A 57671-nucleotide genomic window follows, 5' to 3' on the forward strand; every position below is an offset into this window, starting at 1 on the left:
TTTTGGACGATTTTCCTTGCTCTTTTAAAAAACTTAGAAATTGAACAATATGAATGCGCTGGGCTTCATTTATAGAATGTATGGCTTCAACATTTACTAAATAATGAAGATAGCTTTTTAAATCCCGTTCATAGGAAAGTATCGTATTTTGGGCCAACCTTTTTTCAACCATCAAGTATTGCATAAAATTCTTAATTTGATCTTCCATCGTTCCTACTCCCCATTTAAATAAAACAACATCAGCCGATCTAACAACGAAGAATTTTCTTCCTCTACTGCATTGGAAACCTTTAATGCAGCCCCTTCTGGTGCATCATAGCGATGATAGCTTTGATACTCTTCAGATACCCACATGATACCATAATAGAAGAGAATCGTGCATCCTGTGAATATAATAAAAACTTTTAAGGTTTGCATTGCTATTTTTATAAATGAGATCATCTTACATCCCCCAATTTTCAGGTAGTCTAGTAAAAGGTATGCCTAATTGTTTAAGTTTTATACCTTAATATCTTGAAAAGCAGGTAAACACATAAAAAAAAGCCCTTTCTATATAAAAGGACCTTCCGTTTGTTATTCAGCTTTTTCTTCCACTTTTGCTTTATCCTGGCAGCGATAGCAAATGCCATGAAAAGTTAGGCGATGATCTTTGATCTTAAAATTCCATCTTCGTTCCACTACAGCTTCCACATCTTCAAGTAAATCTTCCTGAATTTCATCAACAGCGCCACATTCAATACAAACGAGGTGATGGTGAAAATGGGCCGCACCTTCCTGCCTTAGGTCGTATCTAGATACACCATCACCAAAATTTATTTTATCGACAATTTTTAATTCCGTTAATAATTCTAATGTCCGATAAACAGTTGCTAATCCAATTTCAGGCGATTTTTCTTTTACGAGGAGGTACACATCTTCCGCACTTAAATGATCCTCTTCATTTTCTAGTAAAACTCTGACGGTTGCTTCCCGTTGAGGTGTTAATTTATAACTAGCTGAATGCAACTGTTTTTTTATTCGTTCGATTCTAGTTTCCATCCTGAAGTCCCTCCCTCGCCACTGTTATTTCTCATTATAACAGATGAGAAAAGAGATTCAAAATAAAATTATTATAAATAAGATATTAAAATTAATATTAAATAATAATTATTTTAAAATAGTGGAACTTAGAATCGTTTTCATAAACCATGGTGACAAATATGCCTCAATACCAGATGCTACTGATATAAAAATCACTGCAGCAATCAGGGCAAAGATATATCCCTTAAAGAAAGGCATGATTGGCTGAGCATATTTTTTCATAAATTGTTTTTTGATCATTCTCATTGAAAAAATCACTGATAATGCAGCCATCATGATAAATATCGGAATGATGATTAAATTTTGCGGAAGGATTGAAGCAAGAGCTAGCATAAATCCCTTCCACCCCATTTGACTCACTAAAAAGCCAACCGTAAACCCGACAACCATCCCTTTTACAAATAAGAGAATGAGAATGATTGGAAGCCCAATGATCGAAATGCCAAGGATCCACATCAATCCAATGAACTTGCTATTATGAAAAAAACTTTGTAAAAATAGGTCATTATCTTCCGCTACCTTACCACCGGAGACTTGACCAAAAAATTGGGATAAATAGTAGTAAAGATCCTCCTTCTGGGTAAAACTCATACTATTTACAACGATGGCCCCAAAGATGACCCCCATAAAAAATAAAATTACAATAAATAAGAAAATTGAGGAATGCTCACGGAAATAACTAGCGGCATTGGACTGGTTCAATCGTTTTTTCATTTGCGGTTCCTCCTATATTGTCAATTCGGTTAATACAATCTATGCCTAATCTAGTTTTTCTAGTACAACACAATTTGATAGAATATAAATAAAATCCCGGCAGCCTTTGCTGCCGGGATTTTAATCCGCAATTTTCCCGTATTTTCCGCCGCCGCCGGCTGCTAGGTTTACTTTTCCTTCCCTAGCTTTCATGATAAGATCGGCGATTTTGTCTGGAACTACTTCTTTTAATGCCTCATATGGAACTTCATGTAATATGGCCATTTCGCTGCCAAAATGGTTCACCAGTTTTTCTAGCAATTTTGGACCTAAGCCTGGAATGAACTCAAGTGGTACTTGGTGAACATAGGGAGGACGCCCCGCAGGACTATGATCGGCCGTTTTTAATTCCAGAATACGGTCGGCCACTCCTTTGATGATTTTTTTATTACCGCATAGAGTACATAATTGGTCGTCATCAGCTGCCGGATTTAGGCATTCAGCACAAACGGTTTTGTGATATTTACCTAGTAGAGGGTCGAGTCCATAATTGGCGATTATTTTCCGTCCGGCTTCTCCTTTTAAGGCTTTATACAATTCTAAAAACGTTGGTTCCTTCATTGCGATTACCTGATACTCCCGGGCAATTTTTGCAAGTGAGTGAGCATCCGAATTCGTTACAAACGTATAATTGTGTAACTCGCCTAATTGATCTGCCATACCTGTGTCTGAGCTTAAACCAAGCTCAATCCCATCAATTAAATCCGGGTCCAGCACCTCAACCAATGATTGTTTAACCCCTTTTCCATATAAACTCTTGAAGGGGGTAAAAACATGGGCTGGAATGAAAATGCCGCCCAGTTCTTTTACTTTTCTTTGTAAAACAAGGCCTGTTACATAGATTCTTTGTGAGCTTAATTGAATATTTTTCAAGTGACCCGACAGCCAGAATGAGAACTCTTTCATTATGGATAGGCTAGGAAAATAACAAAGGAGATGAATCGGGCCGCCCGATTGTTCATCATAAATCTCCAATTCCGAACCAGGTATGACCGTCAAGTCACCAAAAATTAGACCACCATCCGGGTGCTCTACAATTTCTCCGCTCTCAATCAGACTTTCCATTTCAAGGATAACCTCAGGTGAATGGCTGTCGATTATACCTACCATGTTGAGACCTTTTTCATGCCTAGCGTGTTCGATGATATTTGTAAATGTTAACGATTTGGCCCCAGTAATTTTGACTGGTTTGCCTGTCCAAGTTCGTCCAATGTGAATATGTAGATCTACATAATAGCGATTCATTTTTGTCCTAATGCCTCTTGCAATTGTAAATATTGGACCGCATAGATTGTTTTTGCGTCATAGATTTTTTGCTCCCTGATATAATGCAGTGCTTCTTCAAGAGTTAATTCTTCGAGACTCACAAATTCATCTTCATCAAGTGCAGCAGCATTTTCTTTTTTTGATAATCCCTTTGCTAAATAGACATGGACAATTTCATCGGCAAACCCTGGGGAAGTATAAAAGGATGTAAGTAATTTAAGACTCTCACATTCATAGCCTGTCTCTTCTTCAAGCTCGCGACGGGCACAAAGGGCTGGCTCTTCCCCTTTTTCCAGCTTTCCTGCAGGTATTTCTACAATTGTTCTTTCTAACGCTTTACGGAATTGTTCGACCATGATGATTTTGTTTTCATTTGTAATTGCTAAAATCGCAACTGCCCCAGGATGTTTGATGATTTCACGTTTGGATTGTTTGCCGTTAGGCAGCATGACATCCTGCAAATATAAACTGATTACTTTTCCTGAATAAATTTCTTCGCTCTTGAGTGTTTTTTCTTCAAGCTCGCTCATAAAGGTCACTCCTGTTCTATTCCGTTAATCTGCTCATACATTTTACCATACTTTATTTGGAGGGGTATGGGATGAAGGTGGTCGTTCATGAAAAGGGAATTATTCTCGTCGGGAAGGGCTGGGAAATACTTCAAAAGCTTAAACAATATAACAAGGATTATGTTTATGTTTCCGATTGGGTCCAAAATATTATCCAAAAATGAGGTTTGCTGTTTGTAGTCGCCCTGTTCTTTTTGTAAAATGATAGAAAAAAGGACGGGGTGTTTTTTTGAAAAAGAGAAGACTAGGAACCTCCGATTTGTATGTTAGCGAGCTCGGACTCGGTTGCATGTCAATCGGAACGGAGGAGAAAACTGCGCGAAAGATTATCGAATCAGCACTCGAGGAAGGTATCAATTATTTTGATACAGCTGATTTATATGATTTCGGTGAGAATGAAAAAATTGTCGGCCAGGCGTTAAAAGATGTTCGTGAACAGGTGATTATTGCTACGAAGGTCGGGAATCGCTGGAATCCAGATCAAAGCGGATGGTCGTGGGATCCTTCTAAAGCCTATATAAAAGAAGCAGTAAAAAACAGCTTGAAACGGCTTGGGACAGACTATATTGATCTTTATCAATTGCATGGCGGTACTTTGGCGGACCCCATTGATGAAACGATTGAAGCGTTTGAAGACTTAAAGGCGGAAGGATTGATTCGTTATTATGGGATCTCATCGATTCGGCCTAACGTAATTCGCGAATATGTGCAGAAGTCTAGTATTGTTTCTGTGATGATGCAATATAGCATTTTAGATCGGAGACCTGAAGAAGAGTCTTTCCCACTGCTAGAGAAAAGTGGCATCAGCGTTGTAACCCGAGGGCCGCTTGCCAAGGGGGTTCTGAGTGATAAACTATTGGAAAAAGCGTCTGAAAAGGGGTATCTGGAGTATAGTTTCGAAGAATTAAGAGCGATTTTACCACTGTTAAAAGAAAAAGTTGCATCTTTTCGTTCGTTTACTGGGGTGGCGTTGCAATATAATCTAGCAAACCCTGTTGTGGCGTCTATTGTTGCCGGTGCGAGCAGTGTGGAACAAATTAAGAGTAATGCTAAGGCGGTAAGAAGTGAGTCCCTTACTGATGGAGAGGTTGCGCTTATAAAAGAATTAACGAAAGCTAGTATTTATATGGAACATCGTTAAAGGAGAGCTTTTTGCTCTCCTTTTATTTAGTGATCCCATTCTATTATTTAAATTCCTTCCAATTCATCCCACTTTCATTCAATAACTCTTCAAATGATTTATTCTTTTCTTTTAATCTGCGCTCTTCACGTTTTCTTTCTTCTTCCTCTTGTTTTTTTCTATCTTCCTCTGCCTTTAATTGATCCTGTTGATCTTTCAGCTGCTTAATTAAGTCCGGATTAATCATATCCTTAAGTGTTACAGGTTTGTCAGTTGCGTTTGGTTTAGATTGATTTTTTTGTTTCGCTTTCTTTTTCATTCTAAACTCCCCCATTTTCATGAAATAAATTAAATTATATCAAAAAACAGGCTGTTTGAATTCACAGCCTGCTTGGTATTTTTTAATATGCTTCTAGTCTAACACTTTCATCGACATTCAAAGCTGCCTCTGTCGAATTAACGACTTCTTCAACTGTAAATCCTTTTGCCACTTCCACGAGTCTTAACCCGGAGTCGGTCACGTCCATGACCGCACGCTCGGTGATAATCCGATTGACTACTCCTTTTCCTGTTAATGGAAGAGTACATTGTTTTAGAATTTTTGATTCGCCTTTTTTATTGACATGCTCCATGATGACAATGATTTTCTGGGCGCCGTGAACAAGGTCCATTGCACCGCCCATTCCTTTAATCATTTTTCCTGGAATCATCCAGTTGGCGAGGTCACCGGTTTCAGAGACTTCCATTCCGCCAAGAATCGCAAGGTTTACATGCCCACCGCGAATCATCGCAAACGATTCAGCGCTGTCAAAATAGGCTGCCCCGCTGATGGCAGTTACTGTTTCTTTCCCAGCATTAATTAAATCTGGGTCCACATCATCCTCATGAGGGTAGGGACCAATTCCTAGAAGACCATTTTCTGATTGCAAAACAACCTGTTTATTATCGGTTATATAATTGGCAACGAGGGTTGGCATGCCGATTCCCAAATTTACATAAAAGCCGTTTTCAATTTCCTTCTCTGCCCTTATCGCAATTCTCTCTCTGACAGAGACTTTCTCATTCGCCATTCTCTCTCTCCCCTTTCTACCAACTTTATTTACTTACTGTTAATCTTTCAATTCGTTTCTCCTGCGTTCCCTCGATAATCGCTTGCACATAGATGCTTGGAGTATGAATAAAATTCGGATCAAGTTCTCCAATTTCATAAAGTGTTTCTACTTCAGCAATCGTTACTTTACCGGCTGCTGCTATCATCGGATTAAAATTTCGCGCTGTTTTGTGATAAACGAGATTCCCCATTTTGTCGCCTTTCCATGCCCTGACAAGACTAAAATCAGCTATCAGCGCTTCTTCTAAAAGGTATTCCCGTCCGTTAAAAATCTTCGTTTCTTTCCCCTCAGCAATTGGTGTCCCTACCCCGGCAGGAGTATAGAATCCTGGGATTCCGGCACCGCCCGCTCTAATTTTCTCCGCTAATGTTCCTTGCGGCGTCAATTCCACTTCCAGCTCTCCTGTTAACACCTGTCTCTCAAATTCTTTATTTTCCCCAACATAGGATCCTATCATTTTTTTAATTTGCTTATTATTTAATAAGAGCCCAAGACCCCACTCATCAATCCCGCAATTATTGGAAATAACCGTTAAATCCTTAACTCCTTTTTCGGCTAATGCTAAAATCAAGTTTTCTGGTATCCCGCACAAGCCAAATCCGCCTACCATCAACGTCGCCCCATCATGGATATCGGCAACCGCTTCCTGGAAGGATGTACATATTTTCTTCATTTTCGTTCCTTCCCCCTTCAATGAACGTTTTTATGCAAGCTCTACAATCGTTGCGACCCCTTGCCCGCCGCCAATACAAAGTGTTGCTAAACCTACGCGCGCCTGTCTCTTTTTCATTTCATGAATTAAGGTTACAAGAATTCTTGCACCGCTTGCTCCGATTGGGTGACCGAGAGCAATTGCGCCGCCATTTACATTGAGAATTTCTTTATTAAACTGAAGTTCGCGGTCCACTGCCAATGATTGAGCTGCAAAGGCTTCATTCGCTTCGATTAGTTCAATTTCTTCCATCGAAACGGATGCCTTCTCTAATGCTTTCCTAACGGCCGGAACTGGACCGATTCCCATAATGCTTGGGTCTACACCAGCACTGGCATTCGCTTTGATTGTTACTAGTGGCTCTAATCCTAATTCTTCCGCTTTTTTCTTGCTCATGACTACCACTGCAGCCGCACCATCATTTATACCTGATGCATTTCCTGCCGTTACAGTACCGTCCTTTTTAAAAGCTGTTCGTAAGCCAGCCAATTTTTCTGCTGTTGTTCCTTTCTTCGGATATTCGTCCACAGCAAAAACGATTGGCTCCCCTTTACGTTGCGGGATGACAACCGGAACGATTTCATCTTTAAACTTACCCGCATCAATCGCCTTAACTGCTTTGTCTTGGCTCCAGGCCGAAAATTCATCCTGTTCTTCTCTTGTGATTGAATATTTTTCCGCAAGGTTTTCAGCGGTAATGCCCATATGATAATTGTTAAATACACAGGTTAGTCCATCTGATGTTAAGGAATCGACTAATTTTTGATCGCCCATTTTAAAGCCGTCACGGGCATTTTTTAAAAGGTATGGTGTCTGGCTCATATTTTCCATCCCGCCAGCAACTACAATTTCTGCATCTCCTGCTAATATGGCTTGCATCGCTAGGTGAACAGCTTTTAATCCTGAACCGCAAGCTTTATTAATGGTCATTGAGGAAACGCTTTCAGGAATTCCCGCTTGAATAGCCGCCTGCCTTGCCGGGTTCTGCCCAAGGCCAGCCTGCAGGACATTTCCCATTATTACCTCATCGACTTGTTCCGGTTTTACCCCCGCCCGCTCAAGTGCTCCCTTGATAACAGTCGCTCCTAACACCGGTGCGGATACATTTTTTAGGCTTCCATTAAAATTTCCAAGTGCAGTTCGGACCGCACTGACAATGACTACTTCTGTTTCGTTCATTACTATCTCTCCTTCAGCCTTTTTTACCTTTACTACTTCTAGATGAATACAGAAAATCCTCTAATTTTGTCAAAATTTCATTTTTTCTTGATTTTTCGAAAATATCACCTCTACAATGAAGGTATGAATATTTTGGGGGGAAAATGATGCTTAATTTACCGAAAAAAGTAACCATCATTGAGGTTGGCCCGCGCGATGGTCTGCAAAATGAAAAGTTATTTGTTCCTACTAACATAAAAAAACAATTTATTGCTTCATTACGGGATGCAGGGCTTCTGGAAATGGAACTGACTTCGTTTGTTTCGCCGAAATGGGTGCCGCAAATGGGCGATGCTGCTGAAATTGTTGCTGACTGCCTCGATGAGAAAGCAAGAAACATTGTCCTAGCCCCAAATCAAAAAGGGATTGACAGGGTTTATTCCACCGACTGTAATGCTGTTGCGGTCTTTGTTGGGGTAAGCAACTCGTTCAATCTTAAAAATATTAATAAAACAACGAACGATAGTGTGGCGGAACTGAAGCCAATCATCCAGGAATTAAAGGAAAAGAATTATTTTGTGCGCGCCTGTATTTCTACTTCCTTTTATTGTCCTTACGAAGGGAAAATAAGTGAAAATGATACGATTGCACTTTGCCGCGAGTTTGTTGAGGCTGGGGTCGATGAGTTAAGCGTGGCCGATACGATTGGGATGGCGGCACCGAATGAAGCGTATTCTTTGTTTTCCCAATTAAAAGCGGAATTCCCTGGGGTTCTTTTAACGGCCCATTTTCATGACACGCGAAAGTTGGGACTTGCTAATATACTGGCCTCGCTTCAAGCAGGAATTGAGCGCTTCGATTCCTCTGCCGGCGGGCTAGGCGGCTGCCCGTTCGCCCCTGGTGCCAGCGGAAATGTAGCTACTGAGGACGTCGTTTATATGCTCGAGAGAATGGGAATTGAAACAGGCGTTAATTTAGATAAGATGGTGGATGCCATTGAAATCGTCCGTCCTCATCTATCAAGGCCGATTGAAAGCGGCTATTATCGATTACATGCTCAAACGGTTTAGATTCGTGAATAATCAACCTTCTATCTATGCATCTTATTAGATGAAACCACTCGAAGGGAGATTTTTTCATGAGTCAAAAACGGGATAAAGGAAACAGTCAAAAAGGCAAAAACTATGCAGAAACTGGCGGAAGCGGCACGCGGATGATGGCAACTGAAGAAATGAACAAAGCGATTCATCCAACCAAGCGACAGAATGCAGAGTCATAAAAGAAAAGCGGAAGCGCCTTGTCCAGGGGCGACAAGCATAAGACGAGCCGGCGGAAAGGTTGCTTTTTAACCTTTTCGACGGATTGGCTTAGACCAAAGAGCCCCTAGGCGCTGGAGGTGGACAGTTCTCAAAGTGTGATGTCAAGTGATTTGTATTATCAGCCTAGGCCGCTAAATTGGAGTCAGCGGCTTTTTTTATGTTAAAATTTATGGGCGCAGTTAATTAGTTTTTCATATGTTATAGTACTTATTTTTAGGAGGTGCCCAGGTTTGAAAAAGGCATTTCGAGCCCTGTTTATTTTACTTTTTTTCTGGTTATCTCTTGCGTTATATTTTACCAACCGCATCATGTATATGAAAAAGAAGGACGAAGATTTTATCTTGAAGCGGGAAAAGGAAGCGGGCCGGTATAAACCTGATGAATTTGAGTCTCTCCCAAAACGGGAGGTTGACATTCCTTCCCCTTTTGGCTATATCATAAAAGCTGTTTTGGTTGAACCCCACCAGACTAACCGCTATATCGTTGTTACCCATGGTGTAACGGAAACGAAGATCAATTCGATTAAATATGCGAACCTTTTCCTTGAACGCGGCTTTAATGCCTTGATTTACGACCATCGCCGCCACGGCGAATCTGGTGGAAAAACGACAAGCTTCGGTCACTACGAGAAATATGATTTAAAAACAGTTGTCGACTGGCTCAAAAAAGAAAAAGGGCCCAATATCGAACTAGGGATTCACGGCGAATCAATGGGGGCAGCAACGATGCTGTTGTATGCAGGTCTTCTAGAGGATGGTGCCGATTTTTATATTGCGGATTGCCCATTTTCTGATTTCAAAGAACAGCTTGCCTATCTCATCAAAAAAGACTTTAAGTTGATTCCTGGACTCTTGCTGCCGATTGGTGATGCCTTTTTACGATTACGTGATAAATATTCGATTCGGAATGTTTCTCCGATTTCGGTCATTGAAAACATCAAACATCCGATTTTATTCATCCACAGCGAAAAGGATGATTTTATTCTTCCCACCATGACGAAAGAGCTATTTGAGCAAAAAAAAGGGCCGAAGATGCTTTATCTTGCAGCCAATGGACGCCATGCCCAGTCCTTTAATGAGAATCGGGCTGATTATGAACGAGTGATTGATGAATTCTTGCAAAAATATATTGATCATCCTTTACCTAATTAAAAAACAGACTGTCCATTGGATCAGTCTGTTTTTTCTTTCAATATAAAACTCATATGGCCGTTCAAGATTTGTCCCGGACTTTTTAATTGAAAACAATTTGTAGTTTTTGAAAAATCTATTTTCATTTGTTCCTCAAAGAAGACCATTTTTGATTTTTCAACATAAATTGGTCTTTCGTTTGTCTCAATCGCGATATCGGTATCATCCAGCTCCGTAACAAACCATAATGCTATTACGCCGTTGACCGCGCAGCCGCAACCGTCTGTATCATACTTTAGCTTCAAATAGCCTTCTCGGTTGGCGGTTCTTTCATTTATTTTTTCTATTGCTTCTGCAGTTATTAATATTTCCACGTTTAAATCCTCCCTTATTAGGCATATGCTGATTGTATCATAAATGTTTTTAAGGGAGTGTCAGTAATGCCTCAAATTCAAATCAAAGTAAATGATAACGGATCATTAAGAATCACAGGTGATGTGGAATTATTAGATGGAGAAGGCAATGTTTATACGACAAAGCCATCCTTTTCCCTCTGCCGCTGTGGATTATCAAATAACAAACCTTTTCCGATAGTTCACATAAAGGTAAATTCGAATCACAAGTTCGGGTTCCTAAAGAAGAATAAGACAACAACGAGCGGCTTGACGTTGGCAAGCCACTCGTTTTTCATATGTCCGTTAGTCTTATATCAGCAATCGCATCAATTGGAATCCGGTGCACCTCTTCAAAGCGGTCTACTACATGAAGCCTTTGCACCATTTCGTCCCAGTAATGAATTTTGCCAATCACAATTTCATAATTCCGGTTATGATAATGGGTAACCGTAACGTACTGATCAAATTCAATCGCTTCAGACAAGACCTCGTTCATGAGTTCTAGCTGCTGTTCATCCATTTCCTTTTTCTGTTCGTATCCATCTTCTTTTACCCAATCCCTAAGCAATTTCACATGCTCAGGAAGCATCATCGACGTCCATTTGATTCTCCCGCGGTCGCGAATCATACGTCTCTACCTTCTTTCCGCATTCACTCAGAAATTTAATTTTTAATTTGATAACTGTCCAGCTCCAGCACCTAGGGGCTCGAGGTCATAAGACGATCCATCGAGAAGGTTAAAGAGCAACCTTCCCGCCGGCTCGTCTTATGCTTGTCGCCCCTGGACAAGGCGCTTCCGCTTTTCTTATTACATTTTATGCCCGCCCACTAGTGTAGCCCTGTGTTTAGCGGTTCCTGCAGCTGTATAGGAGACAGCACGCAGCAGTGAACCTGAGCCGAAGCGACGGCGGACCGAATCCACAACATAGCCAAGCTCCCGCCTCTTATAGGCACCCATGTCAAAAAGATTAAGCTGAAGCTCGCAGTCGTCGACAATATTTCCGAGGGCAATCGCGATTTGCCTTACCGTCTTTCCCGTATAGTTCTCACGAAACAATTCCAAACAGACGCGATAGATCTCCATCGTTTCATTTGTCGGGTGTTGGATTGTTCTGGAGCGATGAAAGCCCCCGCCAAATTCATCCTGGCTGTAGCCGATACTGAGGCTGATCGTCCTCCCTGCCTTGCGGCGCGTTCTTGTCCGCCTGGCCACTTCCTCACACATTTCTAAAATAACAGCCTTAATCTCCTCTTCCTCTTTATAATCCCTTAAGAGAATTTGGCTTTTTCCAAAGCTGATTTGCCCTTGAATGATTGGTGCTCCCAATTCGGAAAGGTCGACTCCCCAGGCATGATGATAAAGCTGGTTTCCCATAATTCCGAATTTTTTTTCCAGCTTTTCTAAATCATAGCGGGCCAGCTGGCCAACCGTAAAAATCCCCATTGCGTTTAATGTCTTTTCGACACGCCGGCCAATCCCCCACATTTCCCTAAGCGGGGATACGTTCCAAAGCTTTGTCTTTACATCTTCATACGTCCACTCGGCTACTCCTTTTTTCTTTGCGTCCAGATCCAGACAAAGCTTCGACATTAACATGTTAGGGCCAATTCCGACAGCGCACGGCAGCTGAAATTCCCGTTCAATATCATCCTTTATTTTTTCGGCAATCGTACGGGCATCGCCCCACAGATGCACCGCACCATCGACTTTAATAAAGCTTTCATCGACGCTGTACGTATGGATAGCTTCTTTTGGAACATAACGGTTAAAGACACGGGAAATTTCAGTCGAAATGCGCAAGTATGTTGCCATCCTCGGCTCAACAATTCGAATTCGAGGATCTTTTGGGATCTCGAAAAGCCGTGAACCTGTTTTAATACCGAATTCTTTTTTGAGACGCGGAGAAGCAGCAAGCACGACACTTCCCTGCCGATCTAAGTTGCCGGCCACCGCTAAATAGCAATTCAACGGATCAAGACCATACATGACAGCGGAGCAGCTTGCATAGAAGCTCTTCATGTCAACGCATAAAATTTTATGTTGCGGCAGTGTGCTGTAATCCACCATGATTTATCCCTCACAGTTTAAAGTAGAACATTTGTTCTTTATCATTATATTCATTATGATAAGCGAATATGCGTTCGTATTCAATGGAAATTTTTTGACTGTTTTTTGATGGAGATTAAGCGAAAAAACAGTATAATGACGGTGAGGTGCATGTTTATGGAGAAAAAATTAGTCGTTAAAATGATCAAAAATTGCTTTAAACAGTATTATGAAGCGGATTCAATACCTGTGGATGAGAAGGATTTAGAAGTGCTTGTCAATCGGGTTCTTCAGACAAAAGAAGAAGAGTCGAATGCGGATTTATTTGAGCTAGTAAATGATGCGGTGTATGAGTTTTTAACAGGGTGATTCTAAAGGAGAGCCCTATGGGACAAAACCAGAAGGGATCCCATGCAAACTGTCCCATAGAAGGGCTCTATGGGACAAAACCATCGAGAAAATCATGCAAACTGTCCCATAGAAAGGCTCTATGGGACAAAACCAGTGGGAATCTCATGCAAATTGTCCTATAGGAGAGCTCCATGGGACAAAACCGGCAGAAGCCTCAGGCAAAATGTCTCATAGAAGAGCTCGATCGAGAAAACCAGCGAGAATTCTTCGGAAACTATTTTAAGATAGTATTTCTTGTATATCCTCTTCAGTTAATACGGAATGACTCAGTTCCTCGGAGTCAATGAGTTCTTCAATCAGCTGCCTTTTTTTGTCCTGCAGCTCGCTCATTTTCTCTTCAATGGTACCTCTGGTAACAAGCTTAATGACCTGGACAACATTTTTCTGGCCGATACGATGGGCCCGGTCAGCAGCTTGTTCCTCAACCGCCGGGTTCCACCAGATGTCATATAGAATAACCGTATCCGCTCCCGTCAAATTTAGTCCGGTACCTCCCGCCTTCAAAGAAATGAGGAAGAAATCACGCTCCCCTTCATTAAACCGATTGCAGAGCTCCAAGCGTTCTTCAGAAGGTGTCGCACCGTCGAGGTAGAAAAAAGAAAGACCCTTAATGGATAATTGTCTCCCAATAAGAGTAAGCATTTTCGTAAACTGTGAAAAAATCAACACCCTACGACCGGAAAGCCTGGATTCCTCGATAATTCTCAACAGCATTTCGAATTTCGCGGAACTGCCTCTGTAGCCGTCCACAAATAAACTTGGATGACAGCAAATTTGCCGCAAGCGCGTTAAACCGGCTAGGATTTTTATTCGGTTCTTCCGAATCGTGTCTTTGTCCAAATGCTTCAGTGTATCCTCACGCAGCTTTGCCAAATAGGCAGCATACAGCTTTTTCTGATCTGGAAGAAGCTCTGCTAATTCCGTAAACTCTAATTTTTCCGGAAGCTCGGCAACGACATCCTCTTTCATTCTGCGCAGCAAAAAAGGACGTACCCGCCTAGAAATCTTTTTTCGTGTTAAGTTAGAGTATTCCTTCAAACCACGAAATAGTTCAGGGAATACCACATGAAAAATAGACCATAATTCTTCGAGTGAATTCTCTACAGGTGTTCCTGTCAAAGCGAATCGATAACCCGCCTTGAGCCTTTTTACCGCCCGTGCCGTTTGAGTCAATGGATTTTTAAAGGCTTGAGCTTCATCAAAAAAAACAGTGTGGAAAGCATGTTGCTCATACCATTTGAGATCCCGCCGCAGCAATGGGTAGGAGGTGATGATTACATCCATTTCTATTGCTTCCTTCAGAATTCGGTGCCGCTCTACTTGATTGCCATCCACGACAACAGCCTGAATTTCAGGAGCAAATTTCATTATTTCGCTCAACCAGTTATACGATAAAGACGAAGGACAGACAATCAAAGTCGGTTGCTTCATTGCACGCACATTCTCAAGCTCTGATAAAATAAACGCAATGCTTTGCAGCGTTTTGCCAAGACCCATATCATCGGCAAGAATTCCTCCAAAACCATAGTGGGCCAGTGTTTTCATCCACTTGTAACCACGTTTTTGATAGTCGCGTAAAATCAAATTTAAGCTAGCCGGTACTTCGAACTCCAAGCTCCCAGGATTACGTATGCTTTCAAGGAACTGACGAAACGAGTCCTCCGCAATGAATATTTGATTATCATCAATAGAATCAAGCAGGGGCAGACCCTGAAGAATTGATAGCTCAAAGCTGTCTTCAAAATTCTTCTTCTCAGCCGGTATTTCATTAAAAAACCGTTGAATTTCTTTAAACTCCCTAGTCTCTAAGGACATTAGCGCCCCATTCCGGAGCCGATAATATTTCCGCTTTTCCTCTAAGGCCGCAAGAACCTCTTTAATTTGCTGCACCGGAATTCCCAACTCAAATTTAAATTCGAGCCAATTGGTTCGTTCTTTTTTCACCTTCACCTTGAACGCCGGGCGGGCATTTTCTCTAAAAATCCTGTTTCTTACAGCCGTGGTTGCATATATTTGTACCAATTTTTGAAGCTTAGGCACAATATGATAGAGAAACTCATATTCCAATTCTTCGTTGTGCAAGAAATAACCAACGTCCGTTTTGGCAAATGAACTTTCCTCCATAATCGTTAGAATTTCGTTTTCCTTCTGTTCATCCCTAATGATCCTGGCGCCAGAATAGAAATCCAGTTTCTCCAACGGATTGATGACAATGTTATCATAGTGAAATTCCAGTCCGGCGAGCAGGCGATTTTTGACTCGGTCTAAGTATAGCTTGGCCGTAAGCGGCGTTTTCATATACTCGCGCGCAAGGGCATCTGAGAGCTGGACATAGCCTAATTTTTTCAAGCCAGGAACTACTTTTTCTATAAAATGCTGTATTTGCTCCTGTGGGATGGAAATTCGATTTGTTCCTGAGGCATCCAGCATTTGTTTAAGATTGGACAGACGCTGGCAGTCCTCCATTTTCATTGTGATGATTTTCCCAGCAGACAAAACAGATTCATAGGAATCTAAGATAATCATATTAGATAATCCATTTACTTTAAGGAAATACCCGTTAGCCTCTGCTTCAGTAAAAATAAACTGTAAAAGGGGCAGATCGTTGGTAATGGGCAATCCGTCAAAAGTATGGCCGTCATATTCCAACTTTACCTGCAGCGCTCTTGAAAATAAGGGCTGAAGCTGCTTCCAGTAAGATGGCGGAATGGGCAACAGACGATTGTCGTGGGAATTCTCATATAGCTGTTGTTGTTTATTCCTTTCGTCTTGAACCACTTGAATGAGATGTTGAATCACAGCATCATTCTCTTTTTGAAAGCAATGCAGGTTTGGTTCGTATATGAGAGAGGCTGAAAGCCAATATGGGTGCCCCTGCTCCACTGCGATAAGAAACTCACAAATATTTTCCACTTTAGTTTCTTCAATTTTTAACTCGGCTCCGAGTAGGTAATGTTTCTTAGCCAAAACAGGTTTACAGGTAAATTCAACGTGAAGTACTTTTCTATTTTCAAAATGAAGTTGATGCCCGCTTGAGCGTCTTAGCTGATTGTTGAATAGATTCAGGATACCCTCGGCTAAATCCTGTTCACCAGTCAAAGTGCCTGAAGTTCCATTGGTTGGAGCGGTTCCTTTCCGTTGATGCTCGTAAATGGCCAATAACACGGCAGCAATATGCTGGCAATCCTTTTGAAAGGAGGCCAGCGTGGGACAGGAGCACTTAGCACGAAAGCTGCCATTATCCTTTCTTTCAATGACAACTTGGAAATTTTCTGTTCCTGAAACCATTGCCTCACAACGGTCAGGTTCATATTTTTCAAATGTTACTTTATTAGCACGGAAAAAAGCCTCACCTCTTTTGAAGGAGACAGTCCCGCACGATTCTTTAATCATCTTTGGATGTAATCTAATATTCATGCCGAACTCCTTCCCGAGGTCATTTAGATTAACCCATTATAACATTTTTATAACAGTCCGCTCATACAAAAAGCCGCCCTTGACAGGCAGCCTTTTCACTTATTTTGAACTCATCATTCGTTTCCCGATCCGTTCGAACAACCGTGGAAAAAGAACATAGACAACGCTTCCCATGTTCATCCAGCGTGGCAGATTGATTTCCCTCGTTTTTGTCAGCATGCTGTCAACAACTTTCCTAGCGACATATTCAGGTTGAAGCATAATGCGTTGGACATTTTTTACGTATGTGCCCTTTTCATCAGCAATATTAAAAAAATTGGTGGCAATCGGACCGGGATTTACGGAGGTCACCTGAACGTTATAATCGTCAAGCTCCATCCTAAGTGCATTCGTGTAACCAAGAACCGCATGCTTGGTAGCCGAATAAACACTTGATTTGGGAGTGGCAATTTTACCTGCCTGAGAAGCAATATTAATAATATGCCCAAACCGTCTCTCACGCATTTTAGGCAGCACCATGTTTGTACATGCTATCAGCCCAACAACATTTACTTCAAACATTCCCTTGATTTCATCCATCGTTGCTTCATGCGCCTCTCTAAACACACCAAAACCGGCATTATTCACAAGAATATCAATTTGTTCAATTTTATCAAAAGTCTGTTGAAACACTGCCTGAACTTGATTTGTATCAGATACATCAAGCTTAAAAACATCTACCCTAACTTGATGCTTTTGCTGCAATTCCATCTGCAATTGTTCAAGCTTATCTATACTCCGTGCAAGAAGGACGAGATTGGCGCCATTTGCCGCACAAAGCTTAGCAATTTCCGCACCAATCCCCCCGGATGCACCTGTAATGACAATATTTTTAGCTTTTAATTGTTCATTGCCCATCTAAACACCTCATCAGAATTAATCCTGTGCCTTTGCTTGATAAAGCACGGGCTGACTATCACTACTAATAATCTCCTCAATAGATGCTAAATAGTCAAGCTGGGCAACCGTTTCCGAAATTGTTAACATCAATTCACGCTGATAAACAGTCGGGAAAAGCCGCTTGCAAATTTGAAAGACAGTTAGTTCTTCTTTCTCTAGCCAATTTTTCACCGTCATCGCGCGCTCATGCTGGCGTGATAGCCGTTTATCAATTAACTCGGCTACCTGATAAACCTCCTCACCATGACCGGTATAGATACACTTTATAGGATAGTTAAGCAGCTTCTTCATTGAATCGTTATGCTGCAACATCGGCTTTGGTCTTTCCTTTTCGCCTGGGGCCGGTGGTTCAAGCAAGGGATTTGGTGAAATATGTGCTAGAAGTAAATCGCCGCCAATCAAGATGCCTTCTTTCTCCCTAAAAAAGGCAACTTGACTTTGGGCATGACCAGGGGTTTCAATTACCTTCCAGGCCTGGAGTCCTGGTGGGCACATCCCCTCAACGATATGTCCGGTCAGCGAGCGGTTACACATATACTTCATCGTTTTTCTTAGCCTAGGAAGCATTGAATAAAATTCCTCTGGTAGACCGAACGCCTTAAAATGCTCCTTGAAAAAATTTTCTTGTTCTTGAAAAAATGCTTCGGTGGGATGAATCCATCTTTCATTAAGCGGATGACCATAAACCTCTATCGAATCTGGAAAATAATCGAGCATTCCTGCATGATCAGGATGATGATGTGTAAGTAACACCTGTTCAATATCTTTAGGACTTAAATCTAGTTCAGCCAACTGTTCCGTAAAAGAGTTCCACGACTCTTCTGTTTTCACTCCCGTATCAACGAGTGTTAAACGTTCCCCTTTAATCAAATAAACATTTACATCGCCAACAGGAAAAGGAGTCGGCAACGTAATTTTGGCAATTCCGTCTTTCCATTCAGTCATTAAAAAAACTCCTTAACATTTAGTTAAATAAAGTGTAGCGATATTTTAACCTATTGTCATTATATTCACATAATTTTTTGGAAAAAATAAAAAATTCATAAAATTTATCTCTTGACAGACATGCTCTTTTTCTTGCATAATCACTATTAAAATTTGATTTGTTCGACGCGATGAGTAAGGCCAGTAAATGAACAATGGCGAAAGAGAGTGAGGCCCGAAGGCTGAAAGGCTTCACCGCCCTCTTAATCATTGAACCTACCTTATGAGCATTTAGGAAAACCTAACGTATGTCCGGCGTTAACGGAGTCGAGTGAACCCTGGCTATTTAATTATTCTGTCTGGGTAAATGAAGGTGGTACCGCGGAAGCTAGACCTTTCGTCCTTTGTGGATGAAGGGTCTTTTTGTTTTTCAGAAACCTGAAGGAGGAAGTTTTAATGAAAAAAATCGCGATTGTTGGCGCTGGTTCGATGGCGGAAGCCTTTATTTCTGGCATTCTCGAAAATGGATTAATTGATAGAAAAAATGTATGGGTAACAAATAATTCAAATCAAGAACGATTAAAGGGTCTTGAACAGCGTTACGGTGTCAGTGGTACGTATGATTTGAATGTTCTTTTTGATGGGGCGGACATTGTCATGTTAGCGATGAAACCAAAGGATGCGGCATCGGCAATCGGCTATATTCGCGGGTATTTAAACGAGCAAATGCTTGTGGTTTCTGTTCTGGCCGGTGTTTCGATGAATACGATTGAGACTCTAGCAAATAAATCTCTTTCTATCGCCAGGTCCATGCCTAATACGTCTGCAGCAGTAGGAAAATCGGCGACCGCCATCGCCGTTAATAAGCGTGTCACTAGAGAGCAGCTAGAAACAACTAAAAAGCTGTTTGGAACAGTCGGGCTGGCAGCCTTTGTTGAGGAAAAACAGTTGGATGCCGTGACAGGATTGTCTGGGAGCGGCCCTGCTTATATCTATTATCTAATCGAAGCAATGGAAAAAAGCGCCGTTGAGGTGGGACTTGAAAAGGAAATGGCGAGTGAGCTAATTGTGCAAACGTTGATTGGAGCGGCTGAGATGGTTAAAAACTCCAGTAAAACATCGACACAATTGCGGAAGGAAGTGACAAGTCCAGGCGGTACAACGGAAGCCGGAATTCGCATTTTGGAGGAAAACGGGGTCCAAGAGGCATTTATCTCCTGTATCAAAGCAGCAACTGCCCAATCAAGAAAAATGGGAGATGCACTGTGCTCGCAACTAAAGGTTGGAAAAACTCTTTAAAAAAATTGTATCTTAACCCCAAGTTCTCTTAAACTAAAAGCATAACGTCGATTAAAGAGGACTGGGAAAATGGACAGCATACTAACCGTTTTATTCGCAACGGGCATCGTAGTTTGGATCGTTTTTCTACTAGATGCGCTGATAGGATTTAGAAAACTAGATTCTCTTGAAAAGGAAGAAGGTCTAAAAAATGGACCATTATTGTCTGTCATCGTCGCGGCCCGGAATGAAGAAAGACAAATAAGATCAAGCATTACAAGTCAACTAAAGCAGACCTACATTAATGTTGAATGGATCCTTGTAAATGATCGTTCCAATGATAATACCGGAAAATTCATGGACGAATTAATGGAAATGGACCCGCGAGTAAAGGTTCTCCATCTTATCGACTTACCAGAGGGCTGGCTTGGGAAGAATCATGCATTATATCGAGGCTCTCTAAAGGCATCAGGTAAATGGCTATTGTTTACCGATGCGGATGTAAAGTACGAAGTAGAAGCATTCGCAAAGGCTCTCCATTATTTTGAAAAACACCAACTTGATCATCTAACGGCAGCACCAAATTTGAACGCGAACAATTTTTGGCTGAAAACCTTTGTCGCCTTCTTCCTGTTTGGATTTTCTTATTTTAAGCGGCCATGGTCGGCTAATAATCCAAAGTCGAAAATCGGTACTGGAATCGGTGCATTTAACCTCGTATCTAAAGCTGCCTATGAACAGTTTGGAACGCATGAAAAAGTGAAAATGCGGCCTGATGATGATTTGCAGTTGGGGATGCAACTTAAAAAAGCAGGATTTCGGCAAAGAATCGTCACGGCGCTCAAATTAATTGAAGTCGAATGGTATGGCAGCTTAAAAGAAGCATTTGTGGGTCTTGAAAAAAATACTTTTGCTGGTCTAAATTACCGAGTCAGCATGGTACTTTTCTCCATATTCGGAGTCTTTTCCACACATGTCCTTCCCTTTGTGACTATTTTTTCAAAAAATAAAATTGTTGCCCTGCTCAGTTTAGGAAATATCGTTGCGAGTGCAGTTCTATATTGGTTAATTGTAAAGAAAATGACTCGATTTTCCCCTTTCCTTTTTTTGGTATTTCCGATTACAGCATTACTGTTTATTTATTCCATTATTCGCGCCAGCATCCTAACTTTTAAGCGCGGCGGCATTGTCTGGAGGGGAACGGTTTATCCATTGAGCGAACTTAGAGATAAAGAATGAAGCAGGATTTTTAATTATTTCGGAGCCTTTTGCTATACTGAGATTGTCAATAAAAACAGTCGAAGGAGGCTCCTTAACATGACAGCTAAATTATTTTCTCCTTATACAATAAAAGGTGTCACATTCAAAAACAGAATTGTCATGGCACCAATGTGCATGTATTCCAGTCATAATGAGGATGGGTATATTCAAAACTGGCATCGCACTCATTACACAAGCAGGGCAGTTGGCCAGGTCGGCCTCATTATAGTAGAAGCAACAGCGGTTACACCTCAGGGCCGAATTTCACTTAAGGATTTAGGAATTTGGAGTGATGACCATATCAAGGGGTTCCAAGAGCTGGTTGGTCTTGCAAAAGAGCACGGAGCCAAAATAGGCATTCAACTCGCCCATGCTGGTCGTAAGGCAGTGTTAGAAGGAGAAATTATTGCACCATCTGCGCTAGCTTTCAATGATAAACTGAAAACACCAAAAGAAATGACAAAATCAGATATCGAAGAAACGGTTGATGCATTTAAGAAAGGTGCCGAGCGGGCTGCGAAGGCTGGTTTTGATGTGATAGAAATTCATGGTGCACACGGATATTTAATAAACGAATTCCTTTCACCGTTATCTAATAAAAGAACAGATGAATATGGCGGATCAGCTGAAAACCGCTACCGTTTCCTACGTGAAGTCATCGATGCCGTCAAAACGGTTTGGGATGGACCCCTTTTTGTTCGGGTTTCCGCTCATGATTACCAAGAAGAAGGTCTAGCACCGGAAGATTACGTAACCTTCTCGCAGTGGATGAAAGAGCAAGAGGTCGATTTAATAGACGTAAGTTCTGGGGCAGTCGTTCCAGCGCAGATTAATGTTTATCCGGGCTACCAAGTTAAATATGCAGAGACCATTAAGCATGGTGCGGATATCGCAACTGGCGCAGTAGGCTTAATTACGTCCGGAATTCAGGCGGAGGAAATATTACAAAATGAACGGGCCGACTTGGTCTTTTTAGCCCGTGAATTGCTGAGGGACCCATATTGGCCAAGAACGGCAGCAAAAGAGCTTGGAGTCAGCATTGAAGGACCAAAACAGTACGAGCGGGGTTGGATATAAAATTAATAACAAAAGCACTCACCAGCGTTTTGGTAAGTGCTTTTGTTTTATTTCAATGGAATAGTAATTTCTTTAAAATCCTCAGAGATATCCGTATTCGGAAAGATCTCCCTCGCTTCGCCCACTAATTCCTTCCAGTCATTTCGATCATAGCGTGAACTGATATGTGTCAGGCACAATTGCTTGCAACCAGCCTCACGAGCGATTTCTGCTGCCTGATGGGTGGTTGAATGAAAGTAATCGGCAGCCAGTTTTTCCTCCCCTTTTGAAAAGGTTGCTTCATGGATTAAAAGATCAGCACTTTTTGCCAACAACTTTGAATTCTCACAGTATCTTGTATCACCTAAAATCGTAACGATTCTTCCCTTTTGTTCAGGGCCGAGAAATTGATGCGGTTCAATGATTCTGCCATCTTCAAGTGTAACGGATTCACCATTTTTTATTTTTCTAAAAATGGGACCTGGCTGAACTCCTGCTTCAACTAGCTTTTCGGCAAGTAAGGTACCAGGTCTATCCTTTTCCACAATCCGATATCCGTAAGAAGGAATTCCGTGGTCGAGCAATCTTGCTTCGACGATAAACTGATCATCCTCAAAAATAATGCCCTCTTCGATTTCAACAACAGATAACGGATACTTTAAATACGTCTGACTAATGGATAGACTAACGTGTAGAAACTCTTTAATCCCTTTTGGACCATAAACCTTAACCTCCGAATCACCGCCTTGAAAAGACCGGCTCGATAACAGGCCTGGAAGTCCATATATATGATCCCCGTGAAGGTGGGTAATAAATATTTTTTCGATCCGCCTAGGCTTAATTGAAGTATGTAATATTTGATGCTGAGTTGCCTCCCCGGCATCGAATAACCACACTGCGCCCCTTTCCTCTAGTAATTTGAGCGCTATAGACGTTACATTACGAAGCTTTGCAGGCATTCCTGCCCCTGTTCCTAAGAAAAAAATATCCACAATCCTTTCTCCTTTCTACACCGAACGAAATTTCATTATTGATACTATAGCACATTCCAGTGGCATTTTCCCCTCCGCCTGATAAGACTAGCTAATTTGATACATGCAAATCATTATATTTGCGAAACCTACTAATAAGAGCTAAATTTAATAAAAGTACAAACTACATAAGCAATTAGCTTTTTAGAAAAGAGGGCTATAAAGTGGAACAAAATATGACTTCTTTAATTATGATTTTTGGAGCGACTGGTGATTTAGCAAAACGAAAGCTGTTCCCTTCTCTATACCGGTTATTCAATAAAGGGAAATTGCACAATTTCGCTGTTATTGGGGTTGCTAGAAGACAGATGCACACTGATGATTTCCAAGCATCGGTAAAAGATTCCGTCTTATCAGCACTTGGAAACAAAGAAAATATCGATGAATTCATCTCACATTTCTACTATCAATCACATGATGTTGCAGATTCAAGTTCATACGCTTCTTTGAAAACTTTTGCTGATCAAATTGATCAACAATATAACCTTGAAGGAAATCGCATTTTTTACTTAGCGATGGCTCCAGAATTTTTCGGTCCGATTGCTTTGCATTTAAAATCGGATGGTCTTACCAAGGTTAAAGGATATAAGCGCCTTGTCATCGAAAAACCATTCGGACATGATCTGGAATCAGCTAAGGAATTAAACAGGCAGATTAGAACTGCTTTTTCAGAAAAAGAAGTTTACAGGATTGATCACTATTTGGGAAAAGAAATGGTGCGAAATATAGAAGTAATCCGGTTTGCCAATGCCATTTTTGAACCGCTTTGGAATAACCGCTATATTTCCAATATCCAAATCACTTCGAGTGAAACACTTGGTGTCGAAGAACGCGGGCGCTACTATGAGTCTAGCGGTGCATTAAGGGATATGCTGCAAAACCATATGATGCAAATGGTGGCCTTACTGGCGATGGAACCGCCAATCAAGCTGACAACTGATGAGATTCGCTCTGAAAAAGTAAGAGTGTTTCGCGCTTTACGATCCGTTGAGGGTGACGAAGTAAATGATTATTTCGTACGCGGACAGTATGGCGAGGGCGAAATGGATGATCAAGCTGTTCCAAAATACCGTGATGAACCAATGGTCGATATAGAATCCAATACCGAAACCTTTGTGGCCGGAAAAGTGATGATTGATAATTTCCGCTGGGCTGGTGTCCCTTTTTATATTCGAACAGGCAAAAGACTCAAAGTTAAATCGACCAAAATCGTGGTTCAATTTAAAGATATTCCCATGAATTTATATTATCAAACCGAGAAAATGTTGAATCCTAATCTTCTTGTCATCCATATACAACCTGAAGAGGGTATTACGCTGCATTTAAATGCGAAGAAAGCAGGGGGGCATTTGGATGCACAAGAAGTAAGACTAAGCTTTGCCAATACGGGTATTCATGCGATGAACACTCCTGAAGGATACGAGAAGCTCCTTTATGACTGCATGCGCGGCGATGCCACGAATTTTACTCATTGGGATGAAGTTGCCTATTCTTGGGCATTTGTAGATAAAATTTCAGCTGCTTGGCAAAAAACAAAAGCAGACTTTCCTAATTATGAATCCGGTTCAAAGGGGCCAGATGAGGCAGATAAGCTTTTGGAAAAAGACGGCTTCTTCTGGTGGCCAGTAACTGATTTAGAGGTAGATATCTGCAAATAATAAATAAAGCTCCAACTGCTATTTATGGGCAGTGTGGAGCTTTTTTATTCTTCTTCCTCTTTTTTCTGGGGAAAAGATCGGAGAAAGTCCTTATTAAAGCTTGTTCCAGTACCGATTTTATGAGCTGGATCGACATTATGGGAACCGGCATTTTCAATGATATTCTTCCCGTATTTCTCACGGAGGCTTGAAAGAATTTTGAGCAAGGGCTCCTTTTGGGCATCTTTTTCGTAGGAAAATAAATCTAACTGCTTAAAGGCATGGTCATGTTCCACTAATTCATAACCTGTTATTCCTAGCAATCGAATTGGGTCTCCGTTCCAGGATTTAAGGAAAAGCTGCTTGGCAAAGGATGCTACCTCGTCTTTATGGTTAACAGGATTGGCCAATTTTTTGCTTCTTGTAATGGTACGACGGTCTTTATACCGGATTGTAATTCCCAAAGTAGATGCCAGGACATTTTTTCGCTTCAGTCTTACTGAAACGGTATCTGCCAATGATTCCAGCACATGAAAAAGCTCCTGCTGATTGCTGATGTCTCTAGGCAAAGTGGTGGAATTGCCAATGCTTTTAAATTCTTCAATGGATTCCGGGTCCACCGCACGCTGGTCAATCCCGTTTGCCCGCTCTTTTAATCGAATTCCATTAATCCCGAGCAAAGTTTTTAATTGAATTTCATTTCCTTTTGCGAGATCACCGATTGTGTGAATTCCAATAGTCGTCAGTTTTTCAGCCGTCTTTTTACCGACACCGTGCATTTCATTTGTGTTTAACGGCCAGAGCACCGCTTTAATATCACGCTTGCGAAGGATGGTAATCCCCATCGGCTTTTTCATATCCGATGCCATCTTTGCCAAAAATTTATTCGGTGCTATACCAATGCTGCAGGGTAAATCCAGCTGTTCAAGAATTCTTTTTTGAATGCTTTCTGCTATTTCAATAGGGCTGCCAAACTCAAAACTTTCCGTTATATCCATGTATCCCTCGTCAATCGATACGGGCTCTACTAATGTAGTGTAATGCCTAAGGATGTCAAACATACCCATAGATGCAGCACGGTAACGATCAAAATTAGGAGTTTTAACGATCAACTGTGGACAAAGTTTTTTTGCTTCCCAAAGCGGCATAGTTGTTTTCACGCCGTACTTTCTTGCTTCATAGCTACAGGTGACAATAATTCCCCGTCTTTCTTCCACGTTTCCGGCAATAGCCAGCGGCTTTCCTTTAAGAGTTGGGTCATATGCCATTTCAACTGATGCATAAAAGCTATTCATATCAACATGTAAAATGACACGTCCATTTTTCGGATACATTTCCTTCATGCCGACACACTTCCTAATACAATTGATAGTTTAAGTATAACAAAAGGAGAACCATTGGCCCTCCTTCAAAATACTATTATTGGTTAGTTACTACATCGATAATGGCAATTGTCATTTCCGCAAGTTTGTAAAGCTCCTCAATTGGCATGCGTTCATTTGTTGTATGGATTTCTTCATAGCCCACTGCAAGGTTTACAGTAGGGATGCCGAATCCGGCAATAACGTTAGCATCACTGCCACCACCGCTGTGCTGTAATTCACAGCTGCGTCCGATTTTTTCAGCAGCCTTACGGGCGATTTCTACCACTTGATCGCCTTCACCGAATTTGAAGCCAGGGTACATTATTTGCACTTCTACCTCTGCTCTGCCCCCCATGGCTGCTGCAACCGTCTCGTAAGCTTCCTTCATCTTGCTGACCTGTGCTTCCATTTTCTCAGGAATAAGTGAACGTGCTTCAGCTAAAATGTCCACGCGGTCACAAACAATATTTGTTGCAGAACCACCTTCAAAACGTCCGATATTTGCCGTAGTTTCATGGTCAATTCTTCCTAATGGCATTTTTGCAATCGCTTTGGCAGCAATCGTAATCGCAGAAACACCTTTCTCAGGTGCCACACCGGCATGAGCTGTTTTTCCGTAAATAGTTGTTTTCACTTTTGCTTGAGTTGGCGCCGCTACAACTACATTTCCAACTAAACCATCGCTATCAAGCGCATAGCCATATTTCGCCTTCATTAAAGAAGGATCAAGTGCTTTCGCACCAACAAGACCTGATTCTTCTCCTACGGTAATCACAAATTGAATTAAGCCATGCTCAATATTTTGTTCCTTTAACACGCGAATTGTTTCGAGCATGACAGAAATTCCAGTCTTATCGTCTGCTCCTAAGATGGTCGTACCGTCAGTCACTACATAGCCATCCTTTATTGAAGGCTTTACGCCTTTAGCTGGAGTGACGGTATCCATATGGCAGGTAAAATAAATGGGATCGATGCCTTCCTTAGTTGCCGCTAGGTTACAGACTAAGTTCCCTGCTCCATGTCCGGTTACTGCGGTTGTATCATCTTCGAAAACATCAAGACCTAAATCAGTAAATTTTTGTTTTAAGACTTTTGCAATTTCTGTCTCAAATTTCGTTTCGGAGTCAATTTGTACAAGCTCTAAAAATCCATTCAAAAGCCGTTCTTGATTAATCATCTTGCGAACCCTCCAATTTATGTACTCACTATACCAGTATACCTTTTCAATATCATCCCATCAAATAAAAGGCAGGTTTAAGACCTGCCTTTTCACAAATAATTCGGTTTTATAAAGGAATATTCCCATGTTTTTTAAATGGGCGCGATTCTTTTTTATTTCGAAGCATTTCTAACGCTTGAATAATTTTGATTCTTGTTTCCCGAGGGTCAATGACGTCATCCACCATCCCCCTTGACGCCGCTACATATGGGTTGGCAAATTTTTCACGATATTCTTCGATCTTTTGCTGCCTTATTTGTTCAGGATTGTCACTGTTTTGGATTTCCTTCGCAAAAATAATGTTGGCAGCGCCCTGAGGTCCCATTACGGCGATTTCTGCATTTGGCCAAGCAAAAACTAGGTCTGCACCAATTGATTTACTGTTAAGGGCAACATACGCCCCTCCATAGGCTTTTCTTAAAATAACAGTCAGCTTTGGTACGGTCGCTTCTGAATAGGCGAATAATATCTTTGCACCATGGCGGATTATTCCTCCATGCTCCTGTTTAACACCTGGGAAGAAACCAGTAACATCTTCAAACGTGATAATTGGAATATTAAAAGCATCACAGGTTCGGATAAACCTAGAAGCCTTATCAGACGAGTCAATATCTAGGCCTCCAGCCATTACCTTTGGCTGATTGCAGACAAGTCCGACCGGCTCGCCCTTAATCCTAGCAAATCCGACGACAATATTTTTAGCAAAATCCTTTTGAATTTCCATAAAAGAGTCGCCGTCCACCACTTGTTCAATTACTTTTCGAACATCATAAGGCCTTACCGCATCAAACGGAATGACATCAGTTAAATCCGGGCGGTAATCATTTTCTTCCTCAGTTCCAAGCCTTGGCGGTTTTTCTTCATTGTTTTGCGGGAGATAGCTTAATAGCCTGCGGACATTTTGCAGCACCTCTACTTCCGATGCAGCGCGGAAATGAGCGTTCCCACTAATGGAATTATGCACATCTGCTCCTCCAAGGTCTTCTGCGCTAATCTTCTCACCAGTAACCGTCTCAATTACCTTTGGTCCTGTAATGAACATCTGGCTTGTTTTTTCAACCATAAACACAAAATCCGTGATAGCAGGTGAATAAACAGCTCCACCGGCACATGGACCCATGATGACAGAAATTTGCGGAATGACCCCTGAATAAATGGCATTGCGATAAAAAATGTGTCCATATCCATCAAGGGAAACAACGCCTTCTTGGATACGCGCTCCGCCAGAATCATTTAATCCAACAAAGGGGGCACCATTTTTCGCAGCTAGATCCATGACATTGGCAATCTTCTTGGCATGCATTTCTCCTAAGGCACCGCCAAAAACGGTAAAATCCTGAGAAAATAAATAGATTGGACGTCCATTTACTTTACCGTATCCAGTCACCACTCCGTCGCCAGGCCCTTTTTGCTCATCGAGTCCGAAGTCATTTGTCCTATGTTCAATAAACGGGTTTAATTCGACAAAGGTACCTTTATCTACTAAAAGCTCAATTCTTTCTCTTGCGGTTAATTTTCCTTTTTCATGCTGTTTATCAATGCGCTCGTCACCGCCGCCGAGTTCTACCTCTCTGCGCTTATCATACAATTCGTTAATTTTTTCATAGATGTCGATCATGTTACCCCTTCAGTCCTTTCTTTTCACATAGCTCGTATAATACACCTGAAGACGACTTTGGATGCATGAAGGCAATATGTGCCCCTCCTGCACCAAGACGCGGCGCATCATCGATCATACGGATGCCTTTTTCTTTCAATTCAATAATTCTTTCTTCAATGGAAGCAACCCCAAGCGCGACATGGTGGATACCCTCGCCGCGTTTTTCAATAAATTTGGCGATGGTGCTGTCCTCAGAAGTTGGTTCAAGAAGTTCTAGTTTGGTTTCCCCTGCCTGCAAAAAGGCAACTTTAACCTTTTGGCTTTCTACTATTTCAATTTTTAATAGTGGAAGCTTTAGCACGTCCGTATAAAATGGAAGCGCATTCTCTAAAGAGTTGACTGCAATACCAATATGGTCGACTTTTTTAATCATGTTTTTTCCCCTCTGTTCCAATATTAAAATAATTCGACAATTATTGTATTCGGTAAAAAGTTCATAATTCCTTCCTAAATTCCCGGAGTTGTTCCATTGTTCATTTAGGCTTTTCCCTGTAAAATATAAATAAACTAGTAGAATAAAGGAGGTACCTGGATTGTCAAAAAAGAAAAATAGAAAAATCGTTGTTTATTTAATGTTAATTGCCATGCTTGCCTCAACCCTCCTGATTGGAATTGGCCAATTTATGCGTTAACCATATAAAAGGGAATGTTCAAATACGAACATTCCCTTTCATCATTTTATGGCTCCATTTTCTTCTGCCAGCAATTCAAATGATTTTTTTGAAGAAGTAACTAATATTTTTGTTCCCAATGGGATTAGTGGAAATAAAGACTTGATAACTTCATTTTGCGAGCGGATACAGCCTTGTGAAACGTATTTCCCTATGGATGCAGGCTGATTGGTCCCGTGAATTCCATAAGTCCTGCCATCGGTTCCTTTGGCATCAAACCCAATCCATCTAGCCCCGAGTGGATTCTTTGGGTCCCCTCCAGGAATATTCCCTCTCCTAAAATAGGGTTCCTTTGCTTTGACTGTAATTGTAAAAAGTCCTTCGGGTGTCATCTCCTGCGTCCTGCCAGTACCAACACTTATAACCGTTTGAACTTTATTTTCATTAATAAAAGCAAGTTCATTTTTACTTTTATTAACAATCACAAATGGGGCACCAGGTGCTGGATTAGGCCCTAACGGCCAAATTGGTGAAAGGAAAAAAGCAATCAGGATTGGCGATAAGATTTTTATCAAAATCATCCACCTGCCTTTTTTTTCCTAGTTTGCTTCAACTTTCTTCCTTTCATTCATGAAAATTTTCATTCCTTTAAATGAACTTTTTATAATAAGGTAGTTATTCATTTCTTTCACTAATTGAAGCAGGGCCGCCCGCGTTTCAAATTCCTCTCTAGTTTTTGGAAGCTCCATTTCTTCAAATTCCTTTTTCATCTCTCTTAATTTGTCAATATAAATATGGGCTGTATTTCCAGGATGAACATTTTCAGACAATTCTTCCAGAAAATCAGCTACCATCTTTCCTTGCTTAACTGTTCTGGTGATGGAGGTCACAATCGGCAGGACACGTTCAAGGATTTCAAATTGCTTTTCTCTCATTTTGAAATAATGAAAATAAAGATTCTCATCTCTTAAAAGATGATTTTCTACATCTCTGAAAGCTAGTGATTTTGCCTCTTCCAGCAAGCAGGCACATTCAGTAATCTCTTTTCCTCCCCAATCGCTTTCACCCGTTCGTAAGTATCGAACCAATTCACTTAAAATAGTTTTAAAGTTTTCTTCTAATTTACATTGATATTCCCTTAGTTTTCTATCGGCACTTGGCATATAAAGATTGATGAGTAGAGCCACTCCGATTCCTGTAATAATGACACCTAGCTCATTTAAAAAATTATCGATAGAAATTTTTTGAGCCATGTAAATATGTAAAATTATGACACTACTAGTAACAATACCGTCCCTGGCCTTTAACATGACAAGTAAAGGAATAAAGAAAAACAGCATAACCCCGATAACAATTGGATGGTAGGCGATTCCCTCAAAGAACAGAGCAGAAAAAGGCATGGCCAATACACACGCCAAAAATCGATCCCAGGAGGTCCGAAGAGACCTTCTTTTTGTCACTTGAATACATAAAATAGTCAAAATTCCTGCAGAAGCGTAGTTGTGAAGGCCAAGCTGCTGCGCGATTAAGATGGAAGCTGCAGTGCCAACTGCAGTTTTGATTGTCCGATAACCAATGCGAAACTCCATTTTAACTCTCCTAAATAAAATGGCTCTGTTAAACTAGTCTGTTGATTTCCGCTCCAGGCGCTTCGCTCCAATCAACGAACTTCGAAAATCAACAATGTTCTTTAACATAGCCAATAAAATAAAAAGATGATCATAATGACCATCTTTTATTATCTTCATTAATATAATTATAACACTTTTTCCAGGAAGTCCTTTGCTCTGGTTGTACGAGGATTATTAAAAAATTCATTCGGTGCGCCTTCTTCTAGTAATTTTCCCTCATCAAGAAACATGATGCGGTCAGAAACCTCCCGTGCAAATCCCATTTCATGAGTTACGATGGCCATGGTCATTCCTGATTGTGCCAGGTCCTTCATAACGTTTAATACTTCTTTTACCATTTCCGGGTCAAGCGCTGAAGTAGGTTCATCAAACAGCATCAGCTTTGGTTCCATTGCCAGAGCACGAGCAATGGCAACACGCTGCTTCTGTCCGCCTGACAGATTATTTGGATATGCTGTCTCTTTTTCGGATAGACCAACTTTAGCCAGCAATTCTCGAGCTTTTTTTTCAGCAGTTTCCCTTGATTCCCTTTTAACCTTCATCGGTGCATATGTTAAGTTTTCCAAAACTGTCAAATGGGGAAATAAATAAAAGTGCTGAAAAACCATACCAATTTGTTCACGAACTTTCATTATATTCGTTTTCTTATCGGTAATCTCTTGATTACTTATCCAAACCTTCCCTTGCGTGGGTGTCTCCAACATATTCAAACAACGAAGGAAGGTAGACTTGCCCGAACCTGATGGCCCGATAATGGAAACAACTTCTCCACTATCAATATGGGTAGAAATATTTTTTAGGACTTCATGTTCTCCGAATTGTTTATAGAGGTTTTCTACTTTAATCACTAAATTTCATCCTCCTTTCAACCATTCGACCCATCGTTGTTAGTACCATTATCATTAACCAATAGATTAACCCTACAAAAATCAATGGTTCAAAATTTCGATACGTATCTGCACCCACAACTTGGGCTCGGCGCATAAGGTCTAAATAGCCTATTGTCGAGACAAGTGCCGATTCCTTTGTCAAAGTGACAAATTCATTCATTAGTGCTGGTAAAATATTTTTAAACGCCTGGGGCAGGATGATATCCTTCATCATTAAACGGTAAGGAACTCCTAGCGCTTGTGCAGCTTCTGTTTGGCCCTTATCAACCGCTTGAATGCCTGCTCTGATAATCTCTGAAACATATGCAGCTGAATTTAAGCCAAACGCCAAGATCGATGCTAAAAATGGCTGAATGTCATAGCCTGTTAATTGTGGAATGGCAAAATAAATTAACATTAATTGCAAAATTAATGGAGTACCACGAAAAATGGATGTGTATACACTGCCAATCAAATTTAATGCCTTATTACGTGAAATCTTAAACAAAGATAGAATTGTTCCAAGGAGGAATCCAAAAATAATAGCAATAATAACAAATTTTAATGTAACCCATATTCCTTTTAGGATAAAAGGAATATAAGGCACAATTTGGCTAAAATCCAAATTCATGCCTTACACCTCACTTCAATATTTTCTTTATTGTTGGTCTTTTAACCACTTGTCTTTCAATTCTTGGAGTTTTCCGTTTTCCTCCATGGTTTTAAGCACTTTATTTACATCATCAATCATGTCACTGCCTTTAGGAAATGCAACTGCCATCCCTGGAGAACTTGTTGTTGGATCATCAAATCCAGCTAAGCCTTGTTCCTTAATGTACCCTGTAGCAACTGATTTATCTAAATAAGCGACTTGAATTCGATTTGATAATAACTCTTGAATTAAAGTTGTTGCATTATCTAATGGCTTAAGGGTAAAATCAACCTTTTTTTGAATTGTTTTTGCCCCTTCTTCTTGAATCGTTCCTAACTGGACTCCAACCGTTTTTCCTTTTAGATCATCGATTGTTTTAATATTAGCATTCTTTAATGTTAGGAACATTTCACCTGAATGGTTATAAGGAGTTGAAAAATCAACATTTTTCTTGCGTTTTTCAGTTGCAGACATACCTGCAAGAACCATATCTACACGCTTCGCTTGCAAGGCACCGATTAAGCCATCAAATTTCATGTCTTTAATTTCTAATTTATATCCTAATTCCTTTGCAATAGCATTCGCCAAATCAATATCAAATCCTTCAACTTTGCCAGATGTATCTCGTGATTCAAATGGAGCAAAGTCAGCAGATGTTGCCATCGTCAATACTTTCTTGTCTGTGGTTTTTCCTCCATTTGCTCCGTCCTTATTAGTTTGGCCGCATGCAGCTAAAACAACTAAAGTTAAGATAAGCGTTAATGATAAGATCGTCTTTTTCATGATGTCTCCTCCTATATTTTAAAGGTATTTTTTTTATCATAACTTGAATTTTTATTCAACAAAACGAATAATAACACATGTATTTTATTTTGAAAAGATATTTTCTTAATATAAAAATATTCAAATAATTCTATTGCAATATTTATTAAATATAATGAACACTAACTTTTTATTTATGTGAAATGTTTTATTAAAATAAAAAGCACCTCTTAAAAAGAAGAGGTACCTCCTAATAATTATGCTTCACTAGATACTGGCTGACGGAATTCGTTTTTCATTTTTTCCAATACTTCTTTATTTGTAATTAAATCATAACCAGTTGCGGCTAAGGCTAAGGCTCCGCTAGAAAGAATCTTATGAGAGTTTTCCGTGATGGTTAAGTCGGCAAATTCACGTGTATGTGCGATTAATCCAGGTAAATCAAGACCAATATACGGATGAATAGCTGGTACAACGTGACTCACATTTCCCATATCAATGGAACCATAAGAATCTTTAGCTTTTTTTACCTCTTTTATTCCGGCTAATAGGAGATTGTTTGTAAACAGCTGTGATAAGGTTTGGTTCGTTACCATATTGTCATAGCTTAACTCGTAATTACTTATCTGAAGCTCCGCCCCTGTCATTGACGATGCACCCGTTGCTATGTTCTTTACCTTTTCAACAACCTCGTTTAAATAACTGCGGTTTTTGGCACGGACATAAAATTGGGCTATCGCTTTATCAGGAACAATATTGGCTGCCACACCGCCTTCTTTAATTATTCCATGCATTCTCACATCTGAAGTGACATGTTGTCTAAGAGCATTAATCCCGTTAAATAATTGAATGACGGCATCAAGAGCATTAATTCCCTTTTCAGGAGAAGCGGCAGCATGGCTTGTTCTGCCTTTATATTCAAATTGGATTGCATCCATTGCAAGTGAATCACCGCTTTCATAAGATTCATCAGCTGGATGCAAAATCATCGCTGCATCAATATCATCAAAGATTCCCTGCTCTGCCATTGGAACTTTCGCACCATTTGTTTCTTCTGCAGGTGTGCCTAATACAACAACCCTTCCGCCAATTTCATCAACCACTTTACTTAAAAGCACACCTGCACCAGCACTCATGGTTCCAATCATATTATGGCCGCACCCATGACCTATCTCAGGCAAAGCATCATATTCTGATAAATAAGCAATAGTAGGTCCTTCTTTACTGCTATCATACACAGCCTTAAAGGCAGTTGGGCGGCCAACAATCCCTTTTTCAACTGTAAAGTTATTTTCTTCAAGAAAATTCACTAATCGCTGCATAGATTCAAATTCTTGATCTCCCAATTCTGGATGATGATACAGCGAATCACTTATCTCCCATAACCTTGTTTGGATGCTTTCTAAATAGTTTTTTAATAAATCTTTCATTGTCAAAACTCCCCTATAATTTGATTAAAATTACGAAATAATTAATAAATATACAGGATAAAATGACATTCGACAATAAAAAAGGCCAAATCGATTCACGATTTGGCCTTTTCCATTTTTATCCTTATACTTCTTCACAATGCTGTTCGAATTCATTTTGAAGCTTTGCTACCACAGTTGCTGGATCAAAGCCTTCAATTTGATGGCGTTCAACCATTGAAACAATTTTTCCGTCTTTCAATAAAGCAAATGACGGAGATGATGGCGGATAGCCTGTGAAAAAACTTCTCGCTTTTTCAGTTGCTTCCTTATCCTGACCAGCAAAGACTGTAACGAGATGGTCGGGACGCTTATCATAATGCAGGGCATGTGCCGCTGCAGGACGAGCGATTCCCCCAGCACAGCCACAAACTGAATTAATCATAACTAAAGTCGTGCCTTTTTGTTCAAGCGCCTCTTCCACCTCTGCAGGTGTTTTCAGTTCTTTATAGCCAGCCGCGGTGATTTCACTGCGTGCTTGGTTAACTACATCATTCATGAAAAAATTAAAATCCATGCTCATCAACTTCACTCCTTATATGTCTATATAACTATATGATAACAGTACAAAAGTGTTTTTTTCAAATAAACGATACGGCCATTAAACCTTTTCGTTTAAAAAAGCATGGAATAAGGCTTCAACAGCCGAAGCTGCCGTTATTTCGCCAGCAATCACCTCATTTTCCAGCTTGGGCAGTTTCAATTTAACTGCCTCATGATGGAAAAAACTGTATTGAAGCTGATCCGTAATCATCGAATAAAGCCAATCCCTCTGCTGCCCTTTTCTTCTTTCCGTAAAAACGCCTGTTGATTTCCCTGTTTCTTCAAATCTCTTGATTACATTCCAAATATCCCTAATACCCTCACCATTTAAAGATGAACACGTATAAGCCTTAGTTGACCATCCTTTGGTAGCAGGCTGGAGAAAGTGAAGAATACGGTTGTACTCTTTTCTTGTCTGCTCCGCTTTCGGTTTATTCGGCCCGTCCGCTTTATGAACAATAATCGCATCAGCCAACTCCATAATCCCCTTCTTCATCCCTTGTAATTCATCACCCGCACCAGTTAATACAAGGAGCATGAAAAAGTCGACCATATCTCTGATAATCGTTTCGCTTTGACCGACACCGACCGTTTCAATTAAGATGACGTCATATCCGGCGGCTTCACAAATCAGCATGGCTTCCCGCGTTTTCCGGTGCACCCCGCCAAGCTTCCCAGCGGTTGGTGACGGGCGGATAAACGCTCTTGGATGTCTTGATAATTGCTCCATCCTCGTTTTATCTCCAAGGATGCTTCCACCCGAGATACTTGAAGATGGATCAATAGCTAGTACGGCAACCCTTAGACCTAACCCACAAAGGAACATACCAAATGCTTCAATAAAGGTGCTCTTTCCTGCTCCAGGGACTCCGGTAATTCCAATCCGAATGGAATTACCGGTCTGGGCTAGAAGTTTTTGGAGAAGTTCTTGCGCCTTATAGAAATGCTGTTCAGCATTACTTTCAACTAGAGTAATGGCGCGAGCTATCTGGCTCCTATTTCCCGCTATTACCCCATCATATAATTCTTCGACTGAGGGCTCGCTCGATTTTCGTTTTTGAAAACGGATATTTTTTTGAATAGAAGCAGGCTGCCCCTCCTGGATTTGCCCTTTACGGATAATGCTCGAAAACTTATCAGGTTCGTTAGGGTCGTTCCATTCTGGTTTATTATCACCGTCCATTTACAGTGCCACTTCCTCATAACCAAGCTGTTTATAAATCTCTTTGATTACCTTTTGAGCTGCGACAGGAATAATGGTACCAGGCCCGAAAATGGCGGCAGCACCGTTATCGTATAAGAATTGATAATCTTGGGCTGGAATCACCCCGCCGATGACAATCAAGATGTCCTCCCTGCCAAGCTTCTTTAATTCACTGGCAAGCTGTGGCAGCAATGTCTTATGCCCAGCAGCAAGTGAGCTCATGCCAATTACATGGACATCGTTTTCAATGGCCTGCAACGCCGTTTCTTCAGGCGTTTGAAATAATGGACCGATGTCAACATCAAAGCCAAGATCCGCAAACGCAGTCGCAATCACTTTGGCGCCGCGGTCATGTCCGTCCTGACCCATTTTCGCGATTAGAATCCTTGGTCTTCTGCCTTCATTTTCAAGGAATTCATCCGTCATATTTTTCACCTGAATGATTTCTTCTTCATTGGTAAACGCCTGGCTGTATACTCCGCTAATGGAACGGATTACCGCTTTATGTCGGCTGGCCACTGTTTCGATAGCGTCAGAAATTTCCCCGAGCGTCGCTCTCACTCTAGCCGCCTGAACCGCGAGTGCTAACAAATTCCCTTCCCTTGTTTCCGCAGCTTTCGTTAAGGCGATTAATGCCTCTTTTACCTTTTCATCATCACGGCTTGCTTTTAAGGAATTTAGTTTTTCGATTTGTTTTAAGCGGACCGCAGTATTATCAATATCTAAAATATCAATAGCTTCTTCCTTCTCAAGTCGATAACGGTTTACACCGATGATCGTTTCTTTACCTGAATCAATTTGAGCCTGCCTTTTTGCAGCTGCTTCTTCAATCCGCATTTTTGGAAGTCCAGTTTCAATGGCTTTCGCCATGCCTCCAAGGTTTTCAATTTCTTCAATATGATCCCAGGCTCTTTTTACCAATTCATCGGTAAGTTTTTCAACATAAAAAGATCCCGCCCATGGGTCAATTACTTTCGTAATGCCAGTCTCTTCTTGTAAGAACAGTTGAGTATTCCGGGCAATCCTTGCAGAAAAGTCCGTTGGCAAGGCAATTGCTTCGTCAAGGGCATTTGTATGCAATGATTGAGTATGGCCCATTGCTGCTGCATGCGCTTCAATTAATGTTCTTGTTACATTGTTAAACGGATCCTGCTCGGTCAAGCTCCATCCGGATGTTTGGGAATGAGTTCTGAGTGCCAATGATTTTTCATTTTTCGGATCAAATGATTTCATCATTTTGGCCCAGATAAGGCGGGCAGCCCTCATTTTCGCTACTTCCATGAAATAATTCATGCCGATTGCCCAGAAAAAGGACAGTCTTGGAGCAAATGAATCGATTTCAATTCCGGCTTTCAAACCCGTTCTGACATATTCCAATCCGTCCGCCAGTGTGTAGGCTAATTCTAAATCAGCAGGTGCCCCTGCTTCCTGCATATGGTAACCGGAGATACTAATGCTATTAAACTTTGGCATATACTTGGACGTATATTCAAAGATATCTGCGATAATTTTCATCGACATCTCAGGCGGGTAGATATAGGTGTTCCTGACCATGTATTCTTTTAAAATATCATTTTGAATGGTTCCGGAAAGCTTCTCCTGGCTGACTCCCTGCTCTTCAGCCGTGACTATAAAAAAGGCCAAAATCGGAAGAACAGCCCCATTCATGGTCATCGAAACAGACATTTGATCGAGTGGAATACCATCAAATAACGTTTTCATATCGAGAATAGAATCAATCGCAACTCCAGCTTTACCAACATCTCCCACTACTCGTGGATGATCTGAATCGTAACCACGGTGCGTAGCTAAATCAAAGGCAACCGAGAGGCCCTTTTGCCCCATCGCTAGATTTCGGCGGTAAAAAGCATTGCTTTCTTCTGCTGTTGAAAACCCCGCATACTGTCTCACCGTCCAAGGACGATTCACATACATCGTTGGATAGGGTCCACGGGTATATGGTGGAAGTCCTGGCAGGTCATCGATATGCTCCAAGCCTTCCCTGTCTTCTTTTGTATAAATAGCTTTTAAGTTGATTTGTTCATTTGTTTCAAACAATAAATCATCGATAGTGGCATGAATCTCTTTTTCAGCTTTTGCTTGCCACTCCTCTTTTGTGATAAAGTTTTGCTCATCAAACAATGATATCTTTTGAAAATCAGGCTTTTGCTTTTTCAATCGGACCCACCTCCAAATCTGATAGGATTGAAGCGACTGTTTTGTAACAGTTGCTTTTCACATGGATGAATTGCGCAATTCCTTCATTTTTCCACGCTTCTTGGTTATCATTATCCGGTAGACCTGCTAAGAAAAATGTTCGATTTGGAAATTCTACCTTTAAGGCTGATAGGATTTGGTGACCCATCCATTCATATTGTTCATTCGTACCGCAGAAGCAAGCAAAATTTGTGTTTAAGCCAGCTACAAATTCTCTAGCTTCTTCGAGGTTGAAGATTGGCGTACTATTGACAGCTTGTATTCCACCTGCCGCTAGAAAGCCTTTCATAAAATCAAGTCTTGCTTTGTGCTGCTTTAATTCACCAAGACAAATCATCCCGACAGATGCAAATGAGCCTGTTTTTTCCTCAATTAATTTAGCCTTATATCTAAGTTCTTCAAAGGGCTCTGATAGTCTCCTCTTCGGGATTTTCTCAATGCTAAACGAATCTGTCGTACTGATAAGGATAGTCTTTTGGATAGGCTTTTTCACAGGAATCATTTCGTCAAGATTGGCGTATACATTCGTACCGATAATACTTTGTTTTCTTGATTGGATATCCGTGTTTCTTTTTTCAAAAACGGCGGCTATTTCCTGTTGAAGCCAATTTGATTTCACGGCTTCATGAATCCCGCCCATGACATCAATTTGCTGGAAGAAACTCCAAGCCTTTTCCGCAAGCTGATTCGTTAGAGTTTCTATATACCAAGAGCCTCCTGCAGGGTCTACCACCTTTTGTAAATGGGCCTCTTCTTTTAAAATAAGCTGGATGTTGCGGGCAATTCGATCAGAGAAGGCATTTGAACCGGTAATTTGATCAAACGGATCCACCTGTATGAATTGCACTCCTCCTAAAACGGCGGCAAATGCTTCATTGGCTGCACGTAGGAGGTTAACATGCTTATCCGTTATCGTCTTTGTAAAAGCGGAAGTCTTAGCCGTAATATGCATTCTGGCTGATTCACCATTAGCACCATATAGTGTTGTAATTCGGTCCCAGATGACTCTTGATGCCCTCAGCTTCGCGGCCTCCATAAAAAAGTTGCTGCCGATTGAGAATTGAAAGACCATTTTGTTCAAAATCGAATCGATGTCCAATCCTTTATCGATCAGCATTTGTAAATAATATACTCCTGTGGCGGCCGCAATCCCAAGCTCTTGGACTGCGTTTGCCCCTCCATTGTGGTAGGGAGTTGTATCTACGAGAACTGTTCTTAATTGCGGGAAGGTATCATGTGCTTCCTGAATATCCACTGACCATGTTGCTAGGAATTCTTCTGAGGTTTCCCCCGCTTGGACAAATAGAGAAATTGGATCATTGGCAATATATCCGGTTACATTATCTCGTTCACTTATTTGACTTGCTAAGCTTTTTAAGAACTCCTTTTGGAGCGTTTTCGAATTGATCGCAAAAGGATATTTTTGATATAAATCTGCCAAACTTTCAGATTCGCAAAACTCTTTATTAAGCTCAAAAGAAATAGCGGTTTGTCCTTTTCCTATAGCTTCCTGGAGCTTAAGGGTAAGCTCATTAACTGTTCCAGCATTAATGCGTTGGGCCACCTTCCATTCATTTGTGACATATCCTAACGCGTTAATCCCTCTTCTTGAATCTGAACCACCCGGATAATTCGGGACAGAAAGCACATCCTCGCGTGAATAAAGCGGTTTCAAAACAATGTTTTCATATGTAGGGCTTTTTAATGACTCAATCTTTTTACCTTTTAAGGATTGCTCGGCTTTTTCTTCCCAATCATGAATCGATTTTGAAGGAAAAGTTTGCTTCTTTAGTTGCTCCACACCTCTCATCTCCCTTCCGAAAAATAATGATTAAAATTGCATAAAATTCAATTAATTCTATTTTAGGCTAGAAAAGTATTTCTAGCAATGAAAAATAACCGCCGCCTTATTAGGCAGCGGCTAATTTTTAATAAATAGATGTATTTGATTTTGAAGTATTTTCAATGATTTCTTTTACGCTTGCGAGGAAGCGGCCGCAAACTAGGCCGTCCAATACCCGATGATCTAATGACATACATAAATTCACTATGTCTCGGACAGCAATCATGCCATTATTCATGACAACTGGTCGCTTCACAATGGATTCCACTTGAAGAATCGCTGCTTGCGGATAATTAATGATTCCCATCGATTGAACAGAACCAAAAGATCCTGTGTTATTAACAGTAAACGTTCCGCCCTGCATATCCTCTGAACGAAGTTTTCCGGTTCTTACTTTAACAGCAAGTTCGGATATTTCACGTGCAATTCCTTTAATGGTTTTCTCATCAGCATTTTTAATAACCGGAACAAATAAAGCATCATCCGTTGCAACGGCGATTGAAAGATTAATGTCTTTCTTCTGGATGATTTTATCGCCAGCCCACATCGAGTTAATTTGCGGAAATTCTTTTAGAGCTTGAGCCACTGCTTTAACGAAGAAAGCAAAGAAGGTTAAATTGAAACCCTCTTTTTTCTTGAACTCATCCTTAAGTGCATTTCGGTATTCGACAAGATTCGTCGCATCCACTTCAACCATTGTCCAGGCATGTGGAGCTTCATGCTTGCTGCGCAACATATTTGCCGCAATTGCTTTGCGAATGCCAGTGACAGGAATCTCGACGTCCCCAGGGGCAACTGGAATATTTACTGCAGGGGCTACCGCTTGTGTTGGAGCAGAAACAGGCTGCTGAACCGCCTCTTTCGCTGCGGGAGCTGCTGGCTGCTGTGGTGCTTCCACTTTTTGCCCTGCAACAGGAATCGTTCCGGACTCGATTAATTTTAATAAATCCTTTCTGGTGATCCGTCCGCCAGCCCCGGTGCCTGACACCAGCGTTAAATCAATACCATGCTCCTGAGAAATTTTAAGAACAGCTGGTGAATAGCGAGCTTTATTTCCTTGATCGGCATCGGCAGGAGCCGTTACTGCTGCTTCCGTTTTTTGTTCAACTGGTTTTTGTTCACCAGCATTGCCGCCTTCAATCTCAATCGTACAAATGATTTCTCCAACAGCTAATGTATCGCCTTCTCCGGCAATCAGCTCTTTAATTACACCTGTAAAGGAAGAAGGCACTTCCGCGTTTACTTTATCTGTCATAACCTCAGCAAGAGGGTCGTACTTATTCACTTTATCGCCTACAGAAACGAGCCACTTACTAATTGTACCCTCAGTAACACTTTCGCCTAACTGCGGCATTTTAATTTGTTCAATTGCCAATGGTGAAACCTCCTTAATGCAATTCAATTCCATTTGAAAAATTAATATTCAGCCAGCTCGCGCATTGCTTTTTCCACTTTATCAGGATTGACCATAAAGAATTTCTCCATTGTTGGTGAATATGGCATTGCTGGTACATCAGGGCCTGCCAATCGCATAATTGGTGCATCTAATTCAAATAAGCAATTCTCGGCAATGATGGCAGACACTTCACTGATAATGCTTCCTTCTTTATTATCCTCTGTTACTAGCAGCACTTTTCCTGTTTTTGAAGCGGCCTCAATGATGGCTTCTTTATCAAGTGGATAGACGGTTCTCAAATCAAGAATATGTGCTGAAATTCCATCACTAGCTAATTTTTCAGCTGCTTGAAGTGCAAAATGAACGCAAAGTCCGTATGTAATAACGGTGATGTCATCCCCTTCACGCTTTACATCGGCCTTTCCAATTGGCAATGTATAATCATCAGTCGGAACTTCACCTTTTATTAACCGATAAGCCCGTTTATGCTCAAAGAAAAGTACTGGATCATTGTCACGAATCGCTGCTTTTAATAGCCCTTTAACATCATATGGAGTGGATGGCATAACAATTTTTAAGCCTGGCTGGTTCGCAAACACCGCTTCAACCGATTGGGAATGATAGAGTGCACCATGCACACCGCCGCCATAAGGCGCTCGGATCACCATTGGGCAATTCCAGTCATTATTTGAACGGTAGCGAATTTTAGCTGCTTCCGAAATAATTTGATTAACCGCAGGCATGATAAAATCGGCAAATTGCATTTCCGCGATTGGACGCATTCCGTACATGGCTGCACCGATTCCTACACCAGCAATCGCAGATTCAGCAAGTGGCGTATCAATAACGCGTTCTTCTCCAAATTGTTCATACAAGCCTTGAGTGGCTTTAAACACGCCGCCCTTAACCCCTACGTCTTCGCCTAGGACAAATACCTTTGGGTCTCTTTCCATTTCCTCACGAATGGCCATTGTTACCGCATCAATATAAGAAATTACCGCCATGCTAGATTCCCTCCGCATAAACATATTTCAACGCTTCTTCAGGTGCAGAATACGGAGCATTTTCGGCATAATCAGTAGCTTCATTCACCATTTTCATCACGCGGTCGTTGATCTCTTTTTCTAATTCATCATTCAAGACTCCAGTTTCTTTTAAATAAGCACCAAAGGTAATGATAGGATCTTGTGTTTTTGCCTTGGCCACTTCATCCGGAGCACGGTAGGAACGGTCATCATCATCAGAAGAATGTGGAGTCAAGCGGTAGGAAACGGTTTCTACCAAAGTAGGACCTTCGCCGCGTCGACCGCGGTCAGCTGCTTCTTTAACCACTTTATACACTTCTAATGGATCGTTTCCATCAACCGTATAGCCTGGCATACCATAACCAATGGCACGATCAGAAACTTTTTCACAGCCCAATTGCTTTTCAATTGGAACGGAAATCGCATATTTGTTATTTTCACACATGAAAATGACCGGAAGTTTATGAACACCGGCAAAGTTTGCGCCCTCATGGAAGTCTCCTTGGTTAGAAGACCCTTCACCAAACGTAACAAAGGTAACAAGGTCTTTTCTTTCCATTTTTCCAGCTAGTGCAACGCCTACAGCGTGTGGAACTTGAGTTGTAACCGGAGAAGAGCCTGTGACAATCCTATTTTTCTTTTGACCAAAATGTCCAGGCATTTGCCGGCCGCCTGAGTTTGGGTCTTCTGCTTTTGCAAACCCAGAAAGCATTAGTTCTTTCGCAGTCATACCGAATGTTAACACTACTCCCATATCACGGTAGTATGGGAGTACATAGTCCTTCCCAGGATCAAGCGCAAATGCAGCACCAACTTGTGCGGCCTCCTGCCCTTGACATGAAATAACAAAAGGTATTTTACCTGCGCGGTTTAATAACCACATCCGTTCGTCAATACGACGAGCTAAAAGCATAGTTTCATACATTTCTAATACTTTTCCGTCGCTTAGACCCAATGCTTCATGGCGCTTTTCTACCTTTTCTACCATTAATTTCTTACCTCCCGAATGTTCGTAAAAATAAATCTTTACTTATGAATGAATTGCTTTTCCGTCCACTGCGAGCGCAGCTTCTCCGATTGCTTCAGATAATGTTGGATGAGGATGAATTGTATGTCCGATTTCCCATGGTGTAGCATCTAATACCATTGCAAGCCCCGCCTCAGAAATCATATCGGTTACATGCGGACCAATCATATGCACCCCTAGAATATCATTGGTCTCTTCATCAGCAATAATTTTAACAAATCCATCTGATTCCCCAAAAACTAATGCTTTACCAATTGCCCGGAATGAAAACTTTCCAATCTTTACTTTATAGCCTTTTTCCTTCGCCTGATCTTCCGTAATTCCTACACTAGACACCTCTGGATTACTGTAAATACATCTTGAAACTAAATTGTAATCAAGATTTGCCGGATCTTTCCCTGCAATATGTTCAACCGCAATGATTCCTTCATGTGATGCTACATGGGCAAGCTGTAAGCCGCCAATGACGTCCCCAATTGCATAAATATGTGATTCCTTCGTTTGGAAAAATTCATTTGTTATGACGAAACCTTTTTCCACTTGTATTTCGGTATTGTCTAGCCCAATTCCTTCTGTATTTGCTTGACGTCCAACTGAAACAAGAAGTTTATCCGCTTTAAATTCTTTTACAGACCCTTTTACCTCTGCAGAAATGGCAACCCCGTTATCCTTAACAATTGTTTCAGGAAGGACTTTGGCGCTCGTGACGAGTTTAATTCCTTTTTTCTTCATTAACCGTTGCATTTCTTTTGAGATTTCTTTATCTTCTGTTGGAATAATTCGTTCTGCATACTCGATTACCGTTACTTCAACTCCGAAATCTGATAGCATTGATGCCCATTCAATACCTATTACACCGCCGCCGACAATAATAATCGAGTTTGGCAACTCCTCAAGCTGTAATGCCTCGTCAGAAGACATTACATACTCCCCATCAATTTCAAGTCCAGGAAGAGTCCTTGGTCTTGAGCCAGTTGCAAGAATCACGTTTTTAGGAATGAGCATTTCATTTTCGGTGCCATTATTCATTTCGACTGAAATTGTACCCGGCATCGGTGAAAAGATGGATGGCCCTAATATACGTCCAAGTCCCTCATAAACATCTATTTTCCCCTGCTTCATTAAATGCTGAACACCTTTATGAAGTTGATCAATAATTTTATTTTTTCTTTCTTGAACTTTGGTAAAATTGACAGATACCTCACCTGTCACAATACCAAAATCTTCACTATGCTTTGCTGTTGCAAATACTTCGGCACTTCTAAGGAGTGCTTTGCTTGGTATACAGCCCTTATGGAGGCATGTTCCCCCTAATTTTCCTTTTTCCACAATTGCCGTTTTTAACCCTAGCTGAGAGGCGCGAATAGCAGCTACATAACCGCCTGTTCCACCGCCAAGAATGACCAAATCATATTCTTGTGCCATTTATATTTCCTCCCCAAAATATCCTTAAATTTTTGCTGTAGTAAATTTTCCAGGATACACTTTTTCTTCTTCTTCACCACGCAGAACGCGGAGTGATCCTTCAGCTAATGCTTTTAGTTCATTTTCACCAGGGTGTACAATAACATCGGCAATCCAATTAATTCGATCGGAGATTGATTTTACAAAATCCTTACCGTAGGCAAGACCGCCTGTTAACACAATCGCATCTACTTTGCCAGCTAAAACGCTGCTTGCTGCTCCAATTTCTTTTGCAACCTGGTAGGCCATAGCATCATAAATGAGCTTTGCTTCTTTATCACCTGCTGCAATTCTTTGTTCCACTTGAACAGCGTCATTAGTTCCAAGATAGCCGACAAGACCGCCTTGGCCAACTAATTTTTTCATAATTTCTTCCCGGTAATATTCGCCGGAAAAACAAAGGGCTATTAAATCCCCCGCAGGAACAGTTCCGGCACGTTCAGGGCTAAAGGGGCCATCTCCATGAAGGCCATTGTTTACATCCACAACTTTACCTTGTTTATGAACACCAACGGTAATCCCGCCGCCCATATGTGTCACAATTAAATTCAACTCATTGTATTTTTTCCCTAATTCTTTCGCGATCCTTCTTGCTACTGCTTTTTGATTTAAGGCATGAAAGATACTTTTTCTTTCAATTAACGAGAATCCAGAAATTCTCGCAATCGGATCTAGTTCATCTACGACAACTGGATCTACTATGTAGGATGGAATATTTAGTCCAGCTGCAATTTCATAAGCGATAATTCCACCGAGGTTCGAGGCATGCTGACCTGCGTAACCGGACCTTAAGTCTTTAAGCATTAAATCATTAACTGCATAGGTTCCACCTTCTATTGGACGCAGTAATCCGCCACGGCCGCAAACGGCACTTAATTTGGAAATATTAATTCCTTCTTTATCCAGTGTTTCCAAAATAGTGGCTTTTCTAAAATCGTATTGATCAATAATATTTGAAAAAGAATTGATTTTTTCTGCTTCATGACGGATTGTTTTTTCAAAAATGGAAATTTCATTATCGAAGACTCCGATCTTGGTGGATGTCGAGCCTGGATTGATGACGAGAATTCGATACTCTTTATCTGGCAACGTATTAACCTCCAAATTTATTTCGCTTTATGAAAGGCAAAGACGCTGAATTTCCATTCAGCGTTCTTCCCCTAACCTTTTTTTCACAAATATTGCTTATCTTGAAATTCTATGACTTAGAATATGATGACCATTTTGCAAAAATTGGCTTCTGGAATTACGGATTTTGGAAATTCTCTCTTCTGCCATACGGTCAGCTGCAACATAGGTTGGAATGCCATCGCGTTTTGAAATTTCGATTACTTTTTCGATTGTTGAATATAACTGCTCAACTTTTTTCATTGCGCGTTCTTGGTTGTATCCATAAAGCTCATCCGCAACATTAATGACACCCCCAGCATTAATAACATAATCCGGAGCATAAACAATACCCATCTCATGGATGATATCACCGTGACGAGTGTCTTTTAATTGATTATTTGCAGAACCCGCAATAACTCTTGCCTTCAGCTGTGGAATCGTATCGTCATTAATCGTTGCCCCAAGAGCACAAGGAGCATAAATATCACATTCAACACCATATATTTCATCAGGGTCTACCGCACGTGCACCAAATGCTTCCACAGCCCGGTTTACTGCCTCTTTATTAATATCTGTTACAATAAGCTGTGCGCCTTCTTGATGTAAATATTCGCAAAGTGTGTAAGCTACGTTCCCTACACCTTGTACAGAAACCACTTTCCCCTCAAGTGAATCAGTGCCAAAAGCTTCTTTGGCTGCCGCTTTCATTCCGCGGTAAACACCGAATGCCGTTACCGGTGATGGATTTCCTGATGAGCCAAATGCAGGTGAAATTCCCGTTACAAAATCTGTTTCCTCATGAATTAAATCCATATCAGCAACGGTTGTACCAACATCTTCGGCTGTGATGTATCGGCCATTTAGCCCTTGGATATAACGGCCAAAGGCACGGAACATTTCTTCATTTTTATCCTTTCGAGGGTCACCGATGATAACTGTCTTACCACCGCCAAGATTTAATCCTGCTGCTGCATTTTTATAGGTCATTCCTTTTGCAAGACGAAGAGCATCTTCAATGGCTGCTTCCTCAGATTCATATGTCCACATGCGGGTTCCGCCTAATGCTGGCCCAAGGGTTGTATCATGAATAGCAATAATCGCTTTTAATCCTGACTGCTTATCTTGGCAAAATACCACTTGCTCATAATCATATTTCTCTAAGTACTTGAAAATTTCCATGTTCATATTCCTCCTCGAATTTTAACCGTCTATTTTGATACGCAGCATAGCGCTAACGCAAGAGAATATAGTTTGCTTTCCGCAGAATCAGATCTTGAAGTCAGCACAATCGGTGCTTTAGCTCCTGCGATTACTGCTCCAACCTTAGCGTTTGCAAAATAAATTAATGATTTATATAGTACATTACCCACCTCGATCGTAGGTACCAATAAAATATCCGCCTTGCCAGCCACTTCACTGCGAATTCCTTTATGTTCTGCCGCAAGCTCTGAAACCGCATTATCTAATGCCAATGGGCCATCCACAATACAGTCAGATATTTGACCGCGTTTATTCATTGTGGTTAATGCAGCGGCATCCAATGTAGCTTGCATAACAGGATTCACTACTTCAACGGCAGCAATCGGCGCTACTTTCGGAATGTCAATGCCAATTGATTTGGCTATAGTAACAGCATTTATTGTAATTTGTGCCTTCTGTTCTAAATCTGGAGCAATATTCATCCCGGCATCGGTAACAATAGTAAAACGGTCATAACCAGGAACTTCAAATACCGCTACATGTGATAAAACATTTCCTGTTCTCAGTCCATATTCTTTATTCAAAACTGCTTTTAATAATGTACTTGTAGGAATATTCCCCTTCATCAATACATCAGCTTCTCTGTTAAAAACAGCCTTGACTGCTAGTTCAGCAGCAGATGCGTTAGTATTTGCATGGACAATCACCAGATTTTTAGTATCTTTTGTATCGTGTCTTTTCACTTCCAAAATGGTATTGATTTTTTCCTTATCACCAAATAGTATGAAATTTGCGAGATTTCGGTTAAGAGCATCCAAAACAGCATCAATAACTTCTTCATCCTCTGCAGCTGCAACTGCTATTGTTTTGGCACTAACCTGGGTTGCTTTGTCAATTAGTGATTCAAGCAACAAGTTGTCATCAACCCCTTCTCCTATTTCTTCCACTCCGTTATTATATATTGCAAGTTCCGTGCCAAACTAAAAACTTATGAAAACGCTTTATTTATCATTTCATAGCACGCAATATTTTTCATACCGTGAAATTTATTGCGTGAAATTCTTTTCAAGATTGAATTTTTCAAGCTTGTAATATAAATTCCTAACGGACAAACCGAGAGTTTTAGCCGTTAATGTTTTATTCCCTTTCAATCGGCTCAGTGTTTGTTGAATAATATTCGCTTCATACTCTTCTAACATCTCGGATAGGGAACGATCTAATGTAAAGGAATCACTAGGATAGATGGAATGTAGTTCATTTCCTGAATTTTTATTTTTTAATTCAGGCAAGTGTTGAACATCAATGAAGGTTTCATAATAATTCATAAAAATAATCGCTCTGCCAAGAATATTTTCCAATTCCCTTACATTTCCCGGCCAATTATACCCCATCAATTGTAGTAAAGCGGCCTGGGTGATTCCTTCAACATTTCGCCCATAATCCCGATTAATTTTTTGAATCAGCCTCTCACATAATAGGGGAATCTCATCCTTTCGTTTTCTTAACGGAGGGATGTGGATCGGCATGCGGTTTAATCGATAATATAAGTCTTCCCTAAACGTTCCTTTGGCAATACCCTTTTCCAAATTGACATTTGTTGCAGCAATGATCCTTACATTGATGGTGATAGGCTTAGTTCCACCAACGCGGATGATTTCATTTTCCTGTAGCACCCTCAGCAATTTTGCCTGGGTATTAGCAGAAAGCTCACCGATCTCATCAAGAAAAATACTGCCATTGTTCGCTTCTTCAAAAAAGCCTGTCCTTCCTCCCCTAATCGCACCAGAAAAGGCTCCTTCCTCGTAGCCAAATAATTCGCTTTCAAGTAAAGATTCAGATAGAGCGGCACAATTAACACGAATAAATTTGTTATATTTACGATCACTAGCATTATGTATTGCATGGGCAAATAATTCCTTACCCGTTCCAGATTCCCCACGAAGGAGAACGGTGGCAGGGGTTTTAGCTCCAAGCTTTGCCTGTTCGATTGCCAGAGTCATTTCTTCTGATTGACCGATAATATCTTCAAAGGTATATTTTGCCTCTAGCTTACGAATCAACTGCCTAGCTCGATTTAATTCTCTGCTCAGCGATTTCATTTCTGACATGTCATGGATAACTCCAACACTGCCTTTTAATTTTCCCTTTACAATAATCGGGGCCACATTTACGATTACTTCTTTTTTGTTCGGCCCTACCCTCATAGCTACTCCTCGGACCGCTCTTCTTGTTTGAAGGACCTTCATATGCATACTTTCGCCCTCAGAGATATCAGCAGTGGCTGGCTGCCCAATAACCTGTTCTTGAGTAAGACCAGTAATACGTGTATAGGCAGGATTAATCATAATTCCACGGCCATTTTCATCCACAACTGAAATCGCATCGTCACTGGAATGAATGATGGCTTGCAGCATAGTTTGTATTTCCTTTAAATCCGTAATTTCTTCAGCAAGATTCACGACTTCTGTAATATCCTTAAAAACAGCAAAAGCGCCTATTAGTGTTCCATTCTCTTCAATAATAGGAATGCGCGTCGTGATAATCTTTTTTCCATTAATCAAAAGCATTTCTTGATTAGATTCAATCCTTCTTGTTTCAAGAATATGCGGCAGTCGGCTATGTGGAATGACTTCAACTACAAATCTCCCTATTGCCTGCTCTTTCTTGACGTCCATAATTTCCTCAGCACGTCTGTTAAATAATATAACCTTGCCAAACTTATCGATGACTACCATCCCATCATTAGTAGCATTAAAAATTAATTCCTGCTGATAGGATTCATTTTGATGTTTTTCGATTAGCTCCTCTTTTTCCTCCATAAGCCTTGCAACGAGAAAGGCTACGCTACCGGGTATCAAAACTGTTTTCTTATTTTTAACATCTCTTAGTGCTTGAAAAACAGCATCATTCCCTGTTACTTCAATAATAATATCTATATTTTCAGTAATAAAAGGCTGCCAATCCGTCCCCGTTTTTATTCCCTCTCGTTGGGCCAATAAGATACCCGGGGCATCTAAATTTCGGTCAACAACAGCAAAAACGTTTAAAACTTCGGATTCAGTTAGTATTTTTAGGATCGCTGTACCACCCTTGCCTGCCCCTACAATCAAAACTTTTTGCATTTTTTCCGCCCCTTCAAAAACAGAAATTTTTTTCATCCCATTATAGGAAAAATATGCAACTTTTTTCAGTATTTATTTTATACTCAATATCGTATCTTGACAAATTTCGGCTATGTAATACTATTTTCATGAGATATAATCAAGATAGGCTTCTCATTATAAAATTACAAATTGGAAGGATTTATTTCATGAGCAGGATTATTGCCCTTATTATATTATTGATCCCTGGTATTTTGGCCGCAGTGGGAATTAAATTAATGCGTGATATGACGTTCGGGATTCTTCAAGCACCATTCCCACATTTATGGCTCCAATTTCTTGCCGGATTAATCTTTTTTATTGGAGGACTTGGATTTGTTGCAGGATTCATTTTCTACCGTGACAGGAAAAGAAATAAAGTCCAAACTAGATTTAAAAATCCAAAATAAAAGAGGCCATGATTATGGTCTCTTTTCATATTGTTTTCTTATTCTTAATGCCTTAACAGGGTCATCTGTAATGAATGCTGTACAGTTAATATTAAAGAACCTGTGCATATCTGCGTCTTTATTAACTGTATAGGGACGTACGGCTATTCCATTTTCCATGGTATTGATAATAATATTATCAGACATGGACGAATGCTTGGGGTGAATTCCTCTTGCCCTAATGGATTGTGAGTAAATCCATGGCATATAGATACCTTCTATAAAAAGTGGTGCTGTTTCTATTTCTGGTGCTAAACGATAACTTAAAACTATACTATAATGATTAAAAGAAGATATAATAATTCTGTCCGATAAACCATACCTTCGAACTAGGTTTATCACCTTTTCTTCCATTCCTTCATAGGGGATCAATCCATTTTTAAGTTCAATGTTACAAACTAATTTGTTTGTTTTAAGCCATTCTAGAACTTCAGTTAAAGAAGGAATCGTCTCTTTTTTTAATCCTTTTTTATTGGCGTTAAGTTTTCTTATTTCTTTATATAATAAATCTTTAACAAATCCGGAACCTGTTGTTGTTCGATCGACTTTTTCATCATGAATAACGACAAGCTCGCCGTCTTTTGTTAATTGTACATCAAGCTCCAGCCCATCTGCTCCCGCTTTTTCTGCTTCCATAAATGCCCCCATCGTGTTTTCAGCAAATGAAGCAGAATAACCTCGGTGTGCAAAAATTTGTGTCATGTTTTCACTTCCTAACTAAGAAATGGAGGGTTACAAATGAAACCATTGCAATTATCACCTGAAACGGCATTAAAGCTTTCCCAAAAATTAAATGTTCCTCTTGAACAGCTTATGCACATGCCACAGCATATTCTTATTCAGAAACTTATGGAATTAGAAAAAGAAAAATAAATTGCTTCCAAATGAAAAAAAGCCTTCATTCATACAAATAATGAAGGCTTCTAATTATTTTACTGATCCTTTCAAGAAGCCTTATGCTCCAAACGTAGTTTATCAGCGACCATTGCGATAAATTCAGAATTTGTAGGCTTGGCTTTTGACATGCTTACCGTGTAGCCAAATAGGGATGAAATGGAGTCAATATTCCCTCGGCTCCATGCTACTTCAATAGCATGACGGATGGCCCGTTCAACACGGCTAGCAGTTGTATTATATTTTTTCGCAATGTCTGGATATAAAACTTTAGTGATCGAGCCAAGCAGCTCGATATCGTTATAAACCATCGAAATCGCTTCTCTTAAATATAAATATCCCTTAATATGTGCAGGAACACCAATTTCATGAATAATACTGGTAATGCTGGCATCTAGATTTTTGGGTTTTTGTTCGGATTGTGAACGATAATTGGTTGTTGGCGTCTTACGAGTGGTAAATAAATTACTGCTGCCGCTAACTTGTCTTATATGACTTCCTAAATTTTCCATATCAAATGGTTTTAGAATAAAGTAGGAAGCACCAAGTTCAACCGCCTTTTTTGTTACATCCTCCTGACCAAATGCTGTTAGCATAATTACATTAGGAAGAACTCCTTTTTTCAGTTCACGAAGACGTTCTAGTACAGCTAAACCATCAAGATGTGGCATGATAATATCTAATACGAGTACGTCAGGGTCAATATTGCTTAACATTTCTAGGCATTCCTGACCATTATGTGCAATTCCTACTACTTCCATATCATCCTGGGACGAAATATAGTCCTCTAATAATCCAACCAGTTCCCGATTGTCATCTACGACACATACTTTTATTTTTTTCAACTCCGGTTCCTCCTTAGCTCAACTCATAATCTCTATTTCAGTTTCTTACTATTATCATCTGTAGACTCTTAATTCTATTCTAAATTAGAAATTCGACAATGCAACAAAAAATCCTCTCATTTTTTTAATATTTCTTAAATTAGTGATAAAATCTTAACTTTTCTTTGTTTTTCTCTTCTTTTCGACGAAAATCGCATTTTTTCCAATATATTACTGATATTTGTCGAATAAACTTTACGCAAAGAAAAGAAGCAAAATAGGAAAGTTTACCTATTTTGCTTATCCATCAGCTTGCTTTATTCTTTGGCATTTCATATATGTTAATTCCGGCTTCATTAAGCATCCATTCAATATGCACCCCATAACCAGAGGTGGGATCATTGACAAAGACATGCGTCACTGCTCCGACAAGCTTTCCATCTTGAATAATGGGGCTTCCGCTCATACCCTGAACGATGCCGCCTGTTTTTTCAAGCAGTTTAGGATCGGTTACTTTTATGACCATGCCTTTTGTAGCCGGAAACTTTTGCGGGATTGTGCTAACAATTTCAATGTTAAATTCCTCTACCTTGTCATTATTTACAACAGTCAATATTTTTGCTGGTCCTTCTTTAACTTGATGGGATAAAGCAATAGGTAATGGTTTATCCAAAATTCCATTTTTTAAGTCCTTATTTAATTCACCAAAAATTCCAAACGGACTATTCTTCTTGATATTACCTACAATTTCACGGTCCGAAGAGAAACGCGCAAGCTTTTCGCCCGGATCTCCATTACTCCCTTTTTCAATCGATGTTACGGTTGATCTTACAATTTGACCATCTTCTACAACAATCGGCCTTTTTGTATCCATGTCTGAAATGACATGACCAAGGGCACCATATTTTTTAGATTGAGGATGAATAAAGGTCATGGTTCCTATCCCTGCAGCGCTATCTCTAATATACAAACCAAGCTTATAGCTGTTTTCCTCTCTATCCTTTAAAGGAGTTAGTTTCGTCTTAAATTTGCCGCTATCACGGCTGATCATCATGTCTAACGCTTTGCCGTTTTGACCTGCTGCTTGTACAAACGGGGCTACATCCGTCATCTTTTCGATTTTACTTCCATTGATTTCTGTGATAATATCTCCAACCTTAATTCCTGCGATTTCACCTGGAGATTTTTTCCCGTTTGTTGTATTAACTAAATGGTGGCCGACAACCAAAACGCCAACAGTATTTAATTTTACACCGATTGACTGGCCGCCTGGGATAACCCGAAAATCTTTTAAGACATTTACATCGACCTTTTTAATGGGGATACCTGCATATTCTAAAAGCATTTCACTTTTGCCTTTTTCCGTAGCATTTACCGAAACCGAATGTTTTTCCTCATTAACTGTAATATTTGAATTGTGAGAAACTAAAGCGGCTGTAACCGGGGCAGCCTTTTGAAATTTATAATCCTGTCCTTCAAATACAGTGATTGTTTTGGGGACACTTAAATATTGTTGCACTGGCTGAAAAAAGATTAGGCTGATTAATGAAACAAGGAGAATTCCACCAATAATTTTTCGAATTATCTCTAACTTCAAACTTTTCACTCTCCTCGCTTCTATTTGCTGCAACTAAAAATGGCTACATCTATAATTTTGCCTCCTTGACAATCATTTATAACTTCGTTCTACATAAAAAAGCTACCCGGATTGGATAGCTTTTCAATTTTTTTTATTTATTTCTGCTAATTGCAATAATTCCTCTGCATGCTGCTTTGTTAAATCGGTAATTTCCACCCCAGAAATCATCCGGCCTATCTCTTTAATTTTTTCTTCCAATTTCAATGGGGAAACAAAGGTTTTCGTTCTTCCACCTTTAATAATCTTGGAAATAAATAAATGAGTATCAGCCATAGCTGCTACCTGTGGCAAGTGTGAAATACATAAAACCTGGGAATCTGCTGTTACTTTATAAATTTTTTCAGCAATCGCTTGGGCCACTCTGCCACTTACTCCCGTATCAACCTCATCAAAAATAATCGAAGTAACGCCTTGATGTTTGGAAAAAATACTTTTTAAAGCAAGCATGATTCGGGACAACTCTCCTCCAGAAGCAACCTTCGACAATGGCTTTAATGGTTCTCCTGGATTGGTGCTGATATAAAACTCGACATGATCCACTCCAGTTTTAGAAAAGTGCTCAATGTCCGGTTCAAAGCGAATTTCAAAAACGGTTTTCGCCATATATAATTCTTTTAATTCTTTATGTATTAATTTTGTCAGCTTTTCTGCCCATTTCTTACGTATCTCAGTTAATTGTTTTGCTTCTAGTATCAAATCCTTCTTGATAGAAGCTAACTGCTTTTCCAATTCCCCAATATGTGTTTCTTTATTTTGCAGTGTTTCAATTTCTTCTTCAATTTTTGCGGCATACTCTAATATCTCATAAATTGTTTTGCCGTATTTTCGCTTTAGTTGATTAATTTCATTTAAGCGATCATCAATTTCAATTAGCCTTTGGGGATCATACTCTAATACATCCAGTTCATTTCTTAACGACCTTGCCGCGTCCTCTAGTTGATAAAAGCAATTTGAAACGGATTCAAATATTTCCTTATAGGCAATATCAAGGGAGGCAGCATCTTCAAGATTCCCCATTACCATCCCAATCCAATCGAGCCCCTTTTGTTCACCGTGTAAGGCCGTATAGCTTGATTGAATAGCCGCAAAAACTTTCTCGAAATTCCCAAGTTTCTTCTTTTCTTCGTATAAATCATCATCTTCTTGAGGCTTTAAATTCGCTTTTTGAATTTCATCTAATTGAAATAAAATTAAGTCAAGCCGATGAGCTGTTTGTTGGTCATTATCACTTAAAGCTTTAAGCTTTTGCCGGGTTTGTTCATACCGGCGGAATACATCTTGATATTCTTTCAGTGAGGCTTCTATTTCTTCAGAGCCAAATTGATCAAGTAATGGTAAATGCCAAGTTTCATCCATTAATTCTTGATGTTCATGCTGGCCATGTATATCAACGAGCGTCGCACCTATTTCACGAAGTGTAGAAATTGTAACAAGCTTTCCGTTAATACGGCATACGCTTTTACCGGATTTGGCAATATCACGCCGGAGAATGACCATCCCTTCTTCGATGTCGATCCCGAATTCCATCGCTTTCAAAAACACAGGATGTTGTCCGTCATCTATTTGAAAAAGCCCTTCAATTTCTGCCTTTTCTTCACCATGACGCACAAATTCTGCTGACCCCCTCCCACCAACAAGGAGATGAATCGCATCAATGATTATCGATTTACCAGCACCAGTTTCTCCTGTTAATACTGTTAAGCCTTTTTGAAAGGAAATCGTTAAGTTTTCAATTATAGCAAAATTTTTGATTGACAGTTCTGCTAACAAGGAACACTCCCCCAATTACAGCATATCAAGGAACCGATTCGTTATTACCTCAGTATCTTCCGGTGTACGGCAAATAATAAGCATCGTATCATCACCGCAAATGGTTCCCAGTATTTCGTCCCAATCCAAATTATCGATTAAGGCGCCAATAGCCATGGCGTTACCTGGCAGACACTTCATAACGAGTAAATGTCCTGCCGAATCGATCCGAACAAATGCGTCAATTAAAGATCTTTTTAGTTTTTGTAATGGATTAAATCTTTGATCAGCTGGAAGGCTATATTTATAGCGTCCATCACTTAAAGGCACTTTTACAAGATGTAATTCTTTAATATCTCGAGAGACGGTAGCCTGCGTTACATTATAGCCTGCGCTTTTAAGTTCATCAACTAACTCATCTTGTGTTTCAATATCATTTGTGGCAATTATCTCTCTGATCTTAATATGGCGTTGCCCTTTATTCATTACTTTCACCTCTTAGTCGTAGAACAACTGAGTATTTTGTTCTAATATGTCGTATCTACTCATATGTTAGCCGATATTTCTTTGCTTGTACATTTTTTTCTTAATAAATATACAATGAAATACAAAAAAAAGGTAAGCCCTGCCTACCTTTTATTCTTGCTTTGTATGAAATTCTATATGGGCTTTCTTCACGACGTCAATAGGGGAAATTGGTAATTGATTAACCCCCGCTTCACGTTCTCCCTCCCATTTCAGATGAAGAAGAAACTCAATGTTTCCATCTCCCCCGGTTATAGGAGAGTACGACAAGTTCACAATTGTAAATCCATGTTGTATAGAAAAATGAATAATTTTGTCGATTACCTGAAGGTGAACTTTTTCATCTCGAACAATCCCTTTTTTACCGACCTGTTCTCTTCCAGCCTCAAATTGAGGCTTTATTAGAGCAATAATATCACTACCTGGCACTAAAAGTGTCTTTAGCACGGGTAATATTAAGGTTAATGATATAAATGATACATCAATGGAGGCAAAATTCGGCATTTCTCCGCTCAAATCTGCAGGTGTCACATACCGAAAATTGGTTCTTTCCATAACAATAACACGGTCA

58 protein-coding genes and 1 pseudogene (2 of these 59 cut by a window edge) are annotated in these 57671 nt (G+C 40.4%); 14 read left to right on the plus strand and 45 right to left on the minus strand.

What is annotated here, in order from left to right; genetic code table 11:
• From xerD to ABES02_RS25740, 6 genes are all read right to left on the minus strand, one after another.
• Positions 1-208: the start of a site-specific tyrosine recombinase XerD gene (gene xerD, locus ABES02_RS25715; protein WP_430140612.1), read on the minus strand. 686 nt of this gene lie to the left of the window's left edge; 208 of the gene's 894 nt are visible here — the first part of the coding sequence; the start codon lies at positions 206-208; its stop codon lies beyond the left edge, outside the window.
• 5 nt (positions 209-213) lie between these two features.
• Complete coding sequence (locus ABES02_RS25720) at positions 214-441, minus strand: YqzK family protein (protein WP_430140613.1); 228 nt, start codon at positions 439-441, stop codon at positions 214-216.
• A gap of 132 nt (positions 442-573) precedes the next feature.
• A complete protein-coding gene (locus tag ABES02_RS25725) occupies positions 574-1038 on the minus strand; it encodes a Fur family transcriptional regulator (protein WP_430140614.1) in 465 nt (154 codons plus the stop codon).
• A 108-nt stretch (positions 1039-1146) separates the two neighbouring features.
• Positions 1147-1794, minus strand: coding sequence for a stage II sporulation protein M (gene spoIIM / locus ABES02_RS25730; protein WP_430140615.1), 648 nt, complete (start codon positions 1792-1794; stop codon positions 1147-1149).
• A gap of 120 nt (positions 1795-1914) precedes the next feature.
• Entirely contained in the window at positions 1915-3078 is a 1164-nt protein-coding gene (locus ABES02_RS25735; RefSeq protein WP_430140616.1) for an endonuclease Q family protein, read from the minus strand.
• Complete coding sequence (locus tag ABES02_RS25740; RefSeq protein WP_430140617.1) at positions 3075-3629, minus strand: NUDIX hydrolase; 555 nt, start codon at positions 3627-3629, stop codon at positions 3075-3077. The genes ABES02_RS25735 and ABES02_RS25740 overlap by 4 nt, the downstream gene beginning before the upstream one ends.
• 71 nt (positions 3630-3700) lie before the next feature.
• On the opposite strand from ABES02_RS25740, the gene mciZ reads away from it, so the two are divergent.
• Positions 3701-3832: a Z-ring formation inhibitor MciZ gene (gene mciZ, locus ABES02_RS25745; protein WP_430140618.1), complete on the plus strand. Its 132-nt coding sequence runs from the start codon at positions 3701-3703 to the stop codon at positions 3830-3832.
• 65 nt (positions 3833-3897) lie between these two features.
• A complete protein-coding gene (locus tag ABES02_RS25750; RefSeq protein WP_430140619.1) occupies positions 3898-4809 on the plus strand; it encodes an aldo/keto reductase in 912 nt (303 codons plus the stop codon).
• Positions 4810-4852: 43 nt separating this feature from the next.
• On the opposite strand, the gene ABES02_RS25755 is transcribed toward ABES02_RS25750, so the two are convergent.
• The 4 genes from ABES02_RS25755 to ABES02_RS25770 form a co-directional block, all read right to left on the minus strand.
• Positions 4853-5107 (minus strand): YqkE family protein, encoded by a 255-nt coding sequence (locus ABES02_RS25755; protein WP_430140620.1) that lies wholly within the window; start codon positions 5105-5107, stop codon positions 4853-4855.
• 82 nt (positions 5108-5189) lie between these two features.
• On the minus strand, positions 5190-5858 hold the full coding sequence (locus ABES02_RS25760; protein ID WP_430140621.1) for a 3-oxoacid CoA-transferase subunit B: 669 nt from the start codon (positions 5856-5858) through the stop codon (positions 5190-5192).
• A 25-nt stretch (positions 5859-5883) separates the two neighbouring features.
• Complete coding sequence (locus tag ABES02_RS25765; protein WP_430140622.1) at positions 5884-6573, minus strand: CoA transferase subunit A; 690 nt, start codon at positions 6571-6573, stop codon at positions 5884-5886.
• 30 nt (positions 6574-6603) lie between these two features.
• The gene (locus ABES02_RS25770; protein ID WP_430140623.1) at positions 6604-7791 is read right to left on the minus strand and encodes an acetyl-CoA C-acetyltransferase; all 1188 of its coding nucleotides are present in this window, start codon (positions 7789-7791) and stop codon (positions 6604-6606) included.
• 143 nt (positions 7792-7934) lie between these two features.
• Here ABES02_RS25770 and ABES02_RS25775 point away from each other — a divergent pair, with 143 nt between their 5' ends.
• The 3 genes from ABES02_RS25775 to ABES02_RS25785 all read left to right on the plus strand — a co-directional run bounded on the left by ABES02_RS25775 (position 7935) and on the right by ABES02_RS25785 (position 10240).
• Positions 7935-8840: a hydroxymethylglutaryl-CoA lyase gene (locus ABES02_RS25775; RefSeq protein WP_430140624.1), complete on the plus strand. Its 906-nt coding sequence runs from the start codon at positions 7935-7937 to the stop codon at positions 8838-8840.
• A 68-nt stretch (positions 8841-8908) separates the two neighbouring features.
• The gene (locus ABES02_RS25780) at positions 8909-9049 is read left to right on the plus strand and encodes a hypothetical protein (RefSeq protein ID WP_430140625.1); all 141 of its coding nucleotides are present in this window, start codon (positions 8909-8911) and stop codon (positions 9047-9049) included.
• A 270-nt stretch (positions 9050-9319) separates the two neighbouring features.
• Entirely contained in the window at positions 9320-10240 is a 921-nt protein-coding gene (locus tag ABES02_RS25785; RefSeq protein WP_430140626.1) for an alpha/beta hydrolase, read from the plus strand.
• Positions 10241-10260: 20 nt separating this feature from the next.
• Here ABES02_RS25785 and ABES02_RS25790 read toward each other — a convergent pair whose 3' ends face one another.
• Entirely contained in the window at positions 10261-10593 is a 333-nt protein-coding gene (locus tag ABES02_RS25790; RefSeq protein ID WP_430140627.1) for an iron-sulfur cluster biosynthesis family protein, read from the minus strand.
• Positions 10594-10659: 66 nt separating this feature from the next.
• Between ABES02_RS25790 and ABES02_RS25795 the strand changes: the two are divergent.
• A pseudogene (locus tag ABES02_RS25795) lies at positions 10660-10865 on the plus strand (CDGSH iron-sulfur domain-containing protein).
• 41 nt (positions 10866-10906) lie between these two features.
• Here ABES02_RS25795 and ABES02_RS25800 read toward each other — a convergent pair.
• A complete protein-coding gene (locus tag ABES02_RS25800) occupies positions 10907-11242 on the minus strand; it encodes a YolD-like family protein (RefSeq protein WP_430140628.1) in 336 nt (111 codons plus the stop codon).
• 180 nt (positions 11243-11422) lie between these two features.
• Positions 11423-12682: a DNA polymerase thumb domain-containing protein gene (locus tag ABES02_RS25805; protein ID WP_430140629.1), complete on the minus strand. Its 1260-nt coding sequence runs from the start codon at positions 12680-12682 to the stop codon at positions 11423-11425.
• A 156-nt stretch (positions 12683-12838) separates the two neighbouring features.
• Between ABES02_RS25805 and ABES02_RS25810 the strand changes: the two genes are divergently transcribed.
• Positions 12839-13030 carry a YqzH family protein gene (locus ABES02_RS25810; RefSeq protein WP_430140630.1) on the plus strand — a complete coding sequence of 64 codons (192 nt, stop codon included), beginning with the start codon at positions 12839-12841 and terminating at the stop codon, positions 13028-13030.
• 261 nt (positions 13031-13291) lie between these two features.
• Here ABES02_RS25810 and ABES02_RS25815 read toward each other — a convergent pair whose 3' ends face one another.
• The 3 genes from ABES02_RS25815 to ABES02_RS25825 all read right to left on the minus strand — a co-directional run bounded on the left by ABES02_RS25815 (position 13292) and on the right by ABES02_RS25825 (position 18373).
• The gene (locus tag ABES02_RS25815) at positions 13292-16489 is read right to left on the minus strand and encodes an SNF2 helicase associated domain-containing protein (RefSeq protein WP_430140631.1); all 3198 of its coding nucleotides are present in this window, start codon (positions 16487-16489) and stop codon (positions 13292-13294) included.
• 99 nt (positions 16490-16588) lie between these two features.
• Positions 16589-17386, minus strand: coding sequence for an SDR family NAD(P)-dependent oxidoreductase (locus ABES02_RS25820; RefSeq protein ID WP_430140632.1), 798 nt, complete (start codon positions 17384-17386; stop codon positions 16589-16591).
• Positions 17387-17404: 18 nt separating this feature from the next.
• The gene (locus ABES02_RS25825; protein WP_430140633.1) at positions 17405-18373 is read right to left on the minus strand and encodes an MBL fold metallo-hydrolase; all 969 of its coding nucleotides are present in this window, start codon (positions 18371-18373) and stop codon (positions 17405-17407) included.
• A 435-nt stretch (positions 18374-18808) separates the two neighbouring features.
• On the opposite strand from ABES02_RS25825, the gene proC reads away from it, so the two are divergent.
• The 3 genes from proC (at position 18809) to namA (ending at position 21967) form a co-directional block, all read left to right on the plus strand.
• On the plus strand, positions 18809-19651 hold the full coding sequence (gene proC, locus ABES02_RS25830; protein ID WP_430140634.1) for a pyrroline-5-carboxylate reductase: 843 nt from the start codon (positions 18809-18811) through the stop codon (positions 19649-19651).
• A gap of 69 nt (positions 19652-19720) precedes the next feature.
• Entirely contained in the window at positions 19721-20869 is a 1149-nt protein-coding gene (locus ABES02_RS25835) for a glycosyltransferase (protein ID WP_430140635.1), read from the plus strand.
• A gap of 78 nt (positions 20870-20947) precedes the next feature.
• A complete protein-coding gene (gene namA / locus ABES02_RS25840; protein WP_430140636.1) occupies positions 20948-21967 on the plus strand; it encodes an NADPH dehydrogenase NamA in 1020 nt (339 codons plus the stop codon).
• 47 nt (positions 21968-22014) lie between these two features.
• Here namA and rnz read toward each other — a convergent pair whose 3' ends face one another.
• Positions 22015-22938 carry a ribonuclease Z gene (gene rnz / locus ABES02_RS25845; RefSeq protein WP_430140637.1) on the minus strand — a complete coding sequence of 308 codons (924 nt, stop codon included), beginning with the start codon at positions 22936-22938 and terminating at the stop codon, positions 22015-22017.
• A 230-nt stretch (positions 22939-23168) separates the two neighbouring features.
• Here rnz and zwf point away from each other — a divergent pair, with 230 nt between their 5' ends.
• Positions 23169-24635: a glucose-6-phosphate dehydrogenase gene (gene zwf, locus ABES02_RS25850; protein WP_430140685.1), complete on the plus strand. Its 1467-nt coding sequence runs from the start codon at positions 23169-23171 to the stop codon at positions 24633-24635.
• 44 nt (positions 24636-24679) lie between these two features.
• On the opposite strand, the gene ABES02_RS25855 is transcribed toward zwf, so the two are convergent.
• From ABES02_RS25855 to mce, 4 genes are all read right to left on the minus strand, one after another.
• The gene (locus tag ABES02_RS25855; RefSeq protein WP_430140638.1) at positions 24680-25957 is read right to left on the minus strand and encodes a DNA polymerase IV; all 1278 of its coding nucleotides are present in this window, start codon (positions 25955-25957) and stop codon (positions 24680-24682) included.
• Between the two features lie 76 nt (positions 25958-26033).
• Positions 26034-27155: a M20/M25/M40 family metallo-hydrolase gene (locus ABES02_RS25860; protein ID WP_430140639.1), complete on the minus strand. Its 1122-nt coding sequence runs from the start codon at positions 27153-27155 to the stop codon at positions 26034-26036.
• Between the two features lie 109 nt (positions 27156-27264).
• On the minus strand, positions 27265-28815 hold the full coding sequence (locus ABES02_RS25865) for an acyl-CoA carboxylase subunit beta (RefSeq protein ID WP_430140640.1): 1551 nt from the start codon (positions 28813-28815) through the stop codon (positions 27265-27267).
• 1 nt (position 28816) lies between these two features.
• The gene (gene mce / locus ABES02_RS25870; protein ID WP_430140641.1) at positions 28817-29230 is read right to left on the minus strand and encodes a methylmalonyl-CoA epimerase; all 414 of its coding nucleotides are present in this window, start codon (positions 29228-29230) and stop codon (positions 28817-28819) included.
• A 160-nt stretch (positions 29231-29390) separates the two neighbouring features.
• On the opposite strand from mce, the gene prli42 reads away from it, so the two are divergent.
• The gene (prli42, locus tag ABES02_RS25875; RefSeq protein ID WP_430140642.1) at positions 29391-29489 is read left to right on the plus strand and encodes a stressosome-associated protein Prli42; all 99 of its coding nucleotides are present in this window, start codon (positions 29391-29393) and stop codon (positions 29487-29489) included.
• Positions 29490-29530: 41 nt separating this feature from the next.
• On the opposite strand, the gene ABES02_RS25880 is transcribed toward prli42, so the two are convergent.
• The 18 genes from ABES02_RS25880 to ABES02_RS25965 form a co-directional block, all read right to left on the minus strand.
• A complete protein-coding gene (locus ABES02_RS25880; RefSeq protein WP_430140643.1) occupies positions 29531-30049 on the minus strand; it encodes a L,D-transpeptidase in 519 nt (172 codons plus the stop codon).
• A gap of 18 nt (positions 30050-30067) precedes the next feature.
• Complete coding sequence (locus ABES02_RS25885; RefSeq protein WP_430140644.1) at positions 30068-31057, minus strand: aromatic acid exporter family protein; 990 nt, start codon at positions 31055-31057, stop codon at positions 30068-30070.
• Between the two features lie 167 nt (positions 31058-31224).
• On the minus strand, positions 31225-31947 hold the full coding sequence (locus tag ABES02_RS25890) for an amino acid ABC transporter ATP-binding protein (RefSeq protein ID WP_430140645.1): 723 nt from the start codon (positions 31945-31947) through the stop codon (positions 31225-31227).
• On the minus strand, positions 31940-32599 hold the full coding sequence (locus tag ABES02_RS25895) for an amino acid ABC transporter permease (RefSeq protein WP_430140646.1): 660 nt from the start codon (positions 32597-32599) through the stop codon (positions 31940-31942). Before ABES02_RS25895 ends, ABES02_RS25890 begins: the two co-directional genes overlap by 8 nt.
• 27 nt (positions 32600-32626) lie before the next feature.
• A complete protein-coding gene (locus tag ABES02_RS25900) occupies positions 32627-33403 on the minus strand; it encodes an ABC transporter substrate-binding protein (RefSeq protein WP_430140647.1) in 777 nt (258 codons plus the stop codon).
• A gap of 236 nt (positions 33404-33639) precedes the next feature.
• Positions 33640-34812 carry a M20 family metallopeptidase gene (locus tag ABES02_RS25905; protein WP_430140648.1) on the minus strand — a complete coding sequence of 391 codons (1173 nt, stop codon included), beginning with the start codon at positions 34810-34812 and terminating at the stop codon, positions 33640-33642.
• Between the two features lie 124 nt (positions 34813-34936).
• Positions 34937-35374: a BrxA/BrxB family bacilliredoxin gene (locus tag ABES02_RS25910; RefSeq protein ID WP_430140649.1), complete on the minus strand. Its 438-nt coding sequence runs from the start codon at positions 35372-35374 to the stop codon at positions 34937-34939.
• A 78-nt stretch (positions 35375-35452) separates the two neighbouring features.
• The gene (meaB, locus tag ABES02_RS25915; RefSeq protein ID WP_430140650.1) at positions 35453-36577 is read right to left on the minus strand and encodes a methylmalonyl Co-A mutase-associated GTPase MeaB; all 1125 of its coding nucleotides are present in this window, start codon (positions 36575-36577) and stop codon (positions 35453-35455) included.
• On the minus strand, positions 36578-38776 hold the full coding sequence (gene scpA, locus ABES02_RS25920; RefSeq protein WP_430140651.1) for a methylmalonyl-CoA mutase: 2199 nt from the start codon (positions 38774-38776) through the stop codon (positions 36578-36580).
• On the minus strand, positions 38757-40625 hold the full coding sequence (locus tag ABES02_RS25925) for a methylmalonyl-CoA mutase family protein (RefSeq protein ID WP_430140652.1): 1869 nt from the start codon (positions 40623-40625) through the stop codon (positions 38757-38759). The genes scpA and ABES02_RS25925 overlap by 20 nt, the downstream gene beginning before the upstream one ends.
• Positions 40626-40743: 118 nt before the next feature.
• Positions 40744-42033 (minus strand): dihydrolipoamide acetyltransferase family protein, encoded by a 1290-nt coding sequence (locus tag ABES02_RS25930; RefSeq protein ID WP_430140653.1) that lies wholly within the window; start codon positions 42031-42033, stop codon positions 40744-40746.
• A gap of 41 nt (positions 42034-42074) precedes the next feature.
• A complete protein-coding gene (locus ABES02_RS25935) occupies positions 42075-43058 on the minus strand; it encodes an alpha-ketoacid dehydrogenase subunit beta (RefSeq protein WP_430140654.1) in 984 nt (327 codons plus the stop codon).
• A gap of 1 nt (position 43059) precedes the next feature.
• Complete coding sequence (locus tag ABES02_RS25940; protein WP_430140655.1) at positions 43060-44067, minus strand: thiamine pyrophosphate-dependent dehydrogenase E1 component subunit alpha; 1008 nt, start codon at positions 44065-44067, stop codon at positions 43060-43062.
• A gap of 42 nt (positions 44068-44109) precedes the next feature.
• Positions 44110-45531, minus strand: a complete 1422-nt coding sequence (gene lpdA / locus ABES02_RS25945) for a dihydrolipoyl dehydrogenase (protein WP_430140656.1) — start codon at positions 45529-45531, stop codon at positions 44110-44112.
• 24 nt (positions 45532-45555) lie between these two features.
• The gene (gene buk, locus ABES02_RS25950) at positions 45556-46659 is read right to left on the minus strand and encodes a butyrate kinase (protein ID WP_430140657.1); all 1104 of its coding nucleotides are present in this window, start codon (positions 46657-46659) and stop codon (positions 45556-45558) included.
• 96 nt (positions 46660-46755) lie between these two features.
• Entirely contained in the window at positions 46756-47865 is a 1110-nt protein-coding gene (gene bcd, locus ABES02_RS25955; RefSeq protein WP_430140658.1) for a branched-chain amino acid dehydrogenase, read from the minus strand.
• Between the two features lie 23 nt (positions 47866-47888).
• On the minus strand, positions 47889-48794 hold the full coding sequence (gene yqiS / locus ABES02_RS25960) for a phosphate butyryltransferase (protein ID WP_430140659.1): 906 nt from the start codon (positions 48792-48794) through the stop codon (positions 47889-47891).
• A gap of 132 nt (positions 48795-48926) precedes the next feature.
• Complete coding sequence (locus ABES02_RS25965) at positions 48927-51002, minus strand: sigma 54-interacting transcriptional regulator (RefSeq protein ID WP_430140660.1); 2076 nt, start codon at positions 51000-51002, stop codon at positions 48927-48929.
• 188 nt (positions 51003-51190) lie between these two features.
• Here ABES02_RS25965 and ABES02_RS25970 point away from each other — a divergent pair, with 188 nt between their 5' ends.
• Positions 51191-51430 carry a DUF2627 domain-containing protein gene (locus ABES02_RS25970; protein ID WP_430140661.1) on the plus strand — a complete coding sequence of 80 codons (240 nt, stop codon included), beginning with the start codon at positions 51191-51193 and terminating at the stop codon, positions 51428-51430.
• Positions 51431-51442: 12 nt separating this feature from the next.
• On the opposite strand, the gene ABES02_RS25975 is transcribed toward ABES02_RS25970, so the two are convergent.
• On the minus strand, positions 51443-52171 hold the full coding sequence (locus tag ABES02_RS25975; RefSeq protein WP_430140662.1) for a glycerophosphodiester phosphodiesterase: 729 nt from the start codon (positions 52169-52171) through the stop codon (positions 51443-51445).
• Positions 52172-52207: 36 nt separating this feature from the next.
• On the opposite strand from ABES02_RS25975, the gene ABES02_RS25980 reads away from it, so the two are divergent.
• The gene (locus ABES02_RS25980) at positions 52208-52342 is read left to right on the plus strand and encodes a YycC family protein (protein ID WP_430140663.1); all 135 of its coding nucleotides are present in this window, start codon (positions 52208-52210) and stop codon (positions 52340-52342) included.
• A gap of 71 nt (positions 52343-52413) precedes the next feature.
• Here the strand turns inward: ABES02_RS25980 and spo0A are convergent, their stop codons facing one another.
• The 5 genes from spo0A to ABES02_RS26005 all read right to left on the minus strand — a co-directional run.
• The gene (gene spo0A / locus ABES02_RS25985) at positions 52414-53208 is read right to left on the minus strand and encodes a sporulation transcription factor Spo0A (RefSeq protein ID WP_430140664.1); all 795 of its coding nucleotides are present in this window, start codon (positions 53206-53208) and stop codon (positions 52414-52416) included.
• A gap of 286 nt (positions 53209-53494) precedes the next feature.
• Entirely contained in the window at positions 53495-54793 is a 1299-nt protein-coding gene (spoIVB, locus tag ABES02_RS25990; RefSeq protein ID WP_430140665.1) for a SpoIVB peptidase, read from the minus strand.
• A 114-nt stretch (positions 54794-54907) separates the two neighbouring features.
• Positions 54908-56596: a DNA repair protein RecN gene (gene recN / locus ABES02_RS25995; RefSeq protein ID WP_430140666.1), complete on the minus strand. Its 1689-nt coding sequence runs from the start codon at positions 56594-56596 to the stop codon at positions 54908-54910.
• Positions 56597-56611: 15 nt separating this feature from the next.
• Complete coding sequence (gene ahrC / locus ABES02_RS26000) at positions 56612-57061, minus strand: transcriptional regulator AhrC/ArgR (RefSeq protein ID WP_430140667.1); 450 nt, start codon at positions 57059-57061, stop codon at positions 56612-56614.
• A gap of 150 nt (positions 57062-57211) precedes the next feature.
• Positions 57212-57671, minus strand: partial view of a TlyA family RNA methyltransferase gene (locus ABES02_RS26005; protein ID WP_430140668.1) — the 3' portion only. 371 nt of this gene lie beyond the right edge of the window; the window shows 460 of its 831 coding nt (coding positions 372-831); the start codon falls outside the window, past its right edge — the gene reads right to left on this strand; its stop codon occupies positions 57212-57214.

The organism is Neobacillus pocheonensis, assembly GCF_050477905.1.
Lineage (GTDB): Bacteria > Bacillota > Bacilli > Bacillales > Cytobacillaceae > Neobacillus > Neobacillus pocheonensis_A.

What these genes read in the sequence shown, in the direction of transcription:
- ABES02_RS25720 (WP_430140613.1), bottom strand. Translation starts at nt 441, where the DNA reads ATGATCTCATTTATAAAAATAGCAATGCAAACCTTAAAAGTTTTTATT.
- ABES02_RS25725 (WP_430140614.1), bottom strand. Translation starts at nt 1,038, where the DNA reads ATGGAAACTAGAATCGAACGAATAAAAAAACAGTTGCATTCAGCTAGT.
- spoIIM (WP_430140615.1), bottom strand. Translation starts at nt 1,794, where the DNA reads ATGAAAAAACGATTGAACCAGTCCAATGCCGCTAGTTATTTCCGTGAG.
- ABES02_RS25735 (WP_430140616.1), bottom strand. Translation starts at nt 3,078, where the DNA reads ATGAATCGCTATTATGTAGATCTACATATTCACATTGGACGAACTTGG.
- ABES02_RS25740 (WP_430140617.1), bottom strand. Translation starts at nt 3,629, where the DNA reads ATGAGCGAGCTTGAAGAAAAAACACTCAAGAGCGAAGAAATTTATTCA.
- mciZ (WP_430140618.1), top strand. Translation starts at nt 3,701, where the DNA reads ATGAAGGTGGTCGTTCATGAAAAGGGAATTATTCTCGTCGGGAAGGGC.
- ABES02_RS25755 (WP_430140620.1), bottom strand. Translation starts at nt 5,107, where the DNA reads ATGAAAAAGAAAGCGAAACAAAAAAATCAATCTAAACCAAACGCAACT.
- ABES02_RS25760 (WP_430140621.1), bottom strand. Translation starts at nt 5,858, where the DNA reads ATGGCGAATGAGAAAGTCTCTGTCAGAGAGAGAATTGCGATAAGGGCA.
- ABES02_RS25765 (WP_430140622.1), bottom strand. Translation starts at nt 6,573, where the DNA reads ATGAAGAAAATATGTACATCCTTCCAGGAAGCGGTTGCCGATATCCAT.
- ABES02_RS25770 (WP_430140623.1), bottom strand. Translation starts at nt 7,791, where the DNA reads ATGAACGAAACAGAAGTAGTCATTGTCAGTGCGGTCCGAACTGCACTT.
- ABES02_RS25775 (WP_430140624.1), top strand. Translation starts at nt 7,935, where the DNA reads ATGATGCTTAATTTACCGAAAAAAGTAACCATCATTGAGGTTGGCCCG.
- ABES02_RS25780 (WP_430140625.1), top strand. Translation starts at nt 8,909, where the DNA reads ATGAGTCAAAAACGGGATAAAGGAAACAGTCAAAAAGGCAAAAACTAT.
- ABES02_RS25800 (WP_430140628.1), bottom strand. Translation starts at nt 11,242, where the DNA reads ATGATTCGCGACCGCGGGAGAATCAAATGGACGTCGATGATGCTTCCT.
- ABES02_RS25805 (WP_430140629.1), bottom strand. Translation starts at nt 12,682, where the DNA reads ATGGTGGATTACAGCACACTGCCGCAACATAAAATTTTATGCGTTGAC.
- ABES02_RS25810 (WP_430140630.1), top strand. Translation starts at nt 12,839, where the DNA reads ATGGAGAAAAAATTAGTCGTTAAAATGATCAAAAATTGCTTTAAACAG.
- ABES02_RS25815 (WP_430140631.1), bottom strand. Translation starts at nt 16,489, where the DNA reads ATGAATATTAGATTACATCCAAAGATGATTAAAGAATCGTGCGGGACT.
- ABES02_RS25820 (WP_430140632.1), bottom strand. Translation starts at nt 17,386, where the DNA reads ATGGGCAATGAACAATTAAAAGCTAAAAATATTGTCATTACAGGTGCA.
- ABES02_RS25825 (WP_430140633.1), bottom strand. Translation starts at nt 18,373, where the DNA reads ATGACTGAATGGAAAGACGGAATTGCCAAAATTACGTTGCCGACTCCT.
- proC (WP_430140634.1), top strand. Translation starts at nt 18,809, where the DNA reads ATGAAAAAAATCGCGATTGTTGGCGCTGGTTCGATGGCGGAAGCCTTT.
- ABES02_RS25835 (WP_430140635.1), top strand. Translation starts at nt 19,721, where the DNA reads ATGGACAGCATACTAACCGTTTTATTCGCAACGGGCATCGTAGTTTGG.
- namA (WP_430140636.1), top strand. Translation starts at nt 20,948, where the DNA reads ATGACAGCTAAATTATTTTCTCCTTATACAATAAAAGGTGTCACATTC.
- zwf (WP_430140685.1), top strand. Translation starts at nt 23,169, where the DNA reads ATGATTTTTGGAGCGACTGGTGATTTAGCAAAACGAAAGCTGTTCCCT.
- ABES02_RS25855 (WP_430140638.1), bottom strand. Translation starts at nt 25,957, where the DNA reads ATGAAGGAAATGTATCCGAAAAATGGACGTGTCATTTTACATGTTGAT.
- ABES02_RS25860 (WP_430140639.1), bottom strand. Translation starts at nt 27,155, where the DNA reads ATGATTAATCAAGAACGGCTTTTGAATGGATTTTTAGAGCTTGTACAA.
- ABES02_RS25865 (WP_430140640.1), bottom strand. Translation starts at nt 28,815, where the DNA reads ATGATCGACATCTATGAAAAAATTAACGAATTGTATGATAAGCGCAGA.
- mce (WP_430140641.1), bottom strand. Translation starts at nt 29,230, where the DNA reads ATGATTAAAAAAGTCGACCATATTGGTATTGCAGTCAACTCTTTAGAG.
- ABES02_RS25880 (WP_430140643.1), bottom strand. Translation starts at nt 30,049, where the DNA reads ATGATTTTGATAAAAATCTTATCGCCAATCCTGATTGCTTTTTTCCTT.
- ABES02_RS25885 (WP_430140644.1), bottom strand. Translation starts at nt 31,057, where the DNA reads ATGGAGTTTCGCATTGGTTATCGGACAATCAAAACTGCAGTTGGCACT.
- ABES02_RS25895 (WP_430140646.1), bottom strand. Translation starts at nt 32,599, where the DNA reads ATGAATTTGGATTTTAGCCAAATTGTGCCTTATATTCCTTTTATCCTA.
- ABES02_RS25900 (WP_430140647.1), bottom strand. Translation starts at nt 33,403, where the DNA reads ATGAAAAAGACGATCTTATCATTAACGCTTATCTTAACTTTAGTTGTT.
- ABES02_RS25905 (WP_430140648.1), bottom strand. Translation starts at nt 34,812, where the DNA reads ATGAAAGATTTATTAAAAAACTATTTAGAAAGCATCCAAACAAGGTTA.
- ABES02_RS25910 (WP_430140649.1), bottom strand. Translation starts at nt 35,374, where the DNA reads ATGAGCATGGATTTTAATTTTTTCATGAATGATGTAGTTAACCAAGCA.
- meaB (WP_430140650.1), bottom strand. Translation starts at nt 36,577, where the DNA reads ATGGACGGTGATAATAAACCAGAATGGAACGACCCTAACGAACCTGAT.
- ABES02_RS25925 (WP_430140652.1), bottom strand. Translation starts at nt 40,625, where the DNA reads ATGAGAGGTGTGGAGCAACTAAAGAAGCAAACTTTTCCTTCAAAATCG.
- ABES02_RS25935 (WP_430140654.1), bottom strand. Translation starts at nt 43,058, where the DNA reads ATGGCGGTAATTTCTTATATTGATGCGGTAACAATGGCCATTCGTGAG.
- ABES02_RS25940 (WP_430140655.1), bottom strand. Translation starts at nt 44,067, where the DNA reads ATGGTAGAAAAGGTAGAAAAGCGCCATGAAGCATTGGGTCTAAGCGAC.
- lpdA (WP_430140656.1), bottom strand. Translation starts at nt 45,531, where the DNA reads ATGGCACAAGAATATGATTTGGTCATTCTTGGCGGTGGAACAGGCGGT.
- bcd (WP_430140658.1), bottom strand. Translation starts at nt 47,865, where the DNA reads ATGAACATGGAAATTTTCAAGTACTTAGAGAAATATGATTATGAGCAA.
- ABES02_RS25965 (WP_430140660.1), bottom strand. Translation starts at nt 51,002, where the DNA reads ATGCAAAAAGTTTTGATTGTAGGGGCAGGCAAGGGTGGTACAGCGATC.
- ABES02_RS25970 (WP_430140661.1), top strand. Translation starts at nt 51,191, where the DNA reads ATGAGCAGGATTATTGCCCTTATTATATTATTGATCCCTGGTATTTTG.
- ABES02_RS25975 (WP_430140662.1), bottom strand. Translation starts at nt 52,171, where the DNA reads ATGACACAAATTTTTGCACACCGAGGTTATTCTGCTTCATTTGCTGAA.
- ABES02_RS25980 (WP_430140663.1), top strand. Translation starts at nt 52,208, where the DNA reads ATGAAACCATTGCAATTATCACCTGAAACGGCATTAAAGCTTTCCCAA.
- ahrC (WP_430140667.1), bottom strand. Translation starts at nt 57,061, where the DNA reads ATGAATAAAGGGCAACGCCATATTAAGATCAGAGAGATAATTGCCACA.